Origin of the sequence: Sphaerisporangium perillae (assembly GCF_023276435.1) — a bacterium.
Lineage (GTDB): Bacteria > Actinomycetota > Actinomycetes > Streptosporangiales > Streptosporangiaceae > Sphaerisporangium > Sphaerisporangium perillae.
In genome coordinates, this window is sequence record NZ_JALLPO010000001.1 from 284,554 (window position 1) to 338,620 (window position 54,067).

The window sequence follows — 54,067 nt, forward strand, 5'->3', positions numbered from 1 at the left end:
AGAGCAGCTGACTCTTAATCAGCGGGTCCGGGGTTCGAGTCCCTGGCGGCGCACCACGGTTCATACCGATGACCTGGGCATTCTCCCCACCGGGGAGGGTGCCCACAGTCGTTTCCGGCCCGTTGAGATCGTTCCGGGCACTGGCGGGACCTCCACGCCCACGGTCATTCGCGGCCGGGTGTGGGGCGGCGCAGGGCGAGTCCGGTGACGGCGGCGAGGATGAGCAGGAGGCCGACCAGGACGAAGATCCGGCCGTCGGGGCCGGCCGTGCCGCCGCCTCCGGTCTCGGCGGCGCCTGCCGGGGTCCTGGTCACCTTGCCGTTCGCATGCGGCGGGGACGCGGTCACGGTCTCCATGACGGTGTGGGTGGGCCTCGGGCTCCTGATCGTCGGGGTCGGACTGATGGTCGGCGTCGGGCTGGTCGTCGAGGCGCCCGTGCCGATCGTGAGGGGGAAGGTCGTCAGGTCGTCCGGGTTCTGTACCTCGCACTGGATCGACGGCGCGGTGGGGAGGGTCCCGAAATTGATGGCGGCGGGCTTCACCACCGCCGTGCCCGAGTCCGACGCGGTCGTCTTCAGGTCGACCTGAGCCGCGGGCAGCGGGATGGTCTCGCCCGCCTCCACCGCGTCGAGCGTCCCCACTCCGGTGGCGGAGGTCAGCCCGGGCATCCCGCTGATGGACGCGTACGCGTACAGCTTGGTGCCGACGGCCAGGCCCGTGCTGGGCGCCTTCAACGTGGTGCCGTCGGCGTAGGAGCCCTGCCAGCCGATGGTCATCTGCTGATCCGGCGTGGCGCTGACCGGCATCGTCAGCTCCACCCGGACCTTGATGTCCTGCTTCAGGGTCACGCCGGTGGTGGTGCACCGGTACTCGACGATGTCGGTGGCGACGACCGAGACCTGCCGTCCCGGGGGGACCGCGGCGCCGGCCGGCGGGCAGAGGAGGACCAGGCCGGCGGCCAGGAGGACGGCGGATGAGACCGGGCGGACGCGCAAGGGAGACTCCTGTCGCGGCAGATGGGGGCAATAGGACAGACGGGGCGTCAAGGCGTTCGGTTGTCACCACGCCGCCATCGAGACAGAAGCGCATCCGGGTCTCTGCCACCTCGTCAGGAACCTGGTCGCCAACGCCGTCGCCTACAACCATCCGGGAGGACGCGCGGAGATCCGTCTCGTCCCCGGCGTGCTCGAGGTCGTCAACATTGACCGGCCGGCCCGCCCGTCGCCGGTGGCGGCCGCGCGGGATCGCTAGGGCTTGCGGGCCACGCCGCCCGCGCAGGACACCTGGGGAGGGTCGCCCCACGGGCTGGGCTCCGGACGCCACTGGGTGACGGGTACGACGCCGGGGTCCACCAGCGCCAGGCCGTCGAAGTAGCCGGCGATCTGCTCGAGGCTGCGGGGAGTGTAGGGGACGACGCCGGGTCCGGAGTTGTGGCGTCGCAGGGCCTCGACGTACGACGGGTCGGTGTCGGCTCCGTCGTAGAGCGCCAGGTAGCTGCCGGAGGGCAGAGCGTCCATCAGCCGGTTCACGATCGCACGCGCCTCGTCGTAGTCGGCGACCAGGCCGAGGATCCCCATCAGCATGAGCGCCGTGGGGCGGGTGAGGTCCAGCGTCTTGGCGGCCGCCCGCAGGATGAGGCCGGGGTCGCGCACGTCCGCCTCGATGTAGTCGGTGGCACCCTCGGGGGTGCTGGTGAGCAGCGCCTGGGCGTGCACGAGCACCAGGGGATCGTTGTCCACGTAGACGATGCGCGACTCCGGGGCCACCCGCTGGGCGACCTCGTGGGTGTTGTCGACGGTGGGCAGGCCGGTGCCGATGTCCAAGAACTGGCGGACGCCCGCTTCACCGGCCAGGAAGCGTACGGTGCGCGCGAGCATGTACCGGGAGTGGCGGGTCATGTCGACCATGCCGGGAAAGACCTCGCGGACCTTGTCACCCGCCTGGCGGTCGACGGGGTAGTTGTCCTTCCCGCCCAGCAGGTAGTTCCAGATGCGGGCCGAGTGCGGCACGGAGGAGTTGATCTGCGCCACCGGCCTCTCCACGCCTTCCGGCGAGTGCGCCGGTTCGCCCGGTTCGGGTAAGGGGTTCGGGGTGGTCGGGTCCTCGGACATGAGAGGTCTCCTGGCTCGTTCGGTTCTGCTGGGAGGTTACGCTCGCGGCGCCGGGCTGGCGAAGGTGCCTTCTCTGCGGATCGTCTGCCAGCGCAGCCGCACCCCGAGCGCCGCGGTCGCCACCGACTGGATGACGACGAGGTACATCAACTGCCGGTAGACGAACTGCTGCAGTGGCAGCACCCACAGCACCGAGGCGCGCTCACGGTCCAGCCGCAGCGCGTACCATCCGGTGAACGCCTGGACCAGCACGAATCCCGCCCAGACCGCCACCACGGGAAGCGGATCGCCGACCGCCAGGCTGTAGACGGCCATGATGTCCACGACCGGGGCGACCAGCGGAAGCACCACCTGGAACAGGGTCAGGTAGCCCAGGCATCGGCGCCCGAACGGTCCGGGCTCCACGACGGCGCGCCGGTGCTTCCACATCGCCTGCAGCGTGCCGTAGCACCAGCGGTAGCGCTGGCGCCACAACTGCCGCAGCGATGTCGGCGCCTCGGTCCACGCCAGCGCGTTCTCCTCGTACACGATCCGCCATCCGGCCCGGCACATCGCCATGGTCAGGTCGGTGTCCTCGGCGAGCGTGTCGGTGCTGACCCCCGACACCGAGGCCAGCGCCGAACGCCGGAAGGCGCCGATCGCGCCCGGCACCGTGGGCATGCAGCCGAGCAGGTCGAACGCGCGGCGATCAAGGTTGAATCCGATGACGTACTCGATGTGCTGCCAGCGGCCGATCATGCCCCGCCGGTTGCCGACCTTGGTGTTGCCGCTGACCGCGCCGACCGCGGGATCGGCGAGCGGCCGCACCAGGTGGCCGATGGTCGCGGGTTCGAAGACCGTGTCGCCGTCCACCATGATCAGGATGTCGTGGGAGGCGTGCGCGATGCCGGTGTTCAGGGCGGCGGGCTTGCCGCCGTTCGGCCGCCTGATCACCTGTACCCCCGGCAGCCCGAGGCTCGCCGCGATCGCCGCGGTGCCGTCGGCGGAACCGTCGTCCACGACGATCACCTCGACGACGCCGGGGTAGTCGGTCGTCACGAGGGAGCGCACGGTCGCCTCGATCCCGGCCGCCTCGTTGTAGGCGGGCACGATCACGGTCACCGGCGGTGGGAAGGGCCACGCCGGAGCCCTGCCCACCCGGCGCCTGCCGCCCCGCGCGCGTTGCACGTGGACCCACGCCAGGACGAGGAAGAACAGCAGCCGGGACAGCGTGAGCACCCCGGCGACGGCGAGCACCCACGCCATCACCGTCGCGAACGCGGCCGAGGCGCGCTGGGCGAAGCCCAGCCCGACTCCGATCAGGCGGTCGGTCCGGCCGGCGGGTGAGTGTGCCGAGGGCATGCCGAGTGCCGAGGTCAGCGTGGTGACCCGGTAGTGCCGCTCGGAGAGCATGGTGAGCAGCCGGTCGACGGCGGCGACCGTCTGGCCGCGGTCGCCGCCGGAGTCGTGCATCATGACCACGGCGCCCTTGCCGCGCTGTGGCAGGGCGGCTCGGAGGATCCGTTCGGTGCCGGGTCTGGACCAGTCCTTGGTGTCCAGGTCGGTGAGCGCCACCAGGTATCCCTCCGCGCCGAGGGTGCGCAGCGCTCGCAGCTGCGGCTCGGTGACGGCGTCGGGCTGTGAGGAGTACGGCGGGCGTACCAGCCTGGTGTGCAGGCCGGTGGCGCCGGCCAGCACCTTCTGGGTGAGCGACACCTCCAGCCGCAGCCGCCATTCGGGGAGCGCCGACAGGTCGGCGTGCGCGTAGGTGTGGTCGCCGATCTCGTGACCCTCGGCGACGATCCGCCGGGCCAGCGCGGGGTTCTCCGCGATCCTCGCGCCGACCGCGAAGAAGGTCGCCTTGGCGCCGTGCCGCTTCAGGACGTCCAGCAGCTGGGGCGTCCAGCGGGGGTCGGGGCCGTCGTCGAAGGTGAGCGCCACCGTGCGGGCCGGCAGCCGGGCGCTGTCGGGTCTGGGGCCGGTCAGGTTGAGCACCGGGCCGCCCTCCCAGACGCGCTGAAGGTCGGACGACGGCTCGGCCGGCGCGGGAGTGACCTCCTGCGTCTCTCCGGTGACGCCGTGGACGTATCCGTTGAAGACCAGGGCGCCGCTGATCAGCACCATCGTCACGACGACGAGGAACCAGTGCCCGCGCGGGTCCGCGCGCGGCGACCGCCGTACGGCACGCTCATCGGGGGCCTGGACAGGGGGTGGCGCCTGGAGAAGAGGCTCGGTATGGACGGGAGGCGGCGGCCAGACCCGCGTGCCGGTGGCCTGCCGGCTCACTTCTTGGGGCCTTGCGTTCTGTTCGGGTCCAGGCCGGGAGGCTGCTTGGTCTTGCCGGGCGGCGGCGGAGCCTCCGTGGTCGGCTCGTCGACCGGCGCGGACGGGGTGGGAGTGGCCGTGCCGCTGGGCACCTGCCTCGGCGTGCGGCTGGGCGTGGGCGTGCGCGCGGACGGCGTGGTCCGGGGAGTAATGCGCGCCGTGGCGGACGGGACCGGCCGCTCTACTACCGGGGTCGCCGACGGGCTCCGCGCCGGGGGAGAGGAGGACCGGGAGGAGGTGGCGGCGGGGACCTGCGAGAACTTGGGGCCGTCCCCCGGCCAGCCGATGACCGTGAGGGAGGTGCCCGTGAACGCCCCTCCGATCAGGATCGCCATGCAGGCGATCAGGAGCGTGCCGGAGAGGACGCCGACGATCATCAGCAACCTGGCGCGCCGGCCGCTGTGGTCGACGAACACCGCGGTGTCCTCAGGGGAGTGCGCTTCGCTCACAGAGCAGATGGTAGTGACCTTTGTGCGCTCTTGATGCTGTCTGCCAAGCTTGTGACCTCAGGTATCCCTGTTGCGATCGGGATGTTATGGGGGCGCACGATGCCGGCGGCGGGGGGAGGCGGCGGGCCGGGGATCCGTGATACGGATGTGGGGGCCGAAGGAGGATGCCGATGTTGCCCTGGCAGGCTGACCTTGCCGGACGTATCGACGAGCACGTGTTCGAGAGCGAGTTGCTGCGCGGGAACCGCCTGGACGACCCGCACCGGCGTCCGCTGTGGGTGTACGTCCCTCCGGGGTACGACGACGAGCCCGACCGGCGGTACCCCTCCGTCTACGTGATCCAGGGTTACACCGGTCACCTGGCCATGTGGCGCAACCGCTCGCCCTTCCGCCTGCCGTTCCCCGAGGCCGCCGACCAGGTGTTCGCCCGCGAGGAGGCCCCGCCGGTGGTCGTCGTCTACGTGGACGCGTGGACCACCTACGGCGGCAGCCAGTTCGTCGACTCGCCGGGCACCGGTCCCTACCACTCCTACCTGTGCGAGGAGATCGTGCCGTGGGTCGACGCCCACTACCGCACCCTCGCCGCTCGGGACCATCGCGCGATCACCGGCAAGTCCAGCGGCGGCTTCGGCGCGATGATCACGCCGATGCTCCGCCCCGACCTGTTCGGCGCCTTCGCGACCCACGCGGGCGACAGCCTCTACGAGTACTGCTATCTGCCGGAGTTCTCCCAGGCCGTGCGCCATCTGCGGCCCTTCGACGGCGACATCGGCCGCTGGTGGGAGGCCTTCCGGTCGCGCACGCCCTTCGTCGACCCGGCGGACGGCCCGCTGCTGGGCGTCTTCGGCTGCTCCGCGGCGTTCTCGCCCGCGCCGGACGGCACCCCCGAGCTTCCCTTCGACCCGCGCACTGGAGTGCTCAGGGAGGAGGCCTGGCAGCGCTGGCTCGACTGGGACCCGGTCCGCATGGTGCCGAAGTACGCCGACGCCCTGCGCTCGATGCGGGCGATGTGGATCGACGCCGGCACGCGGGACGAGTTCAACCTCGATCTCGGCGCGGAGGCCTTCCGGCAGGCGCTGCTCGCCCACGGCGTGCCGGAGGAGATCATCCGGTTCGAGCTGTTCGACGCCGGGCACGGCGCCATCGACTACCGCTACCCGCAGTCCCTGGCCTGGCTCGCCGAGCGCATCCAGCCGGCGGGAGGCGCGTCAGGGGCGTGAAGCCGGGCCGCCGGGGCAGCGTGTTCATCGCCGATAAGGAGCAGGGTGCCCTGGCCGCCTACCTCAGGCGCGTCTGACCCTGCGACCTCCGGCCGGATCAGGCCGGGAGCTTGTGGGCGAGCACCTCGACCCGCTCGATGGTCGGCGGCCGGGCGAACAGCTCGTCCGATCTCTCCATGAGGGCCGCCGCGATCCTGCCGGACAGGTGCGCCTGCCGCCCGGTGTCCTCGGTGAAGGCGTCGAAGATGCCGAAGGTCGCGCAGTTGATGCGCACCGCGAACCACGTGGGGGTCTCGACCTCGTCCTCTACCACGCTGAGGCCGTCTCGCAGGAAGTCCTCTATCTCCGCCTCTTTGCCGGGCCGCGCGTGGAGGCGTACCAGCAGGCCGACGGTCAGCATCGGTGATCCCTCCTCCCGCCGAGACGCGATCCCGATCTAGTAGTCCCTACCCGACCTTAAATGTGGACGAACGCCTCATAAGGGGAAGTTACCCTGCCTTGGCCGGATCCGGGGGCCGGACCGGGAAGCACTCGCGCGCGGCTCAGGCCGGCGCGAGGTCGGGAAAGACGTGGCGGAGGGACGCCATGCCGTCCAGGCCGTACATGTGCCGCTCGCGCGGGTAGCCCAGGGACACCTCCTCGAAGCGCACCCCGTCGTGCCAGGTCGTCCGCGGGATGTGCAGATGGCCGTAGATCACGGTCGCGGCGTTGTAGCGCAGATGCCAGTCGGCGGTCTCCACCGTGCCGCACCACTGCGCGAACTGCGGGTAGCGCAGGATGTCGGTCGGCTCCCGTACCAGCGGGAAGTGGTTGACCAGGACGGTCGGGATGGCGGGGTCACGGGCGCCGAGGTGGCGCACGGTCTCGCGCAGGCGGACCCGGCACCAGGCGTCCCGGCTGGGGTAAGGATCGGGGTGCAGCATGAACTCGTCGGTGCACACCACGCCGGCCTCGTGCGCCCAGGCGAGCGCCTCCTCCTTGGTGGTGCCCGGCGGCCGGAAGCTGTAGTCGTACAGCACGAACAGCGGCGCGATCGTCACCGGCCCGCCGTGGCCGGTCCACACCGCGTACGGGTCCTCCGGGGTGAGCACCCCGATGCGCCGGCACATGCCGACCAGGTAGCGGTAGCGCTCCTCCCCGCGCAGCCGCACCGGATCGTCCTTCGGCGTCCAGAGCTCGTGGTTGCCCGGCGTCCACACGACGGTGGCGAAGCGTTCCTTCAGCACGGTCAGGGCCCACTCGATGTCCGCGGCGAACTCGCCGACGTCACCGGCGATGATCAGCCAGTCGCCGTCGGACTCCGGCCGGAGATCCTCGACGATCTTGCGGTTCTCGGAGTAGGCGACGTGCAGGTCGCTTATCGCCATCAGCCTGCCGCCGGCCGCGCCTCCGATCGTCACAGGGCGATCGTAACCGCGGGCCCGCCGGGGCGGGAACGACCGCGACGCCCCCGCGCACCGGCGCGTCCGGGATGTAGGGGTCGGCCAGGGGGTCCGGTACCCCTCGGCAGGCCGGGCGCGGCGTCCCCGTCCCGGCGGGCCGGGCGGTCGCGGTTGTGTGATCGGGCGCCGAGGCCGGATAGCGTTCAGGCATGAGCGCCACCATCGTCGCCAAGGATCTCGCCGCCGGACACGGTGACAGGGCACTGTTCTCCGGGCTCGAACTGGTCGTCGCCCCCGAGGACGTGATCGGCCTGGTCGGCGTGAACGGCGCGGGCAAGTCGACGCTGCTCCGCATCCTCGCGGGCCTCACACCCCCCGAGCAGGGCACCGTCCAGCTGAGCCCGCCCACGGCGTCGGTCGGCTACCTCCCGCAGGAGCCCGAACGCAGGCCGGGGGAGACCGTCGGCGCGTTCCTGGCCCGGCGTACGGGCGTCGCCGCCGCGCAGCGCGACCTGGACGCGGCCACCGAAGGGCTGGTGGAAGGCCGCCCGGGCGCCGACGACGCCTACTCCGCGGGGCTGGAGCGCTGGCTCGCCCTCGGCGGAGCGGACCTGCCGGAGCGGGCCGAGGAGGTCGCGGCGGAGCTCGGCCTGGCCGTCGAGCTCGACCGGCCGATGACGGCGCTGTCCGGCGGCCAGGCGGCGCGGGCCGGCATGGCGTCGCTGCTGCTCAGCCGTTATGACGTCTTCCTGCTCGACGAGCCCACCAACGACCTCGACCTGGACGGGCTCGACCGGCTCGAGCGCTTCGTCACCGGCCTGCGCGCGGGCACCGTGGTGGTCAGCCACGACCGCGAGTTCCTCGCGAGGACGGTGACCAAGGTGGTCGAGCTGGACCTCGCCCAGCAGGAGGTGCGCGTCTACGGCGGTGGCTACGAGGCCTACCTGACCGAGCGGGAGGTCGCCCGCCGCCACGCCCGCGACGAGTTCGAGGAGTACGCCGACACCAGGGCCGCCCTCCAGGCCAGGGCGGGCATCCAGCGGGCCTGGATGGAGAAGGGCGTGAAGAACGCCCGCCGCAAGGCGACCGACAACGACAAGATCGGCCGCAAGTTCCGCAGCGAGGCGAGCGAGAAGCAGGCCGCGAAGGCCCGGCAGACCGAGCGGATGATCGAGCGGCTGGAGGTCGTGGAGGAGCCCCGCAAGGAGTGGGAGCTGCGCATGGAGATCGCCGTCGCGCCCCGCGCCGGGGCGGTCGTCGCCACCATGCGCGGCGCCGTCGTCACCCGCGGCACGTTCGTCCTCGGGCCGGTCGACCTGCAGATCGGCTGGGCCGAGCGGGTCGCGATCACCGGGGCCAACGGGTCGGGCAAGTCGACGCTGCTCGCCGCCATCCTCGGCCGGGCGCCGCTCGACGAGGGGAACGCCGCGCTCGGGCCGGGCGTCGTGGTCGGCGAGATCGACCAGGCGCGCGGGACGTTCTTCGGAGACGAGCCTCTGCTGGACGCCTTCGGCGCCGCCGTGCCCGGCATGATGCCCGCCGACGCGCGCACGCTGCTGGCCAAGTTCGGGCTGCGGGCGGCGCACGTGCTGCGGCCGGCCGCCACCCTGTCGCCCGGTGAACGCACGCGGGCGGCGCTCGCGCTGCTCCAGGCGCGCGGGGTGAACCTCCTGGTGCTGGACGAGCCCACCAACCACCTCGACCTGGCGGCGATCGAGCAACTGGAGTCCGCTCTGGACTCCTATCCCGGCACCCTGCTCCTGGTCACCCACGACCGGCGGATGCTGAAGGCCGTGCACACCACGCGTCACCTCCGGGTCGACGCCGGAAAGGTGCGCGAGACCGCGCAGCCGTAGGGAAGGGCCCCTTCTCCGATCGATCTGAACCGGCGGCGTCCCTCCCGCGTACCTGCTGGTGCGAATTGCCGTGCCCGGGCTCGCGGATGTCGCGGCGGGCCGTCACACGGTGTGAGGTCGATCAGGGAGGGGTCTTCGTGCCCGTGCGTAGCGTCCGGAAGGGGCTCGTTCCGGTGGCCGCAGGGCTGGCCGCCGCGGTGCTGCTGGCGTCCCAAGGGAGCGCCGTCGCCGAGCCGCGTCCCACCGTCGCCCAGGCCAAGGCCAGGCTCGCCAAGCTCCAGGACCAGGCGGACGCGATGGTCGAGCGCTACAACACCGCGACCGAGCGGTACAAGGCCGCGAAGAAGAAGTACGACCGGCTCGACAAGGAGCTGAGCCGCGAGCGCGGCAAGGTCGACGGCCTGCGGGAGAACGTCGCCTCGGCGGCGGCCGGCATGTACCAGTACGGCGGGTTGATGAGCGTGCCCGGCGTCATGTCCCAGGACGACCCGGCGGGCCTGCTGTCCGGGCTGGCCGTGGGGGACCAGGTGTCGGAGGGCCAGGCGCGCACGCTACAGGAGTTCGACGCCGCCACGCGCGGGCTCCAGACGCGGCGCGGCAAGGCCAAGGCCGCCTACGACGACATGGCCGAGGTCCTCGGCGATGTCGGCCAGGAGAAGAAGAAGGTGGAGAAGCTCGTCGGCGAGCAGGAACGCCTGCTGCGGCGGCTCAACCAGTTCAACGCGGGCAACCCCAACAGCCGGGGCGTCCGGTACGACGGTCCGGCGTCGGGGAACGCCAAGGTGGCCCTGCAGTTCGCCTACGCGCAGATCGGCAAGCCGTACCGCTGGGGCGCGACCGGGCCGGGCGCCTACGACTGCTCCGGGTTCGCCCAGGCGTCGTGGGGGAAGGCCGGGGTCAAGCTGCCGCGCACCACCTACCAGCAGTGGGCGTGGGGCGCCTCGCGCCGGGTCTCCCTCGACGATCTGCAACCTGGTGACCTGCTGTTCAGCAACGGCCTCGGGCACATGGGCATCTACGCGGGCGACGGCAAGATGGTGCACGCCCCGCACACCGGCGACGTGGTGAAGGTGGTCGCGATGGACGCCTACTGGCGCGGCCGCCTGATGGGAGCCGTCCGCCCCTGACCCCGGCCATCTCAGCCGGGCCCGGCACGGGGGCGGCCGTCCTGGTGTCCCCGGGGACGCGGGCCACGCGCAGCCGTCTGGATCTCAGGGGACGCAGAGCAGGAGCGTGTCGGCGCGGGACCGCGTTCCGTGCCCGGTCGAGGGTCATGGCGGGCCACCACTGGCCGGAGGCCGGGGTGACGAAGCCGTACACCGGGTCGGCCGGGCCCGCGCCGCCGCGGGTGCACTTTGCGAAAGTTACTTGGCTGAGGTATTTATTACTCATGCAAGTAAGTCAGGAGCCGTCGCCCCGGAAGAGCACGTTCGCCGGGGAGGCCCGTCGCGCGCAGATCGTGCAGGCCGCGATCACCGCGATCGCCGAGCTGGGGTACAACCAGGCCTCCTTCGCGCGCATCGCCGAGCGGGCCGGGCTGAGCAGCACGCGCCTGATCTCCTACCACTTCGCGGGCAAGGAGGAGCTGATCCTGCAGGTGGTCACCCAGCTCCACGGCGACATCGGCCGGCACATGCACGAGCGCGTCAGCGCGCAGTCCACGGCGCGAGCCGCGCTGCGCACCTACATCGAGGCGCTCGTCGGCTACATCGCGACGCACCGCGCGCAGATGAGGGCGCTCATGGAGATCTTCCTGAACTTCCGCGGCGAGGGCGGCACGCGTTCCTACGACGCCGCCACCGATCTGGGGGTCCTCGCGCCGATCGAGGAGATCCTGCGGTGGGGGCAGGGTGCGGGCGAGTTCCGGGAGTTCGACACCCGGGTGATGGCGCAGGCCGTGCAGCGTGCCATCGACGGCCTGCCCTTCCTGCTGGAGGCCGACCCCGACCGGGACGTCCAGGCGGACGCGGCGGAGCTCGCCACGCTGTTCGGCCTGGCCACCCGCGCGGGCGGGACGTGATGGCCGCCTCCGGGGAGGAGGCGGCCGCACCCGCGGGCCACCTGGCCGCGCGGTCCCGGCGGCGCCGCCAGGGGCTGGTGCTCGTGCTCGACCTGGCCATCCCCGTCGGCCTCTACTACGTCCTGCGCGCGTCGGGCGCGGGCTACCAGGTGGCCGCGCTGGTCAGCTCGCTGGTGCCGGGGATCAGCGCCGTCGCCGACATCGCCCGCGGGCGCAGGCCGGACGGCGTGGCCGTCTTCATGACCGTGATGATGCTGGGAAGCGCGGCGGTCTCGCTGCTGAGCGGCAGCCCGCGGTTCATCTTCGCCAGGGACGGCTGGCTGACGGTGGTCACCGGGGTGTGGATGCTGCTCAGCGCGCGTGGCGACCACCCGCTGACGCTGCCCTTCGCGCGCGCCCTGCTGGAGGGCCGGGTGGGGCCGGGCAGGCCGTCATGGGACGTCCTGTGGGTACGCGCGCCGCGGTTCGCCCGGTTGTGGCGGGTGTGCACGGTCATCTGGGGCGTGGGGTTCCTGCTGGACGCCGCCTTCCGGGTGTACATCGCGTACGCGCTGCCGCTCGACGTCATCCCCGGCCTGAACATCGCGCAGTACTTCGTGTTCCTCATCGCCATGCAGGTCGTCACCAACCTGTACCTCGTGCCGGCGGGCCTCTACAACCCCTACTCCCGGCTGTACGAGTACGCGGCGTCCGACGGCGGATCCGCCGCCGGCGCCACCGGTTCCACCCCCGGGTCTCATCCGATCCCGGGCTGAGCGACCCACACGACCCACACAGGAGGTCCATCATGCAGCCGACAACGGCGACGACGACACCGGCCGAGACGGCCGGCGGATCCCGGCGCGCGATTCGCGCCCTGGCGGTGGCGGGCGCGGCCGTCGCGGGGCTGGCGGTGTGGGCCGTCGCCGATCCCGTGGCGGGCGTCGACCTGGCCGTCCGCCTCAATGGCACGGCCGGCGCGGTCGACCGGGTGGGCCCGGCGGCGGTCGTGATCACGAGCGTGCTGGCCGGCCTGGCCGGATGGGCGCTGCTGGCCTTGCTGGAGCGGCTGACGCGGCGAGGGACGTCCACCTGGACCGTCGTGGCCCTCGTCGTCCTGGTGCTGTCGCTGGCCGGGCCGCTCGCGTCCGGCGTCACGGCGGCGGCCAAAATCGCGCTGCTCTGCATGCACCTGGCCGTGGGCGCGGTGCTGATCGGAGTGCTGCCGGCGGCCCGCCGCCGGGCCGACGGCCGGGCGGCGTCCGCATTCTCCGGATAAGCGGGATTTTTGGAGAAGCACAGCCATTACCCAGGTTACGCTCGACTCATGGTTACGCAGCGCACAGCGGTAGTACCGGTGGATCCGGAGAACCCCGGAACCTGCCTATGTGGATATCCAGCCGACTACGTGATCGAGACCAACTGGTTCTCCGGCCGGCGTTCGCGTGACCCTGTGTGCGAGCCCCACGTCGAGGCGGTCGTCCAGGGCATCGCCAAGAAGAACGCGCGGCGCAACGGCGGTGACTGAGGTCGCCTCGGCGCCGTCTGCCGTAGGTCATCGGCAGGACTGAACGAGACCCGGTGCGCGGAAGGAGCACCGGCGCGGGGCGTCAGCTTAGGAACAGACGGATCAGGGCGGTGGTCGCGACGGCCACCGCCACGACCACGAGGAACGGCGCGCGGAACAGCAGCGCGATCACGGCCGCGCCCAGCCCGGCGGCACGCGCGTCCAGGGTGAGGTGGTTCCCCTGGGAGAAGGTCTGGGTGGCGATGAGGGCCACCAGCAGGCCCACCGGCAGCAGCGCCGCGATCCGGCGCGTACGGCCGTCCCGCAGAATGCGGTCCGGCACCGACAGCCCGGCCAGCTTGAAGAGATAGCAGCCCACGCACGCGGCGATCACGGCGTACCAGATCATCGGATCCCCTCCTCGGCGGTGGTGCCGGCGTTCGCCCGGTCCCCGGGGTCCTCCCCGCCCGTGGGCGGGCGCGCGGGCAGGCGCAGTGCCAGGACCGCGACGACCAGCCCCGCGAGAAGGACCGGGACGCCCGCGGGCAGCAGCGGGACCGCGACGAGGGCGGTCACGGCGGCCGCCGCGGCCGCGGCCCACGGCCCTCGGCCGCGCATGCGGGGCGCCAGCAGGGCGAGGAAGGCGGCGGGCGCGGCGACGTCCATGCCGAGCACCTCCGGATCGGGCAGGAACCGCGCCCCGAGGGCGCCGACCAGGTTGCCGAGGCTCCACAGCACGTAAATGGCGATGCCCGTCGCCCAGAACCCGAGCCGTCCGGCCCGTCCGGATTCGCGGCCGACGGCCATCGCCGTGCTCTCGTCGATCACGAGCTGCGCCGCCACCGCCTTGCGCGCCCCCCTGACCTGGAGCAACGACGCCAGGCGCAGGCCGTACAGGGCGTTGCGGGCGCCGAGCAGGACGGCCACGGCGGCTCCGGCGAAGGGGTTCCCGCCGGCGCCGATGACTCCGGCGATCGCGAACTGGGACGCGCCGGTGAACATCAGCAGGGAGAGCGCGAGGGTCTGCGCGAGCGACAGCCCGGCGGCCGTGCAGATCGCGCCGCAGGAGACGGCGTAGGCGCCGCTGGTGAGGGCGATGCCGCCGGCGTCGCGGAGCACCGACGCCCGGGTCGCCCGCCAACGCGGGTCAGGGGCACCGTGGCCGGTGGACGGACGCTCGGGGTGCGGGGCGTTCAGGCCGGTGGCTTCCAGTGGAGTAGTCCTTACGTGCGGGCGTGGCCGGCGGGGCGGACCGTGACGCACCGGCCGACGTTTGAGACTCGTGTGGGGGAAAGAAGAGGTGGCGAGAAGCGAAGGAGGCTCTTCCATGACCCTAGCCGGAAGCATTTTCCTGATCATGCTCGGTGCCATCCTGACCTGGGCCGTCGAGTTCGATCTCGCGGGCGTCGACATCAACGTCGTCGGCGTGATCCTTATGCTCGGTGGCATCGCCGGGCTGCTGTTCGGGATCTGGCGGCTGACGAACGTGCGCCGCACGGCCGTCACCCGGACGACCCCCGTGAGCCCGGTCACCCCGGTCAACCCGGTGACCCCGGTGGACAGCACGCGGACCCAGGTGTACGAGGAGCGTCGTTACGACGACCCGCTGATCTGATTCCGGCGCGGCCGGACGGGACGGAGGCGGGACCGCGGCGGGCCGCCCGGGAGCAGGCATGTCCTGAAAAGTCATGACCTGGTCTACGGGCGCGCCAGGCTGTCCAAAGCTTCCGCGGCCCGCGACAGAAGATCGCGCCGCCGGGAAGGTAACGGTGCGTCTTCGCCGTACCCGGGCCCGCTCTCGCACGACGGACACGCGCCATCGCCGGTTCCCAGCGAGCGGGTCCGGCGAGTCGAGAAGGAGGGAACAAGCCATGCCCGGAAAGCAGGAACTGCCGTCGACCATCGAGCGCTCGCCGAAGAAGGCCCAGGAAACCTGGATCAAGGCGCATGATTCGGCCGTGGAGACGTACGGAGAGGGCGAACGGGCCCACCGCACCGCGTTCTCCGCGCTGAAGCACTCGTTCGAGAAGATCGGCGACCACTGGGAGCCGAAGGCCAAGAAGGGCCCCTCCGACGCCCAGGCCGCGCGCAGCACCCCCAAGGCGGGAAAGACGGCGGAAGGCGTCGACGCGAACGCCAGTAAGAAGCATCTGGCCGAGGTGGCGTCCCGCCTGGGCATCCCCGGCCGCTCCAAGATGGACAAGGAGCAACTGGTCGAGGCCATCCAGAAGGCCAACCGCAGGGCCACCGCGAAGGCCCGCTGAGCCCGTCGACGCCCGCTCACCCGGTCAGACGCCCGCTCAGCCGGTCAGACGCCCGCTCAGCCCTCCTATGGCCGTGAAAAACCCGTTAGAGCCCTTGCCTCACGGGTAGCGGGTGGTCCACGGCAAAGGAGGACACGATGACGGATACCACCGGGCGTGCGCAGGACGCCCTGACCGACGTCAAGAAGAGCGCCAGCGATCTCGCGGTCAAGGCCGGCGACAAGGCCGGAGTACTGGCTTCCAAAGCCGGTGACAAGGCCGGGGACCTCGCCGCCAAGGCGGGGGACAAGGCCGGGGAGCTCGCGGTGAAGGCCGGCGACAAGGCCAACGAGCTGGTCGGCAAGGCCAAGACGAGCGAGCTGGCCGGCAAGGCCGGGGACCTCGCCGACAAGGCGCGGGCCAACCTGCCCGACGAGGTGAAGGACGCCGCCGACAAGGTCGTCACGCAGGCCAAGAACCGGCCGTGGGCGACCGCCGCCGTGGCCGCCGGGATCCTGGTGCTCTGGCGGATGCTGCGAAGGAAGAAGTAGACGTGAAGAAGCTTGCCTACAGGTCGGTGGGCGCGCTTTCCGGCATGGCCGGCGGCCTCCTGTCCAGCTTGATCTTCAAGCAGGTCTGGAAGCTGCTGGCCGGCAAGGGCGACGCCCCCCAGGCCACCTCCAAGGAGTACGGCTGGGGCGAGGTCCTGCTCGCCGCCGCCGTCCAGGGAGCCATCTTCGGGCTGGTGAAGGCCGCGATCGACCGGGCGAGCGCCGAAGGCGTCCAGAACGCGACAGGCGAGTGGCCCGGTAAGTAGCGGCGCGACCCGGACAAAGCGAGAACAAGCGAAGGCGTGAGGAGCGGATCCGCCCCTCACGCCTTTCCGGTGTCCTAGGTCTTCCTGAGTGTCGGCCCTCAGCCGTCCTGGCCCTGGCCGTCGCGAGCCGTTCCGGCCCTGGCCGTCGCGGCTCTCAGCGGCGAGCGGCGAGCGCGGCGACGGCGGCGGCCGCGGCGCCGCCGACCCCCGCCAGGACCAGGGCGCGATGTTGCGAGAGCCACACCTGGATGCTCCGGTCCTTCGAACGCGCGTCGAAGCCGCCGTGGGCGCCGTAGTCGCGGTGCCCGTCGGCGGGTTCCCACAGGTTGGCCACCCCGGTGGGCGGCTTCTCGTCGGTCTGCTGGGACTTGACGCCCGTCATACCGAGATAGCGGTCGATCAGGCCGGGGGCGAGCCGCTCACCGATGATCGTGGCCACGGTGCTGCCGCCGACCCAGTACTCGCGCCGCGCGGGATGCTCGGCCGCGTACACGATCGCCTGGGCGGCGACCTCCGGCTGGAAGATCGGAGGCACGGGCTGCGGATGGCGGCGCAGCCGCGAGAGCACCCAGTCGAACTGCGGCGTGTTCACCGCCGGCAACTGGACCATGGTGATCTTGACGTCGCTGCCCTCGTCGAGCAACTCGGTGCGGACCGCCTCGGTGAACCCCTTGATGGCGTGCTTGGCGCCGCAGTAGGCCGACTGGAGCGGGATCCCGCGGTAGGCGAGGGCGGAGCCGGTCTGCACGATGACGCCCCTGTTCCGCGGGCGCATCCTGCGCAGGGCGGCTCGGGTGCCCCACACGTAACCGAGGTAGGTGACCGCCGTGGTCCGCTCGTACTCGGCCGGCTCGACCTCCGTGAACGGCGCGAAGACCGAGGAGAAGGCCACGTTGATCCACACGTCGATGGGGCCGAGATCCTGCTCGATCGCGTCGGCCGCGGCCTCCACCTGCTCGTGGTCGGCCACGTCGGCCGGGAAGACCTTCGCCGTCCCGCCCTCGCCGCCGACCTCGGTGGCGGCGGTCGCGAGGCCGGTCTCTCCACGCGCGATGAGGGCGACCTTGGCCCCCTGGTCGCCGAGCATCCGCACGACCGCGCGCCCGACGCCGCCACTGGCGCCGGTCACTACTACGACCTTGTCCTTCAGCACGTCGTGCCCTTTCATCCGGTGGAGCTCGGGCCGCCGCCGAGACGGCGCTGGCGCCGGACGGCGAGCAGGATGTCGACGACGGCGACCACGGCGACCACGGCGAGGACGACGACCAGCACCGTGGCCTTGGCGACCAGGGCCAGCACGCCGAGCGCCACCGCCAGGAAGAGCACGAACGACGCCAGACGTATGTGGATGACGTCGCGGGGCGTCGCCGTCACCATCGGTTTGCCCGTCTCGGACCGCTGCTCTGGAGTTTCACTCATCGCCGGCCCCCCTTTCCGGTGGACATTCCCCATACCCGACAGATCCGACGTCATGTGCACTCCTTCCACCCGGCGACGGGAGCCGCTCGATCGAGCACGTCATATCCCTCCTGCTGCCGGTCACCGACCAGTTCCAGCTACCGTGGGCGGGCGCCTCCAAACCTCGCGCCGTCGTCAGCGGGCCGGTACGGAGATGACCTCCCGGCTCGCGGACACGACGTCCTCCACGGTCACCGCCCTGGCGTCGGCGCCCTGGGCGAGAGCCCGGTGCCACGGGCGGTCCGCGGGAGGCCCCCACCGCGCGGGCGAGTCCGGCCCGAAGACGACCACCGAGGGGATCCCATACGCCGTCGCGAGATGGGCCACCCCGGTGTTCGCGCTCACCACCAGGCGGGCGCCGGCCACCAGGGCGCACTGCTGCCGCATGGACGTGCGCCCGGCCAGGACGCGGTGCGGGGCCAGCCCGGCCTGAGCCGCGACCAGCAGCGCCAGAGGGCGCTCGTGCCGGCTTCCCGTGACGACGACCCGCAGCCCCTCGGCCTCCATGGCCCTCGCCACCTCGGCGAACCGCTCGGGTGGCCAGCGCCGCGCCGCGTCCCTGGCGCCCGGATGGAGCACCACCGCTCCCGGGGCGGGATTCTGGATCAGCGGCACGGGAAGCGCCAGGTCGGCCGGGTCCACGCGCGAGCCGTACCAGCGGACGAGCCTGCACCACCGCTCGACCTCGTGCTCGTGCTCATTCCAGCGGGGACCCTTCAGCCGGGGGAAGGACGGATCGGCGAAGGCCCACAGCCGCCGCGGCCGCAGGTCCATCAGCAGGTGGTGGCTCCTCGGCCCGGGACCGTGCATGTTGACGGCCACGTCGGGCCTGCGCGCGCTCCAGGCGAGCCCCTCCAGGCCGGTGATCGGGACCAGCCCCTCCACCGCGCCGGTCAGCAGGGCCAGATCCCTCAGCTCCGCGGGCGCGGCGAGCACGACGTTCAGCCCTCCACGGCGCAGCGCGCGCAGCGCCGGCACGGCGGTGAGCAGCCCGCCGACACCGAGCGCGCGCAGCACCAGGGCGATGGTCATCGTCCCGGCGCCCGGTTCACGACGCCTTCCTTCGGGCGGGCACGCGGCCGTTGGCCGCGATGACCTCCTCGTAGACGGCGCGGGCGCCGGCGCAGACCCGGGCCCGGTCGGGTCCAGCGCTGCCGGAGCCGGTGCGCGAAATCGGGCACCCACGGCAGGATGTCGTCCTTGGGAATCGGCGTCGCGGGCCCGGCGGGGCCGTGCACCACCGACACGCCCGGCCCGAACGGCACCTCCTCCGGCGCGTGCGGGTCGTCCCTGCGGGTGTGCACGGTGACCTCGTGCCCTGTGCGGCCAGCTCCCGGGCAAGGGCCGCGACATGGACGTTCTGGCCACCGGAATCAACGCTTCCGAGCGTCGCGAGCGGGCTCGCGTGCTCCGACACCATTGCCATCTTCACCGCGTCTCCTCCAAGTGAGCGACCGCATCGCGGCGCGATCGCCCGGTCCCGGCGGAGAAGGCCGGAACGAGCCGAGCCGCGCCTGACGACCTCGCAGAACGTGCGCGGGCCGGCATGGGTGCGAGCGGAAACAAATCGCGACGCCGTTGGGACGGCGAGCGCGGTTCGCGAGGTGCACGGGGGACAGGGTGCACGAGTGTTCACGTCGCCGCCGGCGCGGTCCGCGCGTGTTCCGCGTCGACGGGGCTCGGTGTTCGCAGAGGTCTGCGTCCTACCACACTTGCTGTCAAGGCAGCGTTCTATCCTGAAAGGGCAGTACCAAACCTCCCCGGTTTCGCCACCCGCACGACGGGCATGGCGAGACCTGTCAGTCGATCGGAGGGGGGTAGACGATGTCCCACGAGGCTTCACATGACGTCGCCCCGCATCACGACGCTCCGCACTACGACGCTCCTCACTACGTGGCCGCCCGCGTGCAAAGGGCGCTGGCGGCGGACGAGCGGACGTACGAGCTCGGGATACGGGTGGACATCAGAGGTGACCAGCTCTTCCTGCGGGGCGAGGTGGAGTGCGAGGAGCGCCGGCATCTGGTGGCCGCCGTGGCCGGGGAGACCGCGCCCGGGCTGAAGGTCCACAACGAGGTCACCGTGGTCGAGGTCAGGGGGCCGGGAGAGGAGGAGACCCTGTGAAGATCAGAGTCGCGGCCGTCGGAGACGTCCACCTTGGCGAGGATCTCCGCGGGAGGTACCGCGGGAGGCTGGACGGCATCGGGGAACGGGCCGACGTCCTGCTGCTCGCGGGTGATCTCACCCGGCACGGCACGCCCGAGGAGGGCAGGGTCGTGGCCGACGAGTTCCGGGATCTGCCGATCCCGGTGGTCACCGTGCTGGGCAACCACGACTACCAGTCCGACGCCGCGGACGAGATCGTAGAGGTGCTGCGTGACGCGGGCATCCAGGTGCTGCAGGACGAGTCCACGGTCATCGAGTGCGGCGACCTGCGGCTCGGCGTGGTGGGTGGCAAGGGATTCGGCGGAGGCTTCGCCGGTAAGTGCGCGAGCGAGTTCGGCGAGCCGCAGATGAAGGCGTTCGTCCGGCACACCAGGGAGATCTCCGAGCTCTGGCACAAGGCGCTGAAGGGCCTGGACACCGACCACCGGGTGGTCCTCAGCCACTATTCGCCGGTCAAGGACACCCTTGCGGGCGAGCCGCTGGAGATCTACCCCTTCCTCGGCAGCTACTTGCTCGCCGAGGCGGTCGACGCCGAGGGCGCCGACCTGTTCATTCACGGGCACGCCCATTCCGGCGTGGAGAAGGGCCTCACCCCGGGTGGGGTGCGGGTCCGCAACGTCGCGCTTCCCGTGCTGCGCCGGGCCTACGCCGTGTACAGCCTCGGCGCGGAGGATCCTGAGGTCTGATCGGCCGGTGCGGGCCGTGCGGTCTGATCCCGCTGTGACCGCGGGGGGGGGGGGGGGGGGGGGGGGGGGGGGGCCCCCCCCCCCCGCCCCCCCCCCCCCCCCCGGGGGGGCTCGCCGGTCCGCCGACCGCGGTCACACGGTCATGGATGAAAGATGCTGACGCCGCCGGGGCCGACCAGAAGCCCGACGACGATGAGGACGATCCCCCAGAGGAGATCGCGGCGAGCCAGGATGACGTAGATCCCGGCGATGACGAGAACGACGGCGATTAGCCAAAGAAGTGTACCCATAGGCATCCCACTGCCCTGACAAATGCCCCCTTAACGTATCCCCGGATCAACTCTTCCCATGGCCCGGGCAATGCCGTTCACTCATCGCTCCAGGGACGCCGGCCTCTGCGGTGAAGAGAGACCAGGGGCTGGACGAACCACAACCAGGCGCTCAGGCCCGCCACCCCGCCCGCCAGCAGCGCCGCGGGCAGGACGCCGAGGAACGCCTCCACGACCAGCCCGGTCGAGCAGGTCATGGAGACGGCGAGCGCGATCCCGCCCACGACGCCGAGCCGGTTGGCCCGGTGGAGCATCAGCTCCTTCAGCGCACTGCGGAACAGAACCCGGTGCTGCGTCGCGGGCGCGATCAGGCAGATGGAGGCCACCGCGGCGCTCAGCATCGCCACATAGAACAGCCACCGGCCGGCCTGGTCCACCTTGCCGAAGCCCGTGGAGAACGGAAGGGTCAGCAGGAAGGCGAACAGCACCTGCACGCCCGTGGCCGCCACCCGCAGGCCCTGGAGCAGCTCGCCGAGCTCCCGGTCGACCCGTTCCTTGTGGCTCTCATCGGGCTCCGCCTGAACTCCGCCGCCGGCCGGCTCGTGCCTGTTCACGTCGCTCAGCGCCACTGCTGGGTCCTGCCTCTCTCGCGCCGGTGCGCCCGCGCCGCCCGCCTCCCGACGAACAGCACGGCCCCGAGCGCGACATAGGACAGCAGGCCCATGAGCAGGGTCAGCCAGACGATGCCCGCGACGCCCGCCACCACCGTGAGAAGGGTGCATGCGGCCAGGCCGAGGGTGGCGTAACCGAGCCACTTGCCGTAGGGGTTCTCCTGCAGCGCCTTCAACGACGTGCTGAGCGAGATCTCCGTCATCACTCCTCCTCCTGTCCTTCGTCCTCTTCCCGCCGCGGGCTTCCCTCCGCGGATCGCATCAGCCGCGCGTACGCCAGCTGGAGCCAGTCGGAGATCGCGACGGCCGACATGGTGGCCCCGGCGAGACGGGTGACGCCCGGAGCCCAGACCATCCCGGCGGCGTAGGCGGTGGCGACCCACTGCGCGATGCAGAAGGGGCAGGTCACCAGCTCGCCGATGGCATGCCTGATGCCGTGGCCGCGAACCTCCTCCCTCAATTCGGCGGGACCGCTCACCCCGGCGTACCGTGTGAAGGGTGCCCGGAGCGGGCTGGTGACCGGGTCCTTCGTGAGCGTTCGGGAGAGCCGGTGCGTGCTCAGACCCATCAACAGCAGATCCATCACGGCCACTCGCTCAGGCGGCCGGGCGCCGGTCAGCTTGCCCAGCGCCACCAGCCCGGCCACCGCGCCGCCGTAGACGCCGAGGACGCGCAGGTAAGAGCCGAGCGGCCGATCAGAACCGCTCTCGTAGGCCCGTTCCTCCTTACGCAGCTTGCTTGTGAGATTGTTCGTCATAGGTCGGCGCCTACCCTCGAGGGCCGAGACCATGCCGGACGTTTGTCCTGGGACGAAGCGGGTACGGAAGATCTTCAGCCATCGCTCGTATGGGGGTGAGCCTTGGGAAGTCACACGCATGAGGTCACCGACGCGATCATCGACACGCTGAAGCGTGCCGGATCCGCCCTCAAAGCAGAGGGAGTGCGGTTCGCACTCGCCGGAGGATGCGCGGCGTACGCCAGGGGAGCGGCGCCGTCACTGCACGACGTCGACTTCGTGCTCGTCGAGGAGGACGTGCCTCGCGCGCTGGAGACGCTCAGGGGAGTCGGGTTCCACACCGCGAAACCACCGGAGGACTGGCTGGTCAAGGCCTTCGACGAGGAGGACAGGCTCGTCGACCTCATCTTCAGGATCGAGGAACGGCCGATCACCCAGGCGATGATCTCCCGGGCGGACATGATCAACACGGCGGCGCTGAGCCTTCCCGTCCTCGACGCGACCGACCTGGTGATCTCGTGGATCCTGCCGATGTCGGAGCACAGCTGCGACTACGGGTCGATCCTTCCGCAGGTGCGCGCGCTCAGGGAGCAGGTCAACTGGGACCAGGTCGCCATCGTGGCCTCGACCTCGCCGTACGCCTCGACGTTCCTCACCCTCCTCGACCGGCTCGGCGTCGCCTGCCCCAAGCCGCCCCCCGAGGACGCCGACACCCGCTGGCCCTGACACCCGGGCCCCGCCCCCGCCGGCTCTGACACCCGGGCCCCGCCCCGTCGGCACCGCCGCACGGCACGGGAACGGGTGTCAGGGCCGGCCCTGGTCACGCGGAAGGCCGCGCCGGATCCGGCGCGGCCTTCCGTTCGTCCTGGATGTTCCCCTTGCTCGGGGTGACGGCCTAGAGGGTGCCCGGCCCGAAGGGGAAGCGGCCGTAGTAGTCGCCGACCCGGCTCCGGTACGAGGGCTCCTTGTAGCTCGCCTCGTCGAACTCCGGAGCGTCCTTGATCTCCTGCTTGGTCCGGCTGACGAAGACCTTCTTCTCCTGCGGGTCGATCTGGGTGACCGTGCTCGCGGGGAGCATGACCTTCTTACCGAAGATCCACGGTCCGGTGTCCACGATCAGGTAGCTCTCGCCGACCTCGTACGTCGCGTCGTCCACCGAGCCGATCTTCCCATCGGTCGCCTCGACGTGGTATCCGACGACGTCGAAGCTCTGGTGGGCTCCGGTGACGGTCGGGCTGTAGCTCCAAAGATCCTGCTGCATCTTCTCGTTCTCCCCTCGATTGACTTCGTCGGGACTCTCCGCCCTACCCGCCCACTGCCCGCGAAACGTCGATGTGCGGACAGGCCCGTGTCACCCGAAGGTAAGTACGCCCCATGACGACCCGTGACCCGCAGGTCGCCGGTGGGACGACACCGGGGCGGATGTCACGGGCACCCCCGAATTACCGCTAACCTAGACGTGGTCAGGCGCCGCTAGCTCAGTTGGTTAGAGCAGCTGACTCTTAATCAGCGGGTCCGGGGTTCGAGTCCCTGGCGGCGCACCACGGCAACGGCCGATGACCTGGGCATTCTTCACTTGACGGAGGGTGCCCACAGTCATTTCCGGGCCTGTGCGGGGTCGTTGTGGGTCTTCCGCCGGCTCTGCTGCCAAGCAGGCCTCCCGTCATCCTGGTAAATATCCTACTATTCATGTAGGAATAGAGGTCATCTGGAAAGGGGCGGCATGCCCAAGGCGTAATCGTCATCGAGGTGACCGCGTGAGTGAGCCGCATCCGCTGGACAACCCCGCCTGGTCGTCTCTGACCGGGCCGCACGCGCACTTCGCCGAACGGCGCGGCAACGTGCTCCGCTACCCCGTCGACGTTGCCCCGTTCATCGCGCTCCCCGAGAAGCCGGAGGCCGCCGACTGGGAGGAGGTCGAGGCGATGGCCGGTCCGGGCGCGCTGATCCCGCTCGCCGGGATGATCGGCCCGCCGCCGAGTGGGTGGGAGGTGATCACGAACGGGAAGGGCGTCCAGCTCGTCGACGACGGCGTGGCCGCCCGGCCGGATGGTGAGGCGGTCCGGCTGGGCGCCGAGGACGTGCCGGAGATGCTGGCCCTCGTCGAGCGCACCAAGCCGGGGCCGTTCCTGCCTCGCACGGTCGAGCTCGGCACCTACCTCGGCATCAGGCGCGGAGGCGTGCTGGTCGCGATGGCCGGTGAGCGGCTGCACCCGCCGGGGTGGACGGAGATCAGCGCGGTCTGCACCGACGAGGCGTTCCGCGGCCAAGGGCTCGCGACCCGGCTGGTGCTCGCCCTCGCCGCCGGCATCCGGGACCGGGGGGAGACGCCCTTCCTCCACGCGGCCGCGACCAACACCGGCGCCGTCCGCCTGTACGAGTCGCTGGGGTTCCGGCTCCGCCGCACCGTCACGTTCCTTTCCGCGCGCGTCCCCGGGCAGGTGCCGGTCGCGTGAGCGTGGCGCCGGCCGCGTTTCAGGGGCGGGCGGTGGAGGCGGTAGGCGCGGCCAGAGCGGCATTTATTTCATATGCCTGGAATGCCACCATGACCTGCCGGAACGCGCGACGGCGGCGTCGGGGCCAGAAACGGGGCGCATGGGTGCCGTAGAGGTGGGCATTCTTCCCGGGGCCCCTCGAGACGAAATTCCAAGCGCCAAGGGCGTGATCGTCGCTCTCGAGTGGGTAGGGCAGCACACCCTCTCGTGTCCCCGCCGGTCCGGCGGGACGCGGCAAAGACGAATCAGATGGAGGACATGGTGACGCCACCCAACCCTGACAAGCCGAACGAAAGACTTTCGATCGGACCGGGCGGGCCACGCTGGCGTATCTCAGGCTCATCGATCTTCGCCGCCGGTGTCGTGCTGCTGGCGTCCGGCGGCGTGGGAGTGGCCGCGGCGTCCGCGGCCTCGCCTGTTTCCCCTCCGGTGGAGACCCCGACCCCCACGGCCACGATCAGCGAGACCCCCACCGGAACCCCGACGGAGACCCCCACGGTGCCTCCCACGGAAACCGGGACGCCCACTCCGACCCCCACGCCGACCGCCACCGCTCCGGCGGCGCCTGCCGTGGCGCCGTGGGCGTTCGTCGGCACGCTGCACGGCGAGTTCATCGTCCCGACGAAGGACCGCTGCGCTTTCCTGACCGTGTTCGCCCAGACGGGCCAGGCGACCACCGTGGCCGACGATTCGATCACCGTCCGGAGCGAGGACGGGTACGAGAAGGCGTACGCGATCAGCGACTCCACCCGCGTCATCGCGGGCCGCCGGGGCAACGACGAGATCAAGCAGGGAGACTGGGTCTCGCTGACCGCCTCGGCACAGGGCGACCCGGCGGCGGCCGGCTACATCGTGGACCTGTCGCGCCCGTCCAAGAAGTACTGGCCGGGCAAGGGCTGGTGGCCCGGGAGTTACTTGCGGCCGAGCCAGACCAATTGGCGCACCCCCACGCCGTGCCCGACGCCGTCCCAGACGCCCACCGTGACCCCCACGGTGGTCCCGACCGTCACACCGACCGAGACCCCGACCGAGACCCCGACCGTCACGCCCACCGAATCGACGACGCCCACGGCGGAGTCCACGCCCACGGTGACCGAGACGATCACGGTCACCCCGACCCCGGCCCCTTGAGCGAGGCCTAGGCCACGACGCCCGCGGCACGGCACCACCGCGCCGCGGGCGTGCGGCCGAGGAAGAGACCGTACCGAGTGCCCGGCGCGCGGACCGGCGGATACGCGGCGAGGACGCCGGGATTCACGGGAAAGGCCATGGGTAGGGCTGGACTGAGCACGAAAGCACGCTGGGTGAGGCGGCCGGGCCGTATGGAGCGCAATTTCAAGATCCGCCCTCTTGGCGGAGCGGCGGGATGCCTGACGATGATCATCATCTCCGTCGTGCTGTCCGTGCTGCTCACGGTGCTGGTCAACGTGCTCTTGCGGTGAGCCGGTACCACAGGGCGAACCAGGCGGCGAGGACGACCAGCCCGCCCACGGAGCCGGCGTACATGATCACGTTGTACAGCCGGCGCACCGGAGGCGTGCGGCCGATCAACAGGCGGAGTCGCAGTCGCAGTCGCACTCGTCGGAGGCCTTCTGGCCGGCTGTGTCGGTCTGCGCGCTCGTACTGGTCTTCGCCTTCTTCGACGCGGCCTTCTTCTTGCCCTTGCCGGGATTGATGATGATGACCTGCAGGTTGATGTTGCACACCTTGGCGTGCTTGCACAGGGCGTTCTGGATGCCGGTCGCGCCGCCCATGGTGTCGGACGAGGTGTGCTGGTAGCCCTGGTTGCTCGTGGGGCTGCGCACGGTGACCAGGTTGTTGTTGCGGGTGCCGTTCCCGACGCGGCCGTCGTCGCCGTCGCCGTCGTGCGGGCCTCTCGCCATGCGCGAGGCCTCGGCGCTCGCCGGGAGCGGCGCGACGCCCTCGATGAGGACGAAGGACGCCGCCGCGCCCGCGAGCAGGCACAGAGCGAGCGTGGCTCTCGTGAGCGTTCGGCCGTCGTGCTGACGCGTCATAGTGTGTCGCCCCCTGCTGCGTCGCCATGGATCCCGGGCAGGCAGGTCCAAGATCCAGACCGGAGGCTCAGCGTATCGCCGGAGGCGGCCGACACCCCGTCTCCCGCGAACGGCGAGTGGCAGCCATTACCGCATCATTGCCATGGACGGTATGAGAAACGCACAGGTCATCGCCTGTCGGAGGCCTCATTGGAGACCCGGATCTTCTGGAATATCGTGCAGCGGCGGTGCTTCTTCTTGCACATGGCCGCCTGGGTTTGGGTGTATCCGCCGATCACCGTGTTGGACACGGCCTGCAGGCCGTCGATAATCGTGGGGCTGTTGAGCGCCGCGTAGTTCTTGTTGCGCCTGCCGTTCCCCGCACGCATGTCGTTGGGGCCGTGATCGCCGGTGGTGGCGTTCCACGCGGGCGCGTGACGCTTCGCCATCGCCTCGGCGGCGGCCGGCGACTGCGTGACCGCCGTCCACGTCAGGACGGCGAGCAAGGTCAGCGGTACGCCGACGACCACGCCGGTGAGTGAGCGGTCCGCACGGTGACGAGCCATGGTGCCGCACCTGCCTTTCCAGGTCATACGGTGGCGGATGCCACCGGGGCCGGACATCGGCAACGTGAGCCTCCTACCCCGCTCAGGCGTCCAGGTCCTGCTCCGGAGCTCGCGCACCGCATGTCTTTGGTCACTCTTTGTCACGCCCTCGTGCAGGAGTGCGGGCGATGGCGGGGTCCTGAACGTGACCGGGACCGGCGTTGTCGCCGAGCCGCATGGACATATCTCCCCTGAACGGGAACACCGGCCGTGCCGGAAGCGGTTCGGCTGGGTGGGACCGAACACGGGGAGTGTGAGCGGGTGGCGGACAGCCGAACATCGAAGCGGGTGCTGGCGGGCGCCGTCGTGGCGGCGGCGGGATGGGCACTACGGGATGTCCCGGCGGAGCTGGGCGCGCGGCCCCTCCGGACGGGCGAGCGGCGGGCCGCTCGGATGCGAAGATCGCCGCAGTTCAAGGACGGCGTCTTCTACAACTCCATGCCGGGCCGGACCGAGGTGCCGGTCGTGCCGCCGCCGAACCTCGTGCGCGAGCTGATCACCGGAGGGGAGAAGCGCCGGCCGCCCGGCACCGTGCCGCTCCTGACACCGTCGGTCGTGCCGCCCTCCCCGGACGGGCTCAGGGTCGTCTGGTTCGGTCACGCGTCGACGCTGGTCGAGATCGAGGGACGGCGCGTCCTGTTCGACCCGGTGTGGAGCAAGCGGGTCTCGCCCTCCCAGCTGGTCGGACCCAAGCGGCTGCACCCGGTGCCGGTGGCGCTCGGCGCGCTGCCGCCTGTCGACGCGATCGTGATCTCGCACGACCACTACGACCACCTCGACCTCGCGACCGTCCGCGCGCTCGCCCGCACCGGCTCCGCGCCGTTCCTCGTGCCGCTCGGCATCGGCGCGCACCTGGAGAAGTGGGGCGTGCCGCCCGAGCGCGTCATCGAACTCGACTGGGAGGAGGACGCGCAGGTCGCCGGGCTGCGGTTCACCGCGACCGCGGCGCGGCACTTCTCCGGGCGCGCCTTCACCCGCAACGAGACGCTGTGGGGATCGTGGGTGGTCGCCGGCGCCGGCCGCAAGGTGTTCTACGCGGGCGACTCCGGCTACTTCGAGGGGTACGCCGGGATCGGCGCCCGGCACGGGCCCTTCGACCTGACGCTGATGCCGATCGGCGCGTACAGCCCCGCCTGGCCGGACATCCACATGAACCCGGAGGAGGCGGTCAACGCCCACATCGACCTCGGCGGGAACCTGCTGCTGCCCGTGCACTGGGCGACGTTCACGCTCGCACTGCACCCGTGGGCCGAGCCGGTGGACCGGCTGTGGCGGGAGGCCAAGGCGCGTGATGTCCGCATCGTCGCGCCCCGGCCGGGCGAGACCGTGGACGTCGAAGCCTCCCCGGCGGTGGACGGCTGGTGGGAGACCCTGATAAGGGGGTGATGTGGACCTCTCCGACGCAGCGAGCGAGCTTTACGGTGTCGCGCCCGAGGATTTCGTGGAGACGCGGAAGCGGCTGGCCGCCGAGGCCAAGAAGGCGGGGGACGCCGACCTGGCCAAGCGCGTCGGCGCGCTGCGCCGCCCCACCGTCTCGGCCTGGGCGGTGAACCGGCTGGCGCGTGCCGCCCCGGACGAGCTGGGCGAGCTGCTCGACCTCGGGGCCGACCTGCGCTCCGCCTGGGAGACGGGCGGGCAGCTCGGCGAGTTCGACCAGCGGCGTGGCGAGCTCGTGGCCCGCCTGGCCCGTACGGCCCACGCGCTGGCACAGGACGCGGGACGGCCGCTGCGCGAGGCGGCGGCGCGCGAGGTCGAGGAGACGCTGCACGCCGCGACGATGGATCCGGCGGTGGCGGAGGAGGTCCGTTCGGGGCGGCTGGCGCAGCCGCGCAGTCACGTCGGGTTCGGCCCGGCCGGAAGCCTCTCCGGGCTCACAGCGCCACCATCCGGCGGGAGCGCCCCGGCCGCCGGCACCGGGCGGCCGGCTGACGGGCGGCGAGCGGGACGCCGGCCCGCCGGCGAGAGGAGGCAGGCCGGCGGCGAGAAGCAGCCTCGCGACGTGGCGAAGGAACGCGAGGAGGCCCGGCGGCGGGAGGAAGAGGAGCGGCGCCGGCGGCTGGAAGAGCGGGCGGCCTCCGCCGCCGCGCAGGCCGTGGAGGCCGAGCGGGCCCTCGCCGAGTGGGAGTCGGAGGCCGGCGAGGCCGAACGGGCTCGCGCCGCCGCGGGCGAGGAGACCGAGCGGCTGCGCGAGGAGGTCGAGCGGCTCCGGCGGGAGCTCAACGCGGCCCAGGAACGACAGGAAGGGGCCGCCAAGCGGCTGCGCGTGGCAGAGCGGGAGCGCGACCACGCCGCCCGCCGGGCCGCCGAGGCCCGCCGCCGTTCGGACGAGGCCCGCTCACGGCTCTGACCTCGGGTCCGTCCCGCCGGGCGGACAGGTTCGGTGTCCGTCGCCGAGGCGGCGGCGCCCTCGGCCTCGGCCGCCCCCGCGAGCGGAGGGCGGGCCGGGTTCCCGGTCACATCTGCAGGCGGCGGTGGCTGGAACCGTGCCACTCGACGAGCAGGACGGTGGCGTCGTCCTGCAACTGCTGGTCGTGGTACTTCAGTATGCTGCGGATGAGCCGGCGCAGGGTCTCCTGCACGGGAAGGCCGTCCATGGCGCTGCGGATGACGAAGTCGGCGAAGCGGGCGAGGCCGAACTCCTGGCCGTACCGGTTGCGGGCCTCGGTGATGCCGTCGGTGTAGAGCAGCACGAGGTCGCCGGGTTCGAGCTGTTCGCTGCAGGCCACCAGAGGCAGGCCGAGCTCGAGGCCGAGGGGATGGGACGGCTGGCATTCCAGCGTCGTCACCCAGCGACCGCCGCGGATCACCACGGGGGGATGGTGACCGCAGTTCACCCACGTCAGCTTCCCGGTGGGGATGTCCAGGTCGGCGAGGATCGCCGTGGCGAAGCGCGGCTCGGAGCCGAACTCCTCCAGCAGGGCTTCCTCGACCGCCTTGACGGTAGGGAGGAGGCCCTTGCCCTGGTGACGGTTGCTGCGGCAGGCGGCGATGGTGAGCGAGGCGGTCAGCCCGGCCGAGGCGTCGTGCCCCATGGCGTCGAGTATCTCCAGGTGAAGGGTGTCGCCGGTCAAGCCGTAGTCGAAGGCGTCCCCGCTGATGTCGTAGGCCGGCTCGAGGGCCGCCGCGATCACCACCTGGTCGTTGGCGAAGCTCATTGCCGGCATCAGGTTCCACTGCATCTCCGCCGTGACGCTCATGGGCCGTGTCCGTACCAGCTCGGCGTAGCGGTCGCTGTGGCCGCGCATGCTCACCACGAGCAGCGCCAGGGTCGAGGCCAGGCACCGGAGGTCGTCGGGGGTCCGCTCGGTGATCTCCGTGGCGCTGACGCGGATCACGCCGAGGCGTTCGGTGCCGTCCAGCATCGGCACCCACCACCAGTCCGGCCGGCCGCCGGCCCCGAGCTTGGCCAGGGTCTGGACGTGCTGGAAGGCCTTTCCGGCGAGGGTCCCCTCGATCCGCAGCTCGGTGGGCTGTGGGGCGGTGGTCTCGGGCGGGGCGAGGAGGTGGAGCGCCTCCTGCTGGAGATCCGCCAGGTAGATCAGCACATCGTGGAAGCCCGCCTTGGGCCCGAGCTCGGCGAGCAGCCAGGGAAGCCTCTCCAGCGTCGACAGGTGGCTGGCCTGGATGAGCTCGGCTACCAGCTCGGCGCCACCCAAGGAGAGCTTCATCGCAGTGCGTTACCGGCCGCGTGGTGCGGTGGACGTGTCGAGCCTCGCCGGGCCACGACCGTGTCCGGCGGCGGACCACCTCAGCGTGATCACATCGGCCGCGGTCCTCGACATGACGCGCCCCCTGTTCCTCATGCATCGAATTCCCTACCCGGCGTTAGGCAGCGGAAGGGACATCCAGCGCAAATCTTGGTCACAGGTATGGCACGCGACCCTTCGCGGGCAGAGGCGCGACCGTTCGCGGGCAGAGGCCGGAGCGGCCCCTTACTCCTCGCTAATCCCGCGCTCCGTAGACATGGTGCTTGTCCACCGGGCACCGGGCCCGAGGGCGGAGGAGGAGGACGAGATGACTGTCCGGCGGCTGGCCATGGTGATCGCAGCGCTCCCGGTGCTCGCGTTGGCCGGATGCGGGGGTACGGCAAAGGACACGGGCATCGCCTCGGTCGCGGGCAGGGGGTCGAGCGGGGCGGCCCCCTCGGCGTCGCCGACGACGTCCAGCGACCCGCTGAAGTTCGCGCAGTGCATGCGCGAGCACGGGATCGACATGGAAGACCCCAAAGACACTGGCGACGGCAAGGTCTCGCTCAGGATCAATACTGGGGACAAGAACAAGGTGGAGGCGGCGCAGAAGGTCTGCGGCAAGTACATGCAGCGGGGCGGAGGACGTCTGAACGAGGACAACCCGCAGACGCGCGACGCGATGCTGCAGTTCGCGCGGTGCATGCGCGAGCATGGCGTGGACATGGCCGACCCCAAGCCGGGGGAAGGCCTCACGGTCCCGAAGGGCACGAACCCAAGGGCGGGGAAGTTCGAGGCCGCGCATAAGGCATGCGAGAAGCACCTCCCCGGCGCGAGCCCGGGTAAGTGACCGATTCCCCGGCGCCGTGCGGCGGCATGGTCATCGTGCGGCGGCGGGGACCCGTGCGATGGCGGGCGGGCGCGCGGCCATGGGGAGGCGCACGGTGACGACCAGGCCGCCTTCCGGGCGGGGCGAGGCGTCCACCTGACCGTCGTGCGCGGTGACGATGGCCTGGACGATGGACAGCCCGAGACCCGAGCCCTGCGCCGAGCCGACGCGCTCGCGCAGCCGGTGGAACGGCTCGAACAGGTCCGCCACCTCGTACAACGGGATCACCGGACCGGTGTTCTCCACACGGACCGTGACGTCACCGGCCTCGGCGGTCACCTCGACCTCGACCAGACCGTCCTTGACGTTGTACTTCAGCGCGTTCTCCACCAGGTTGAACAGGCAGCGCTCGATGAGCACGGGGTCTCCGGCGGCCACCGCCGGGGACAGGCGCCGGTCCATGGTGATCCGCCGCCGCCGCGCGGTTGGTTCCAGCGATTCGATCACTCCGAGTGCCACCTCGTCCACGGTCACCGGCCTGCGGGCGACCAGCTCGTGCTCGGATCGCGTGAGCAGCAGCAGCCCTTCGATCAGCCGCTCGTGCCGCGCGTTCGTGCCGAGCAGCGCCTTGGCCAGGCGCACGAGGTCCTCGGAGGCGTCCGGCTCCTCCAGGGCGACCTCCAGCAGGGTGCGGTTGATCGCCAGCGGGGTGCGCAGCTCGTGCGAGGCGTTCAGCACGAACCGTCGCTGGGTGTCGAAGGCGCGCTGAAGCCGGTCGAGCATGGCGTCGAAGGTGTCGGCGAGCCGCTTGACGTCGTCCTTGGGCCCGGCCAGCGCGATGCGCTCGTGCAGGGTGCTCTCCGAGAGGCGCTCGGCGGTCTCGGTGACGCGGTGCAGCGGGCGCAGCGCCCGGTCGGCTACCAGATAGCCGAGGACGATCGCGAGCGCGCCGGTGGCCATCATGATGATCGCCGAGTTCTGGAACAGGTCGCTCAGTACCTGTTCCTTGCCCTGCTGCACCTGCGTGATCAGGTCCTCCTTGTCCTTGATCGCGATCATCGCGGGTTTCGGCGTCGGGCCGGGGAAGGGGAGCCCCGCCGGGGCCGACCCCATGACGAGCTCCCGATTCAGCGCGCGCGCCGTGAGCAGGTAGGTCACCCACAGCAGCACGGTGCCGGCCGCGAAGAACAGGCCGCTGTAGATCGCGGTGAGCCGGGTCCGCAGCCCGACCCCGCCCCACCACAGCCGGAGGCGCCGGCCGATCATCGGTCACCTCCGGCGCGGACCGCCGCGGACCGTGCGGCCGGGTCTCCTGCCGCTGGAGACCGTGGCACCGGGGACGGTGCCGCCGGGGACGGTTCCGCTGGGGACGCCAAGGACGGTTCCGCCAGGGAGGGGTCTCCCAGGCGGTATCCGGCTCCGGGCACCGTCTCGATGACGTCCGGCTCGCCCAGCTTCCTGCGGAGGGTGGTGATCGTGACGCGCAAGGCCCCTGTCCCCGATTCGATGTTCTCGTCCCACGCGCGCGCCACCAGCTGCCTCGGCGTCACCGTGGCGCCGCCGGACCGCATCAGCTCGGCCAGCACGGCGAACTCCTTGCGGGTGAGCGCGACCGGCTCCCCGTCCCTGTCCACCGCGCGGACCGCCAGGTCCAGCCGCAGGCCCGCCCGTTCCAGGACGGCGGGACGTACCGGGGCCGTCCTGCGGGCGAGCGTGCGGATCCGCGCGACCAGTTCGGTGAAGGCGAACGGTTTGGCGAGGTAGTCATCGGCCCCGAGCGAGAGCCCCTCGATCCGGTCGCCGACGCGGCCGGCGGCGGTCAGCATGAGCACCCGGCCGGTCGAGCCCGCGGCGGCCATCCTGCGGCACACCTCGTCACCGTGCAGCTCGGGAAGGTCACGGTCGAGCACGATCACGTCGTAGTCGGTGTGACCCAGCCGTTCCAGCGCCTCCATGCCGTCATAGGCCACGTCGACGGCGATCGCCCGGCGCCGCAGCCCGTGGGCGATGGCGCCGGCGAGTTCGTCCTCATCCTCAACGACGAGCACGCGCATCTTCCCGTCCCCTTTCGGTGGTCTGGGAATGAGACGGACGACTGACCAGCGTGACTCAGCCGGCGTTAGCCACCGGTAAGCGTCCGGAAGGCCCCTCCGCGCTGGCACCGCCTTATCCGCCGCTAATCGGCGCCTCGTTAGAAATCCACTCATGCTGGCGGGCGTACGTCCCGCGGCAAGGAGGTGACACCTTGATGGGAGCTCGACGCCTGGCCGTCGTGTCGGCCGGGATCGGCGTGACCGTCATCCTGGCGGGGGCGGCCACGGCGGCTGTGGTGATGAACGCGGGCACCGGCACGGCGGCGCCGTCGAAATCGGCGGCGCGGCAGACGGCCGAGATCACGCGGGGAGACCTGGTCGACTCGACCTCGGTCGACGGCACACTGACGTACGCGGGGGAGCGCCGGGTCTACGCCGGAGCCGCCGGTACGGTGACCGCCGTCGCCCGCGAGGGGGCGACCGTCACCCGCGGCCACGCGCTGCTGAAGGTGGACCGCAAGCCGCTCGTGCTGATGTACGGCACGGTCCCCGTCTACCGGACGATGCGGCGCGGCGTCGTGGACGGCCCGGACATCCGGCAGCTGGAGGCCAACCTCAAGGCCCTCGGCTATGGGGACGACATGACGGTGGACGGTGAGTTCACCTATGCCACGGAGCTCGCCGTCCAGGAATGGCAGGACGACAGGGGGCTGGAAGAGACCGGCGCCGTGGACGCGAGCCAGGTGGCCTTCCTCGACGGCCCGGTACGGGTGTCGGCGGCGGACGTCGAGGTCGGCGACGCCGCGGGTCCGGGCACGCGCGCGCTCACGGTCACCTCGACCCGCCGCACTGTGCACGTGGACCTCGACACCGACCACCAGGGCATGGCGAAGAAGGGAGCGGCGGTGACGGTCGAGCTGCCCGGCGGGCGGCAGGTGAAGGGGACGATCAGCGACGTCGGCACGGTGGCGACCTCCTCCGGCCAGGAAGGCGACCCGGACAGCGGCGGTGCGACCATCGACGTGGAGATCGCGCTGAAGTCGGCGAAGACGGTCGGGCGGCTGGACCAGGCGCCGGTCTCGGTCAACATGGAGAGCGAGCGGGCGAAGGACGTGCTGTCGGTGCCGGTCGAGGCGCTGCTGGCGCTGGCCGAGGGCGGCTTCGGCGTGGAGGTCGTCGAGGGATCCTCCTCGCGCTACGTCGCGGTCGAGACGGGGACGTACGGCGGCGGGCGCGTCGAGATCTCCGGCCCCGGGCTGGCGGCGGGGATGAAGGTCGGGGTGCCGGGCCGGTGACCGCCATCGTGGAGCTCACCGACGTCCGCAAGGTGTACGCGGGGCACGTGGAGGCGCTGCGCGGGGTGAGCGTGGTGGTCGAGCCGGGGGAGCTGCTGGCCATCGTCGGCCCATCGGGATCGGGCAAGTCGACGCTCCTGCACATGATCGGCACCCTGGACCGGCCCACGTCGGGCAGCGTCCGCATCGCCGGATACCAGGTCGGGGACCTGTCGGACCGGGAGCTGTCCGCGCTGCGGGCCCGGCGCCTCGGGTTCGTCTTCCAGCAGTTCCATCTGGCACCGGGGACGACCGCGCTGGACAACGTGGCCGACGGGTCGCTGTACAGCGGCCGTCCGCTGCGCGAGAGGCGGGAACGGGCCGCCGCCGCGCTGGAACGCGTGGGACTCGGGCACCGGCTCGGGCACAAGCCGCACCAGCTCTCCGGCGGGGAGCAGCAGCGGGTCGCCGTGGCCCGCGCGGTCGTCGGCGACCCTCCGCTGCTGCTCGCCGACGAGCCCACGGGCAACCTGGACTCGGCGGCGGGGGCGGAGGTGCTGGAGGTCCTGCGAACGCTGCACGCCTCCGGCACCACGGTGGCGATCATCACCCATGACATGGAGATCGCGGAGCGGATGCCCCGGAGGGTACGGGTCAGGGACGGCCTGATCGCCGCCGACGACGGCCCCGCGTCCGCACGCCTGACCGGTGTCCGGACGAGTGAGGGGAGCGGCCGGTGAACGGCCCGATGACCGATGGGCGCGCGGACGGGACAGGGGCCGCGCGGGGGGACGGCACGGCGGGGGACCTGCCCGTGGACGAGACGGGAGGCGTGACGGAGGACGGCGTGGCGAGGGACGGCATGACGGGGGACGGCGTGGCGAGGGGCGGCGCGACGGGGGACCGGCGCGCGGATCGGCGCAGGAAGGGGCCGAGCCGGTTGGTGGCCGCGCGGCTGGCGCCCCGTGACGTGCTGCGGGTGGGTGCGGCGGGTCTGCGCACCCGGCCCGCCCGGGTCGTGCTGTCGGCGCTCGGTATCGCGATCGGCATCGCCACAATGGTGGCCGTCATCGGCATCTCCTCCTCCTCCAAGGAGCAGCTGCTGCGCGAGCTGGACCGCCTGGGCACCAACCTGCTCACCGTCCAGCCCGGCCAGACCCTTTTCGGGGACGACGCCAAGCTGCCCGAGGAGTCGCTGGAGATGGTCCGGCGCATCGGCTCGGTGACCACGGCCGGCGCGACCGGCAAGATCGACGCCACCGTCCGCAGGACCGACCGGATCTCCGAGGGGGTCACCGGTGGCATCGCCGTACAGGCGGCCGAGGAAGGACTGGCCGCCACGCTGGAAGGAACCGTCCGGAAGGGGACCTGGCTGAACGCGGCCATCGCCCGCCGGCCGGCCGTGGTGCTCGGGTCGGTCGCCGCGCAGCGGCTCGGCATCGACCGCGCGGGGCCGAAGGTCTGGATCGGGGGCCGCTGGTTCACGGTGGTCGGGATCCTCGACGCGATGCCGCTGGCACCGGAGATCGAGCGCTCCGCCCTGGTGGGCTGGCCCGCGGCCGAGCGGTACCTGGGCTTCGACGGGCATCCGACGACGATCTACGAGCGGTCGGCGGACGCCGCGGTGGAGGCGGTCGGGAGCGTGCTGCCGCGCACGGTGAACCCGGAGAACCCCGACGAGGTGCAGGTGAGCCGGCCGTCGGACGCGCTCGCGGCCAAGGCGGCGGCGTCGGGGGCCTTCACGAACCTCTTGCTCGGCCTCGGCGCGGTGGCGCTGCTGGTGGGCGGGGTCGGCGTGGCCAACACCATGGTGATCTCGGTGCTGGAGCGGCGGCGGGAGATCGGGCTGCGCCGCTCGCTCGGAGCGACGCGGGGCCAGGTGCGGCTGCAGTTCCTCACCGAGTCGCTCCTGCTGTCGCTGCTGGGCGGGGTGGCGGGCACGGCGCTGGGCGCCGGGGCCACGGCCGTGTATGCCCTGACGAAGGGCTGGCCGGCGGTGGTGCCCCCGTGGGCCATGGGGGGAGCGCTGGTGGCGACGCTGCTCATCGGCACCATGGCCGGGATCTACCCCGCGATGCGCGCCGCCCGGCTCGCTCCCACGGTCGCGCTGGCAGGTACGTGAGGCGCGCGCGACCGCCGGGAGAAAGGTGTCAAACGGCTGACGCGGGTAGGCGTTGAACCGGGGTACGCATGGAGGTGAGCCTTCATTCGTCCCGCGTGACCAGTCCGGTCGGGTGTGGCGACCTCGGAAGCAGGGCGCGCACGCCGACCGGCCGTGCCGAACAAAAGGGGACACCGCGATGCAGAAGTTCTCTCTCGTGGCCTTGGCCAGGCAGCAGTTGGAGCGCGCGACCGACTCCTCCGGAGGGCACGCGGCCGACACGGTCGTCGGCGGGCACGAACGCGTCCTGCGGCAGACGGTCCTCGCGCTCACGAAGGGCACCGAGCAGAGCGAGCACGAGCCCAACGGAGAGGCGACCCTGTTCGTGCTGTTCGGACGGGCGCGCGTGGTGGCCGGCGAGGTGTCCTGGGAGATCTCCGCGGGCGACCTGCTCCTGGTCCCCGACACCCGCCACCGCGTAGAGGCCCTGGAGGACTCCGCCCTCCTCCTGACCGTCGCCATACCCCGCTGACCGCCCCCGCCGCACTCAGGCGCCGTGGGCGGTGGGGGGATTGCTAGTGTTTTTGGGGATTCGTCAGGTGTGCCGGGAAGTCTGGTCGGCGACTTCCTTTGATTGCCCGCCGACATCCCGGGAGGTCCGCCGGTGACCGCGATCGCGGCCGTCGTCATCTTCGTGGTCGCCTACGTCCTCATCGCCACCGAGCGGATCCACCGTACGGCGGCGGCGCTCGGCGGCGCGGGGCTGATGCTGCTGATCCATGCCGTGGACGGCCGGTCGGCGTTCTTCTCCGAGCACTCGGGCATCGACTGGAACGTCATCTTCCTGCTGCTCGGCATGATGATCATCGTTGGCGTGCTGAAGCAGACGGGCGTGTTCGAGTACGTCGCCATCTGGGCGGCCAAGCGGGCCAAGGGTAGGCCGTTCCGCCTGATGGTCATGCTCGTCCTGATCACTGCGGGCGCCTCGGCCCTGCTGGACAACGTCACGACCGTGCTGCTGATCGTCCCGGTGACGTTCCTGGTCTGCGACCGGCTGGCGCTCCCGGTGGCGCCGTTCCTGATCGCCGAGGTCATGGCGTCCAACATCGGCGGCACCGCCACGCTGGTCGGGGACCCGCCGAACATCATCATCGCGAGCCGGGCCGGGTTCACCTTCAACGACTTCCTCGTCCACCTGGCCCCGTTCATCGCCCTGCTCCTGGTCGTCTTCGTGGGCCTGTGCCGGTGGCTGTTCCGTGCCTCGTTCGTGTACGACCCCGGGCGCGCCGTGCAGATCATGAAGCTGAACGAGCGGGAGGCCATCCAGGACCGGCGCCTGCTGTGGCAGAGCCTCTCGGTGCTCGCCGTGGTGATCGTCGCGTTCGTGCTGCACCCGGTGCTGCACTACGAGCCCGCCGTCGTCGCGCTGCTGGGCGCCGGCCTGCTGCTCGCCGCGACCAGGGTCACCGTCGAGGAGGCGCTCCAGGACGTCGAGTGGGCCACGCTGGTGTTCTTCATGGGCCTGTTCGTCATGGTCGGCGCGCTGGTGGAGACCGGCGTCATCGGCCAGGTCTCGCAGGCCGCCGCCTCGGCCACCGAGGGCAGGCTGCTACCGGCCACGATGGGCCTGCTGGGCGGGTCGGCCGTGCTGTCGGCGATCGTGGACAACATCCCCTACGTCGCCACCATGAGCCCGATCGTCGCCGACCTGGTCCACGCGAGCGGCCCGCCCGGCGAGGTGCTGTGGTGGGCGCTGGCCCTCGGCGCCGACCTCGGGGGCAACGCGACCGCGGTCGGCGCGTCGGCCAACGTGGTCGTGCTCGGCATCGCCGCCCGCAACAACGTCCGCATCAGCTTCTGGGAGTTCACGAAGTACGGCCTGGTCGTCACCGCCGTCACGGTCGGGCTGGCGGCGCCGTACCTGTGGCTCCGCTATCTCGCCGGTTAGGCTCGTTACGGGTGAAGGAGGTCTTCGGTGCACGCGCGCGATCTCGTGTCCGGCTTTCCCACGGTCACGGCCGACACCTCGGCGGTGGAGGCGGCCCGCCTGCTGGCCGAGCAGGACCTGCCCGGCCTGATCGTCGTCGGCGACGACGGCAGGCCGCTCTGCGTGCTGCCCGGCACGCAGGTGCTGCGGCTGGCCGTGCCGCGCTACTGCCAGGACGACCCGGCGCTCGCCCGCGTCATCGACGAGAGCCAGGCCGACCTGTTCGTGCGCGCGCTCGGCGGACGCACGGTGCGCGAGTGCCTGCCCGAGCAGCCGCGCGAGCTGCCGATCACCGACCCGGACGCGACGGTGCTGGAGGTGGCCGCGCTGATGGCCCGCACCCACAGCCCTCTGGTCGCCGTCGTCGACGGCGACCGGCTGCTGGGCGCGATCACCCTCCAGACGCTGCTCCACCGCGCGCTGGCCGTCTGAACCTCGGTCCGGCGCGACGTCAGGTCAGGGTGGCCTCGCGGGGGTCCCAGGCGGCGGGCAGCGGATCGGGCTCTCGGGCCGTGGTGGACAGGCGCCGGAACTCGCCGTGCTCGGCGGACAGGGCGATCGCGTTCATGGCCTCCAGCACGTGTAGCGCCAGCGCCCCGGAGGCGCGGTGCGGCACGTTCCCGCGCAGCGCCCGGGCCATGTCGAGCACGCCGAGGCCCCGCCCGGCGGAGGTGCCCTCGACGGGCAGCTCGCGCCACTCCTTGTCACCCGCGCCGCGCACCCTGAGCGGGCCGGCGAAGGTGTTCGGATCGGGGAGCGACAGCATGCCCTCGGTGCCGATGATCTCGATCATCGTGATGTGGGCGGGCGAGTCGAAGCTGAACGTCGACGACGCGCTCGCCCCGCCGGTGAAGTCGAGCAGCGCCATGACGTGCGTGGGGACCTCCACCGCGAAACGGGTCCCGCCCTTCGGGCCCGACCCGATCACGCGGTGCGGCCGGGCCTGCCGTGCGGTGGCCGCGACCTGGCACAGCGGCCCGAGCATCGCGACCAGCGCGGTGAGGTAGTACGGGCCGATGTCGAACAGCGGGCCCGCGCCGCGCTGGTACAGGAACTCGGGGTTGGGGTGCCACGATTCGGGGCCGGGGCTCTGCATCACGGCGGTGGCGGCGACCGGCGTGCCGATCAGTCCGGCCGCGAGGGCCCGCTTGGCCGACTGGAGTCCCGCGCCGAGGAAGGTGTCGGGCGCGTTGCCCACCCGAAGGCCCCGCTCGGCGGCCTCGGCCAGGAGCTTCTCGCCTTCCTCGGGGTCGAGCGTCAGCGGCTTCTCGCCGTACACGTGCTTGCCCGCGCGCAGGGCGGCGGTCGCGACGGCGGCGTGGGCGGCGGGGATCGTCAGGTTCACCACGATCTCGACCTCGGGGATGGCGAGGACGGTGCCGACGTCGCCGGACATCGGGACCCCGTGCTCCTGTGCCTTGGCCGCGGCGCGCGCGACGTCGAGGTCGGCGACGCCGAGCACCCGGATGTCGGGGAAGGCGGTGAGATTGCGCAGGTAGGCGTCGCTGATCGCGCCTGCGCCCACCAGCGCGACCCCGACCGGGCCGCCGTTCGCGCCCGCCGCGGTCGCGGCCGCCTCCGAGGTCGCGTCGGCCTCGCCGGTCGTGCCGGTCCCGCCCGTCATGCGCGCTCCAGTCCGGTGAGGTAGGCGTGGCTCTCGGCGAGGGCGTCGTAGATGTCGGTGGCGCAGTCGTCGAGTTCGACGATGCGCCACGCGTCCGGGGCGGCGTCCAGGAAGTCGCGCACCGGCATGACCCCCTGGCCGACGGCGGTGTGCGGCTGCTCGGTGCCGCCGGGGCCGTCCTTGACGTGCAGGGCCAGGACGCGGTCGCCGAGGCGCCCGAGCAGTCCGGGCACGTCGGCGCCGCCCACGGCCGCCCAGTAGGTGTCGATCTCCAGGAACAGCTCGGGTGCGAGCAGGCCGGCGAGCACCTCGATGGCGTGGGCGCCGTCGATCCTCGGCTCGATCTCCCACCAGTGGTTGTGGTAGCCGAGCCGCATGCCGTACCGCGCGGCGTGCCCGGCCAGGCCGTTGAGGAGGTCGGCGGTGCGGGCGATCCCGTCGCGCGTGGTGAAGTCCTCGTGCGGGATGCCGCCGGGAATGATCACCAGGTCGGTGCCGATGGTGGCGACGGCGTCCAGGACGGCATCGGGCTCCTGCGAGAGCAGGGCGTAGGCGTGCGTGCTGGAGACGGTGAGCCCGAGGTCGTCGACGACCGTGCGGAAACCCTTGGGATCGTCGGTCGGGTCATAGGGCTCGACGGCGCCGTAGCCGATGTCCGCTATCCGCCGTAATACCTGGTCACGATCGACCTTCATCTGATCACGTACGGTGTACAGCTGCACGCCCAGCGGCTTCACCATCGGGGTAGGAACCTCCTGGTTCACGTGATGGAGTGCTCGTGCGGTGTGCGGCACCTGCACTCCGTAATCGGTACGTAAAACGTTAAAACGCCGCATTTCAAAGAACAATGGGTTATTTCCGCCGTGATGGGGAACCCGCCGGTCGCCATCACGCACGACCGGCGCGCGGCCGGGCGGAAAGAGCCGCGGCCGGACCCTCCGGTGCGGAGGATCCGGCCGCGAACGGTGTCAGGACGAGCTTGCGGCGCTCACGGCCGGTTCGCTGGGTGCCTCCTGAATCGGCGGCGTGGTGGCCGCTCCCTCCTTGCGCCGCCCGCGCCGGGCGCGGCGCTTCTCCTTGCGGGCCTCGACCATGGTGTAGAGCGTCGGCACCAGGACGAGGGTGAGCAGGGTCGAGCTGATCAGGCCGCCGATGACCACGATGGCCAGCGGCCGTGAGATGAAGCCGCCCCCGCCGGTGATGCCCAGCGCCATGGGCAGCAGCGCGAAGATGGTGGCCAGCGCCGTCATCAGGATCGGGCGCAGCCGCCGCCTGCCGCCTTCGACCACCGCCTCGTGCAGCGGCATGCCGCGCTCGCGGTACTGGTTGATCAGATCGAGCAGGACGATGGCGTTGGTGACGACGATGCCGATGAGCATCAGCATGCCGATCATCGCGGCCAGGCCGAGCGAGGTGTCCGTCGCCAGCAGCAGCCCGATGGCCCCGGTGGCCGCGAACGGGATCGAGACCAGCAGCACCAGCGGCTGGATCAGGCTGCGGAACGTCGCCACCATGACGAAGAACACCAGCGCGATGGCGGCCACCAGCGCCAGCCCGAGGCTGCCGAAGGCGTCCGCCTGCTCGGCGCTCGCGCCGCCGATCTCGTAGGTCGCGCCCACCGGCAGCGTCAGCGCGGCCAGCGTCTTCTTCAGCTCGGCGCTGGTGGCGCCGAGGTCGGTTCCGGTGGCCTTGCCGGACACCGTGGCGCTGCGGTCGCCGTCGATGCGGTTCACCTCGACGGGCCCGTTGACCTGCTTGACCGTCGCGACGTCCCCGACGGTGACCTTGCCGGCGATCTTGAGGTCGCGCAGGCCGGCCTGGGAGACGGGCGTGTCGCCGGTCCGCAGCACGACGTCGGCCGTGGTGCCGTTCAGGGCGAGCTGGGTGACGGTCGTCCCCCTGAACGCCTGCGTCACGGCCTGGCCTATGGCGATCTCGCTGAGCCCCTTCTCCGCCGCCTTCTTGCGGTCGACCGTGACGTCGATGCGCGGAGCGGTGTCGGCCACGCTGCTGGTCACCTCGGCGACGTTCGGAACGCCGGCCATGGCCCGCTGCACGGTCTGCGCGGCGCCGCGCAGGGTGTCGAGTTCGGCGGCCCGGACGACCACCTGCAGGGAGTTGCCGCCGAAGCCGCCGGCCTGCCCCACGCTGATCTCGCCCACGCCGTCCAGCTCGGCCAGCCTGCCGGTCAGCCGCCGCTCGAGCGCGCCCGCGTCGGTGCCGTCGCGCAGTGTCAGGGAGTGGGTGGCGCGGGAGGTGCCGCCGCTCCCACCGCGACCGCCGAACCCGAACCCGCCGCCGCCACCCACGGTGACCTGGTAGGACTCGACCTCGCTGGTGTCCGCCACCACCTGCTCGACCTTCTTGGCCATGGTGTCGGCCGTGGCCAGGGAGGTGCTGACGGGGAAGGTCTGCCGGATGCTGATGGTGTTCTGGCCGGAGTCCTCGATGAAGCTCGTCCGCAGCATCGGCACCAGGCCGAGCGTCCCCAAGAAGATCACCAGTGCGACGGCGACCGTGGTGATCCGGTGCCGGGTCGCGAACCGGATCACCGGGACGTACAGCCGCTGGAGCGGGCTGCTCCGCTCCTTCTCGTCCGCCGCGCGCCGGATCGCCTCCGCGTCGCCCTCCTTGGGGCGCTTCATGAACCAGTAGGCGAGCACAGGGACGACGGTCAGCGACACCAGCAGCGAGGCGAGCAGCGCCACCGTCACGGTGATCGCGAACGGGCTGAACAGCTCGCCCACCAGGCCGCCGACGAAGGCGATGGGCAGGAAGACCGCCACGGTCGTCAGCGTGGAGGCGGTGACCGCCCCCGCCACCTCCCGCACGCCGTTCTCGATCGCCTGCCGCTTGCCCTCGCCGTACGACAGGTGCCGCTTGATGTTCTCAAGTACCACGATGGAGTCGTCCACGACCCGGCCGATCGCGATGGTGAGCGCGCCGAGGGTGAGCATGTTGAGCGAGTAGCCCTGCGCCCACAGGGCGATCAGCGCGATCAGCACCGACAGCGGGATCGACACGGCCGTCACGATCGTGGAGCGGAGCGAGAACAGGAACACCAGGATGACCAGCACGGCCATGGCCAGGCCGAGCAGGCCCTCGGTGGTGAGGCTCTGGATGGCCTCCTCCACCGAGGGCGCCTGGTCGAAGATCACGGTGAACCGGACGTCGCCGCCGAGGGCGGTGGCCAGCGCGGGCAGCTTCGCGCGCACGTCGTGCGAGATCGACACCGCGTTGCCGTCGGGCTTCATGGTGACGGACACGCCGAGGCTGGGCCTGCCGTTGGTGCGGGTCAGCGTGGTGGCGTCGGCGGTCCCGAGCTTGACGGTCGCCACGTCGCCGAGCCGCACGGGCTTGGGCGCGGCCGCCGCCCGGGCCGGCGTCGCCGTTCCCTGGGCGCCCGGCACGCTCCGTGCGCCGGGACGCTGCTGCGCCTGGCCCTGGCCCTGCGCCTGGCCCTGCGTGGCGGCGGGCGGGTTCAGGTAGAGGTCCTTGATGTCCTTGACCGAGCCGAGCGTGGTGCCGACCTGGACGCTCAGTGACTGTTCGGACTTGGTCAGCGTGCCGGCGGGCAGCGGCGTCCCCGCCGACTGGATCGCGGTGGCGATCGCCGAGGCGGTCAGGCCGTGCTCGGCCAGCTTGTCGTTGTCGGGCTCGATCGTGACGACCTGCTCGCGGGTGCCGGAGACCGACACGTCCCTGACCCCGTCCACGCCGGCGAGCGCGGGCACGACCTGCTCGTCGAGCTTGTCGGCGAGCCGCCGCTGGTCCTCGGCCGAGGTGACCGCGAGCTGGACGACCGGGAGGTCGTCGGTGCTGCCCGCGACCACCTGCGGGTCGACGTCGCTGGGGAGCTGGCCGGCGACGCGGCTGATGGCCTGCTGGATCCGGCCCTGGGCCTCGTCGATGTCGGTCCCGTAGTCGAAGCCGACCTGGACGGTCGCGCTGGACTCGCGGGAGGTGGAGTTCACACTGGTCACGCCGGACAGGCCGCGCACGCCGTCCTCCAGCGGCCGGGTGACGCGGTCCTCGACGATCTGCGGCGCGGCCCCGGGGTAGGTGGCGACGATCGACACGGTGGGGAAGGAGAGCGACGGCAGGAGCTGCTGTTTGAGCGCCGGGATGGTGTACACGCCGAAGGCGGTCACCACGATCGTGATCAGGGCGACGAGCCCGCGGTTGGCGAGGCTCAGTCTGGCGAGTAAGGACATCGGTCCACTTCTTGTCGGTATCGGCGGGGGTGAGGGGCGTCGTCCGGGGGAGAGGCGGGTCCCCACCCGTGTGGGGTCCGGCTCTTTCAAGCCTCATCGCCGCTCGCGGGGTGTACGTCCGTCGCGGGGAGGGTCTTGGCCTACCGCGAACGCCGTAGGCGAGGGGGCGGGCTACCACGCCCGTACATCGGCGGGCGGTCAGCGGGGGCGGGGGCGCACCAGTCCGGTCTCGTAGGCGATCACGACGAGCTGGGCGCGGTCGTGGGCGCCGAGCTTGAGCATCGCCCGGTTGGCGTGGGTCTTGGCGGTCATCCGGCTGATGCCGAGGTCGTCGGCGATCTCGTCGTTGGTCAGGCCGCACGCGACCAGCGTCATGACCTCGCGCTCGCGCTCGGTCAGCACGGCGAGGCTGTCGGGGGCATGGTCGGCCCTCGCGCCGGGAGCCGACAGGAAGCGGGCGATGAGGCCCTTGGTGGCGGCGGGGGAGAGCAGGGCGTCGCCGCGCGCCACGACGCGGATGGCGTCCTGTAGCTCGCCGGCCTCGACGCCCTTGCCGAGGAATCCGCTCGCTCCGGCGCGAAGGGCGGCGAAGACGTACTCGTCGATCTCGAAGGTCGTCAGGACCAGGACCCGCACCCCGGCGAGGTCGCTGTCGGAGCTGATCGCCTGGGTGGCCGCGAGACCGTCCATCTCGGGCATCCGGATGTCCATCAGGACCACGTCGGCCCTGGTGTCGCGCGCGAGTCGCACGGCCTCCTGGCCGGTGTCGGCCTCGCCGACCACCTCCAGGTCGGGCGCGGAGTCGATCAGGACGCGAAAGCCGGCCCGCACCAGGGCCTGATCGTCGGCCAGTACGACGCGGACGGTCATATGGCGCTCCTCTGCGGCGCGGGCAGGACCGCGTGGACGCGGAAGCCGCGCCCGGGACAGGGGCCGACGCTGAACGTCCCTCCCACGGAAAGGGCCCGCTCGCGCATGCCCACCAGCCCATGCCCGGTGCCTGACGGCCCTTCTCCCGCGTCGGCGAGTCCAGGCTCGGCGCCGGCCGGCCCGTGTGGACCGCCGGCGCGCCCCGTCGTGGCCGGCGGGGCGCCCGCGTTCGGAGCCGTGCGGGCGAGGCCGTCGTCGCTGACCTCGATGGTGAGGTCGCGGTGCCCGTAGGTGATGCGGACCCGCGTCGTCGCCTTCCCGGCGTGCTTGCTGACGTTGGTCAGCGCCTCCTGGACGACGCGGAACGCCGTCAGCTCCACCGGGGAGGGAAGCGGGCGCGGGGTGCCCTCGAGGTGGCAGTCGACCGAGAGGCCCGCCGCCGTGAACGAGGTGATCAGCTCGGGGAGGCGGTCGAGGCCGGGCGCGGGCTCGGTGGGCAGTTCCTCGGTGCTGCCGGGCCGGCGCAGCAGCCCGACCGTGGTCCGCAGCTCGTCGAGGGCCGCCCGGCCGGCCTGGCGGATGTGGCCGAGCGCCTCACGGGCCTGCCGCGGCTCGTCGTCCATCACGTGCGCGGCGACCTGGGCCTGGACGTTGATGAGCGCGATGTGGTGGGCGAGCACGTCGTGCAGTTCCCGGGCGATGCGCAGCCGTTCCTCCATCACCCGGCGCTCGGCCTCCTCCTCGCGGGTCTGCTCGGCGCGGCGGGCGCGTTCCTCTACGGCCGCGACGTAGGCGCGGCGGCTGCGCACGGAGTCCCCGACGGCGATGGCCATGCCGATCAGCGCGATCTGCCCGACCAGCTCCGGCCCGAACCACCAGCCGCCGGACAGGGCGAGGCGCGTGCCGCTCAGGACGATCGCGGTGATCGCTCCGGCCGTCCAGGCCTCCCGGCGGGGGCTGTGGGTCGCCAGGGTGGCCAGCGCTATGGCGGGCACCAGGTCCAGGGTGCTGCGCGTACCGCCGACGATCAGGTGCAGGACGAGACCGGCCACGGTCACGGCGGTGACCAGGCGGGGCGAGGCGCGCCGGAAGATCAGCGTCGCGCACATCACCCCGGCCAGCGTGACCGTGGCGGGGGTCAGCGGGAGGTTCCGCTCGGGGTGGTCCCCGGGCGGGCCGAGGACGGTGGCCACGAAGGCCAGGCCGGCTATGACGGTGTCCACCACGTAGGGGCGGGCGCGGAGGGCGTTTCGCAGCCGGTTCAGACGACGCACGGGCCCCACGTTACGGCCGCGCCACCGCGGTCTCCTCGTCCCTGGGGACCGTTCCGGGCTACCGCGATCGCGGTACGCGACCGGTCGCGGGAGCACGGCGGCCCGAACAGGCGCCGATCATCGGCGGCGTGACTCACAGCGAGCGCAGGTGGTCGATGGCGGCCCGGGCGGCGGTGCCGATGGCCGCGTCGGCCCTCGGCTGGAGCTGCGCGGTGCCGATCGACCGGGTGAACACCGCCACCGCGTAGCGCCCGCCGTCGGGGTACTCCACGACGCCGACCTCGTTGCGGAGGGTGGGAAGGGAGCCGGTCTTCCCGCTGACCACGACGTCGTCGTAGGGGAACCCCGACGCCAGGCGGTGCGGCCATACCTGCAGGCCGAGCAGCCGCCGGACCGCGGCGCACGCCTGCGGCCCGGCGGCCTCGTCCCGCCACACCATGCCGAGCAGCCGGGTCATCTCCCGGGCGGTGCTGCGGTTGGCGTGCGCCGGATCGAGCACGCGCAGGCGGCCCACCGTGCGCGGGTCCAGCGGCCCCTCCATGGAGCCGGTATCGGCCTCCAGCACCGCGAGCATCCCGCGGCAGTCATGCTCGATGTAGGTGTCCGCCAGCCCGAACTTCGCCAGCATGGCGTTCACCGCGTCCAGCCCGACGCGCCGCGCGACGACGTCGGCCGCGGCGTTGTCGCTGACGGCGATCATGAGGTACGCGAGGTCGCGCAGGGAGAGCGTCGCCGCGTCGAGCATGGCGGCCAGGCCCGTGCCGCCCGCCGTGCGCTCGCCGGGCTCCACGTGGCAGGGCTCGGCCGGGTCCAGGAGTCCCGCCTCGGCCTGCCGGTAGAGCTCGACGAGCAGGGGGAGCTTGAACACAGAGGCCAGGATGACCGGGTCGTCGGACCGCAGGCCGATCTGCGCTCCGGTGTCGAGGTCGACCGCGTGGAGGTTGCCGGTGACGGCGGCGGCGCGGAAGATCCCTTCCAGGTCCGGGGGCCTCATGCGAGCAGGCCGGACGCCGGGCGGGGGTTGACCTTGCGCGCCGGGGCCGCTCCGTCTTGGACCATCCCGGCATTGTCCCGCAGCACGCGCACGGCCACCGCGCAGAACTCGGCCATGGCGTCGGACGGCCGCTGCCAGGCGACCGACACCCGCCAGGCCAGCGGGTCGCCCAGCAGCGGCCGCCAGGCGACGCCCGCCTGCTCGGTGCGGGGACCGAAGGCGACGGCCGTGCCGGACATGACCAGCCCCAGCGTGAACTGCGGGTGCCGCCCGAGGTGCACCTCGCCGGGTACGAACCCGTGGCGGCGGCACTCGGCCAGCGTCTCCTCGTGCAGCCACGGCTCGCTCTCGCGGGGGACCAGCACGAGGTGCCGCGTCGCCAGGTCGGCCAGGTGCACGGAGGAGAAGGCCGCGAGCGGGTCGCCCTCGGGGAGCAGCACGCCCGGATGCTGGACGAGCACGGGGCCGAAGGACAGGCCGGTGGCGCTCACCGGGTGGCGGATGACGCTGCCGTCCAAAGTGCCCTCCGCCAGCGCCGCGACCTGGTCGGCCGTGCCCATCTCGGTGAGCGCGAGCCGTACCTCGGGGTGGGTGTCGCGGAACCCCGCGAGCAGGGCGGCGATGGCCGAGCCGCCGAGGTCGGGGGGCACACCGATGCGGAGGGGCGTGGCGCCCCCGGCCGCCTGGGACAGCAGGCCGGGGATGGCGTCGACGCGCTCGACGATGGCGCGGGCCTCGGCGAGCAGGAGCCTGCCGGCCTCGGTCAGGCGGACCTGGCGGCTGGAGCGGTCGAACAGGCGCACGCCCAGCTCCTCCTCCAGCCGCTTGATGCGCTGGCTGAGGGGCGGTTGCGCCATGCCGAGCCGGATCGCCGCGTTGCCGAAATGCAGTTCTTCGGCGACGACGGTGAAGTAGCGCAGGTGCCGTACCAGGTCCATTACCAGCGACTATATCGGAATTGATATCGCTTTGGGACGGATATCAATATTGGACATAACGGTCAACCGTCTGCTGTCCTCCTCGTAATCGAAGGGGGATCGATGCGACGAGGCAAACTGGTGACCACCGTTTCCGCGGCTCTGATGGTGCCGCTCGCCGTGGCGGGCGGCGTGGTGTGGGCGCTCCGCACGGACGGCTCGGCCGAGGATACGGCGGCCCGCTATCTCGCCGCCTGGTCGAAGAGCGACTACCGGTGGCGGGTGTCGTTCTCGCCCTCGGCCATCCACCGCGACCTCACGGCGGGGGCACGGTTCAAGGTCACCCAGGTGCCGGCCGAGTCGGCGCCGATCCTCGCCGCCGACGGGACGCGCATCGACACGCCCACCGCCCCCGGCTCGGTGCTGCAGATCGTGGACGGGCTCATGGAGCAGTACGGCGCGCGCCTGAAAGGCAGGCCGTCGGCCCGCGTGGAGATCGTCAAGGAGGGCCGCGCGGTCACGACCGTGGCGACCGGCAAGACCGTCCCGGGCACGTCGCTGCGCACCACCATCGACCTGAAGGTGCACGAAGCCGGGGCGGCGGCGCTCGAGGGCGTCGCCAAGCCGGCTTCCCTGGTGGCGCTGCGCCCCTCGACCGGCGAGGTGCTCGCCGCCGTCAACCGGCCCGGCGGCTTCAACCGGGCGCTGCTCGGCACCTACCCGCCGGGATCGACCTTCAAGGTGGTGACGGCCTCCGCGCTCGTCGCCGGCGGCATGGCCCCCGGGGCGGGGGCGATCGGCGCGGTCAGTGCCGGGTTCGGGCGGCGACCAGGTCCCGGATGCGGTCGGCCGCGCCGACGAACGGGCCGGCGGCCTTGAGCAGCCCCGGCCTGGGCGGGGTGTGCGGATGCGGGCGGGTCGGCGCCAGCCTCTTGGCCTTCTGGATCTTCGTGCCGAGCTCCATGGCGCGCTCGGGGCTGATGACCAGGCGCAGTTCCGGCCAGACCTGCTCCTCCTCGTAGGCGATGTGCTCCCTGGCGTCGTTGATGAAGTCGCCGAGCATCTCCTCGAACCGCGCGACGCCCGGCTCGTAGTCGATGAGGTCGTTGAGCACGTACTTCGCCTGCTGCTCCTGCTTGATCGCGTGTTCGGCGAGCTCCTTGCCCTGCGGGACCAGGTCGCGGACCGCAGGCCAGAAGTACTCCTCCTCGACCGCCTCGTGCTTGGACTCCTCGATGATGAGCTGCCGCACCTGATTCTTGCGCTGCCGCATCCGCTCCTGCTCGTCGGCGCCCCCGCGAGGCCTCTCCTCGAGCTCGTCCATTAGGCGCTTGACCTCTTGGTGGTCCCGTTCCAGGACCTCGAACACGTTCGCCATTGCTCTGCCTCCAATGCGGTGGCGGCGTTCCCCCTTTGTGGGCGTTGCCCGCGTCGTCGCAGGTAAACATGGGTTTCGTATGGAAGGCCCTTTTTATCGGTCTGCTCCCTGCCTTCCCGGGGCTTCGATCAGCCCTTCTCGGAGCCCTCGTTGGCGCCCCGGATGAAGTGGCGCTGGAAGATCACGAAGATGACCGCGACGGGGATCGTGGCGAGCACGGCCGCGCCGAGCTTCAGCGGGTACTGCGTGCCCGTGCCGAGGGACCCGCTGACCAGGTCGGCGAGCCCGCGCGGCAGCGTGAACAGCTCCGGGCTCTGCACCGCCACCAGGCTGTGCGGGAACTCGTTCCAGGTGCCCTGGAACGAGATGATCGTCAGCGTGATCAGCGCCGGGCGGGCCATGGGGAGGACGACCGACCAGAAGGTGCGGAACACCCCGGCGCCGTCGATGCGCGCGGCCTCCTCGACGCTCACCGGGATGGACTCGAAGAACTGCTTCATGATGAAGACCCCGGCGGCGTCCGCGATCACCGGCAGGATCAGCGCCGCGTAGCTGTCGTACATGCCGAGCTGGTTGAGCACCAGGAACTTCGGGATGAACAGCACCACGCCCGGCACCGCGATGACCGCGACGATGGCCCCGAACATCGCCCGCCGGCCCCGGAAACGAAGCCGCGCGAGCGCGTACCCGGCGAGCGAGTCGAGGAAGACCCGGCCCACGGTGACGACGATCGTGACCAGGAGCGAGTTGCCGAGCCACAGAGGCAGGTCGGTCCCGAAGAAGACCCGGTCGTAGCCGGCGAGCGACAGCGGGCCGGGCAGCGGCGACAGCGGGTGCGCCGCCGCGTCCGGCTCGGTCTTGAGGGAGTTGGCGATCTGGATGACGAACGGGTACAGGAAGACCAGCGCGAAGAAGATCAGGACCGCGTACCCGGTGAAGGTGGAGACCAGGCCCCCGCGCTCGCCGGGCCGGCGAGCGGTCCGCGCCGACCCTGCCCGGGCGGTGTTCGTCCGCATGTCAGGACCTCCTCGGCCGTGTGCGACGGCGTACGCCAGGATCCGCGGCGCGCTCGCGCATCACCCATCGCTGGAGCAGCGCGAGCACGACGATGATGAGGAAGAGGACGAACGAGATCGCCGTTCCGGACCCGTAGTCGAAGTCACGGAAGGCGGTCCGGTACGACAGGTACGCCGGCGTCAGCGTCGTCTTCGCCGGATTGCCCTGGCTCATCACGTAAACCTGGTCGAAGACCTGCCAGGTCGCGATCAGTCCCAGCGTCAGCACCAGGAAGACGGTGGGCTTGAGCAGCGGCAGCGTCACGTACCGGAAGCGCTGCCAGCGGCCGGCCCCGTCGAGCACGCTCGCCTCCTCCAGCGTGACCGGGATGTCCTGCAACGCGGCGAGGAACATCAGCATGAACGTGCCGGAGGTCGTCCACACGACGAGCATGATGATCGTGCACATCGCGACGCTCGGCCCGGAGAGCCACTCCCACCACGACAGCCCGAACGGCCCGCCGGCGGTCAGCGCCGCCGGGGGAGCGTCGAGGTCGACCACCCCCAGACCGCCGAGCAGCAGGTGCAGCACGCCGCGCGGGTCGGAGAACCACGCCGGACCGCTGACTCCGAAGAAGCCGAGCAGGCTGTTGACCGCGCCGGAGTTGGCGAAGATGAACAGGAAGACGACGCTGATGGCCACCGAGCTGGTGACCGACGGGAAGAAGAACGCGCTGCGGAAGAACGTCCTGCCCTTGAGCAGGCGACCGTTGACGATCAGCGCCAGGCCGAGCGCCAGCACCGTCTGCGCCGGCACGACGATGCCCACGTAGTAGATGTTGTTGCGGACGCTCACCATGAAGTTCTCGCGGGCCAGGTCGTCGCGGGTGAACAGCCCGGTGTAGTTGTCCAGCCCCACGAACGGCACCTTGCCGGTGAACGGGCTGCCCTGCCCGTTCCAGGAGGTCAGGCTCACCCACAGCGCCATGAGGATCGGAAGCAGCAGGAACAGGCCGAGGATGGCGACGACGGGCGCCAGGAACAGCCAGCCCGCCAGGTTCTCCCTGGTGGCGGACGTGCGGCCGAGACGGGGCAGGCCGGTCCTGGACGTGATGTCCACCCTTCTCTCCCTTTCTTCCGGGGGAACGTGCCCGCGATCGGCTCAGCCGCCCAGAACGCCCTGGGCGTTCTTCTGCAGGCGCGTGAGGATCGTCTTCGGCGCGGTGGTGGCGAGCTGCTGGAGACCGGCGTCGAAGTCGGCCAGGACGCTGTCCATCTTCGGCGCGTTGACCGGGCCGTGGGCGTAGCCGGCGCTGTTCACGAAGGGTACGTCGTCCGGGAACTCCTTGCTGAACTGCTCCTTGGCCGACTGCCGTGAGGGCATCACGCCGAAGGCGCGGGCGAAGGCCATCTGCTGGTCCGCCTTCGTCATCGCCTCGACGAAGCTGATCGCCTGCTCCTTGTGGCGGCTCTTGGCGGAGATGCCCCAGCAGTTGGTGAAGGAGAGCGTGCCCTTGCCCTTCGGGCCGGCGGGCAGCTCGTGGGCGGTGTACTTCACATCGGGGAAGTCCGCCTTCATGGCGCCCTTGATCCAGTTGCCCTCGATGGTCATCGCCGCCTTGCCCTTGCCGAACGCCTCACCGCCCCAGCCCGCGTCGAGCTGCTTGGGATACCGGGCGAGACCGTCCTTCAGCAGGGACCGGGTGTACTCCAGGGCCTGGAGGTTCTCGGGGCTGTCGGCCGTGGCCTGCTTGCCGTCGTCGCTGGTGATCCAGCCGCCCGCCTGGACCATGAAGGCCCCGATGCGGTCACGCGTGTCGCCCAGCGCCAGCGGGACGATCCCCTTCGCCTTGATCTTCTCGGCCACCGCCGTGAGCTGCTGCCAGTCGGCCGGGACGTCGGACTCGCCGAGGCCGGCCTTCTTCCACAGCTCGTCGTTGACGATCAGTGCCAGCGTGGAGAAGTCCTTGGGCACGCAGTAGAACTTGCCGTCGCGGGTGAACGTGGTGCGCAGGCTCTGGTAGAAGTCGTCCGGGTTGGAGATCTTGTCCCCGTACGGCTCCAGGGCCCCGACGCTCGCGTAGTCGGCGAAGCGGGAGGCGTCCACGTAGAACACGTCCGGCGGGTTGTCGCCGGCGAAGGCCTGGCCGAGCTGCTGGGTGAGGTCCTGCGCGGGCGTCACGGTGGCGGTGTTGCCGCTGGAGGCCGACCAGGCGGCTGCCGCCTCCTTCACCGCGGCGGTCTCGGCGTCCCCCGAGGAGCCGATGAGGATCTGCAGGGACGCCGGCCCGCTGCTCTGCGGGGCGCTGCTCTGCCCCGCTTTGTCGTCGAATCCGCTGCCACAGGCCGCCGAGGTGAGAAGGATGCCGCCGGCGGCCACTGCCAGCGCCGCTGTCCGGAGGTAGCTGTGTTTCATCGCGATTTCCTGATCTTGGTGATGGGGGTGAAAGGGGTTCGTGGAGCGGTCACGCCGATCGTCGGCGGACCAGCGACGGCTGGAGCAGGCGGTGGGCCGGCGGGCTCTCCGCCGCCCCGCGCGCCCTGTCGGCCGCGCCGTCTCCGTCGAGCTGCCCGATGAGGAGCGAGACGCAGCTCGCCGCCGCCTCGGCCAGAGGCTGGCTCAGGCTGGTGAGCCCGACGGCCCTGGCCACGGGCGTGTCGTCGAAGCCGATGACGCAGATCCGGCGGCGGGTCTGGAGCGCGCCGAGGGCCAGGGAGTCGCTGACGCAGACGAGCGCGGTCACCGGTCGTTCGGCGTCGAGCAGGGCGCCTGCCGCGGCCTCCCCTTCGGGGACGCCGTCGGAGGTGCGGTAGTCGAGTTCGGCGAGCTCCGCCGCGCCGATGCCTTCGGCGGCCATGGTGCGCGCCCAGCCGGCCCGCCGGTCGTCTCCGACGCCCGACCCTTCGGGCCAGCCGAGGAAGCCGA

59 protein-coding genes, 2 tRNA genes and 1 pseudogene (2 of these 62 running past the window's edge) are annotated in these 54,067 nt (G+C 71.6%); 28 read left to right on the forward strand and 34 right to left on the reverse strand.

From position 1 onward, the window contains the following. Positions 1–56, forward strand: a tRNA-Lys gene (locus tag MYF83_RS01275) (it extends 21 nt beyond the left edge of the window). Between the two features lie 108 nt (positions 57–164). Here MYF83_RS01275 and MYF83_RS01280 read toward each other — a convergent pair. The 4 genes from MYF83_RS01280 to MYF83_RS01295 all read right to left on the reverse strand — a co-directional run bounded on the left by MYF83_RS01280 (position 165) and on the right by MYF83_RS01295 (position 4,864). Next, complete coding sequence (locus tag MYF83_RS01280; RefSeq protein WP_248958247.1) at positions 165–995, reverse strand: hypothetical protein; 831 nt, start codon at positions 993–995, stop codon at positions 165–167. 252 nt (positions 996–1,247) lie between these two features. Further along, a complete protein-coding gene (locus MYF83_RS01285; RefSeq protein ID WP_248958248.1) occupies positions 1,248–2,111 on the reverse strand; it encodes an SAM-dependent methyltransferase in 864 nt (287 codons plus the stop codon). Positions 2,112–2,147: 36 nt separating this feature from the next. Then, positions 2,148–4,376, reverse strand: a complete 2,229-nt coding sequence (locus tag MYF83_RS01290) for a bifunctional polysaccharide deacetylase/glycosyltransferase family 2 protein (RefSeq protein WP_248958249.1) — start codon at positions 4,374–4,376, stop codon at positions 2,148–2,150. Then, positions 4,373–4,864, reverse strand: a complete 492-nt coding sequence (locus tag MYF83_RS01295; RefSeq protein ID WP_248958250.1) for a hypothetical protein — start codon at positions 4,862–4,864, stop codon at positions 4,373–4,375. The genes MYF83_RS01290 and MYF83_RS01295 overlap by 4 nt, the downstream gene beginning before the upstream one ends. 170 nt (positions 4,865–5,034) lie before the next feature. On the opposite strand from MYF83_RS01295, the gene MYF83_RS01300 reads away from it, so the two are divergent. After that, on the forward strand, positions 5,035–6,084 hold the full coding sequence (locus tag MYF83_RS01300; protein WP_248958251.1) for an alpha/beta hydrolase: 1,050 nt from the start codon (positions 5,035–5,037) through the stop codon (positions 6,082–6,084). Between the two features lie 97 nt (positions 6,085–6,181). Here the strand turns inward: MYF83_RS01300 and MYF83_RS01305 are convergent, their stop codons facing one another. Further along, on the reverse strand, positions 6,182–6,484 hold the full coding sequence (locus MYF83_RS01305) for a putative quinol monooxygenase (RefSeq protein WP_248958252.1): 303 nt from the start codon (positions 6,482–6,484) through the stop codon (positions 6,182–6,184). Positions 6,485–6,626: 142 nt separating this feature from the next. Beyond that, on the reverse strand, positions 6,627–7,451 hold the full coding sequence (locus MYF83_RS01310; RefSeq protein WP_248958388.1) for a metallophosphoesterase family protein: 825 nt from the start codon (positions 7,449–7,451) through the stop codon (positions 6,627–6,629). 224 nt (positions 7,452–7,675) lie between these two features. Between MYF83_RS01310 and MYF83_RS01315 the strand changes: the two genes are divergently transcribed. The 6 genes from MYF83_RS01315 (at position 7,676) to MYF83_RS01340 (ending at position 12,849) form a co-directional block, all read left to right on the forward strand. Next, positions 7,676–9,322 carry an ABC-F family ATP-binding cassette domain-containing protein gene (locus MYF83_RS01315; protein ID WP_248958253.1) on the forward strand — a complete coding sequence of 549 codons (1,647 nt, stop codon included), beginning with the start codon at positions 7,676–7,678 and terminating at the stop codon, positions 9,320–9,322. Between the two features lie 137 nt (positions 9,323–9,459). Further along, positions 9,460–10,449 (forward strand): C40 family peptidase, encoded by a 990-nt coding sequence (locus MYF83_RS01320; RefSeq protein WP_248958254.1) that lies wholly within the window; start codon positions 9,460–9,462, stop codon positions 10,447–10,449. Positions 10,450–10,712: 263 nt separating this feature from the next. Further along, positions 10,713–11,342, forward strand: coding sequence for a TetR/AcrR family transcriptional regulator (locus MYF83_RS01325; RefSeq protein ID WP_248958255.1), 630 nt, complete (start codon positions 10,713–10,715; stop codon positions 11,340–11,342). Beyond that, a complete protein-coding gene (locus MYF83_RS01330; RefSeq protein ID WP_248958256.1) occupies positions 11,342–12,097 on the forward strand; it encodes a VC0807 family protein in 756 nt (251 codons plus the stop codon). Before MYF83_RS01325 ends, MYF83_RS01330 begins: the two co-directional genes overlap by 1 nt. Positions 12,098–12,129: 32 nt before the next feature. Further along, complete coding sequence (locus MYF83_RS01335; protein ID WP_248958257.1) at positions 12,130–12,600, forward strand: DUF6069 family protein; 471 nt, start codon at positions 12,130–12,132, stop codon at positions 12,598–12,600. A gap of 48 nt (positions 12,601–12,648) precedes the next feature. After that, entirely contained in the window at positions 12,649–12,849 is a 201-nt protein-coding gene (locus MYF83_RS01340; RefSeq protein WP_248958258.1) for a hypothetical protein, read from the forward strand. Between the two features lie 82 nt (positions 12,850–12,931). On the opposite strand, the gene MYF83_RS01345 is transcribed toward MYF83_RS01340, so the two are convergent. Both MYF83_RS01345 and MYF83_RS01350 read right to left on the reverse strand, forming a co-directional pair. After that, positions 12,932–13,237: an AzlD domain-containing protein gene (locus tag MYF83_RS01345; RefSeq protein WP_248958259.1), complete on the reverse strand. Its 306-nt coding sequence runs from the start codon at positions 13,235–13,237 to the stop codon at positions 12,932–12,934. Continuing rightward, positions 13,234–13,947 carry an AzlC family ABC transporter permease gene (locus MYF83_RS01350; RefSeq protein ID WP_248958260.1) on the reverse strand — a complete coding sequence of 238 codons (714 nt, stop codon included), beginning with the start codon at positions 13,945–13,947 and terminating at the stop codon, positions 13,234–13,236. Before MYF83_RS01350 ends, MYF83_RS01345 begins: the two co-directional genes overlap by 4 nt. 208 nt (positions 13,948–14,155) lie before the next feature. Here MYF83_RS01350 and MYF83_RS01355 point away from each other — a divergent pair, with 208 nt between their 5' ends. The 4 genes from MYF83_RS01355 to MYF83_RS01370 all read left to right on the forward strand — a co-directional run bounded on the left by MYF83_RS01355 (position 14,156) and on the right by MYF83_RS01370 (position 15,888). Further along, positions 14,156–14,443 carry a DUF6458 family protein gene (locus MYF83_RS01355; RefSeq protein ID WP_248958261.1) on the forward strand — a complete coding sequence of 96 codons (288 nt, stop codon included), beginning with the start codon at positions 14,156–14,158 and terminating at the stop codon, positions 14,441–14,443. 256 nt (positions 14,444–14,699) lie between these two features. Beyond that, positions 14,700–15,092, forward strand: coding sequence for a ChaB family protein (locus MYF83_RS01360; RefSeq protein ID WP_248958262.1), 393 nt, complete (start codon positions 14,700–14,702; stop codon positions 15,090–15,092). A gap of 137 nt (positions 15,093–15,229) precedes the next feature. Then, the gene (locus MYF83_RS01365; protein ID WP_248958263.1) at positions 15,230–15,622 is read left to right on the forward strand and encodes a hypothetical protein; all 393 of its coding nucleotides are present in this window, start codon (positions 15,230–15,232) and stop codon (positions 15,620–15,622) included. A gap of 2 nt (positions 15,623–15,624) precedes the next feature. Then, positions 15,625–15,888, forward strand: a complete 264-nt coding sequence (locus tag MYF83_RS01370; protein ID WP_248958264.1) for a DUF4235 domain-containing protein — start codon at positions 15,625–15,627, stop codon at positions 15,886–15,888. A gap of 154 nt (positions 15,889–16,042) precedes the next feature. On the opposite strand, the gene MYF83_RS01375 is transcribed toward MYF83_RS01370, so the two are convergent. The 3 genes from MYF83_RS01375 to MYF83_RS01385 form a co-directional block, all read right to left on the reverse strand. Beyond that, entirely contained in the window at positions 16,043–17,056 is a 1,014-nt protein-coding gene (locus MYF83_RS01375) for an SDR family oxidoreductase (protein WP_248958265.1), read from the reverse strand. Further along, positions 17,053–17,307 (reverse strand): hypothetical protein, encoded by a 255-nt coding sequence (locus tag MYF83_RS01380; protein WP_248958266.1) that lies wholly within the window; start codon positions 17,305–17,307, stop codon positions 17,053–17,055. The genes MYF83_RS01375 and MYF83_RS01380 overlap by 4 nt, the downstream gene beginning before the upstream one ends. Positions 17,308–17,481: 174 nt before the next feature. Then, the gene (locus MYF83_RS01385; protein WP_248958267.1) at positions 17,482–18,378 is read right to left on the reverse strand and encodes a glycosyltransferase family 9 protein; all 897 of its coding nucleotides are present in this window, start codon (positions 18,376–18,378) and stop codon (positions 17,482–17,484) included. 792 nt (positions 18,379–19,170) lie between these two features. Between MYF83_RS01385 and MYF83_RS01395 the strand changes: the two genes are divergently transcribed. Both MYF83_RS01395 and MYF83_RS01400 read left to right on the forward strand, forming a co-directional pair. Continuing rightward, a complete protein-coding gene (locus tag MYF83_RS01395; protein WP_248958268.1) occupies positions 19,171–19,467 on the forward strand; it encodes a BON domain-containing protein in 297 nt (98 codons plus the stop codon). After that, positions 19,464–20,195 (forward strand): metallophosphoesterase family protein, encoded by a 732-nt coding sequence (locus MYF83_RS01400; protein WP_248958269.1) that lies wholly within the window; start codon positions 19,464–19,466, stop codon positions 20,193–20,195. Before MYF83_RS01395 ends, MYF83_RS01400 begins: the two co-directional genes overlap by 4 nt. 140 nt (positions 20,196–20,335) lie before the next feature. Here the strand turns inward: MYF83_RS01400 and MYF83_RS01405 are convergent, their stop codons facing one another. The 4 genes from MYF83_RS01405 to MYF83_RS01420 form a co-directional block, all read right to left on the reverse strand. Further along, entirely contained in the window at positions 20,336–20,485 is a 150-nt protein-coding gene (locus tag MYF83_RS01405; RefSeq protein WP_189166679.1) for a GPGG-motif small membrane protein, read from the reverse strand. 77 nt (positions 20,486–20,562) lie between these two features. Further along, positions 20,563–21,093 (reverse strand): DUF6328 family protein, encoded by a 531-nt coding sequence (locus MYF83_RS01410; protein ID WP_248958270.1) that lies wholly within the window; start codon positions 21,091–21,093, stop codon positions 20,563–20,565. After that, complete coding sequence (locus MYF83_RS01415) at positions 21,084–21,338, reverse strand: hypothetical protein (RefSeq protein ID WP_248958271.1); 255 nt, start codon at positions 21,336–21,338, stop codon at positions 21,084–21,086. Before MYF83_RS01415 ends, MYF83_RS01410 begins: the two co-directional genes overlap by 10 nt. Beyond that, positions 21,338–21,892: a DUF1360 domain-containing protein gene (locus tag MYF83_RS01420; protein WP_248958272.1), complete on the reverse strand. Its 555-nt coding sequence runs from the start codon at positions 21,890–21,892 to the stop codon at positions 21,338–21,340. Before MYF83_RS01420 ends, MYF83_RS01415 begins: the two co-directional genes overlap by 1 nt. A gap of 102 nt (positions 21,893–21,994) precedes the next feature. Between MYF83_RS01420 and MYF83_RS01425 the strand changes: the two genes are divergently transcribed. Further along, the gene (locus MYF83_RS01425; RefSeq protein ID WP_248958273.1) at positions 21,995–22,597 is read left to right on the forward strand and encodes a nucleotidyltransferase family protein; all 603 of its coding nucleotides are present in this window, start codon (positions 21,995–21,997) and stop codon (positions 22,595–22,597) included. Between the two features lie 169 nt (positions 22,598–22,766). Here MYF83_RS01425 and MYF83_RS01430 read toward each other — a convergent pair whose 3' ends face one another. Further along, positions 22,767–23,132 carry a PRC-barrel domain-containing protein gene (locus tag MYF83_RS01430; RefSeq protein WP_248958274.1) on the reverse strand — a complete coding sequence of 122 codons (366 nt, stop codon included), beginning with the start codon at positions 23,130–23,132 and terminating at the stop codon, positions 22,767–22,769. Positions 23,133–23,338: 206 nt separating this feature from the next. Here MYF83_RS01430 and MYF83_RS01435 point away from each other — a divergent pair. The 3 genes from MYF83_RS01435 to MYF83_RS01445 all read left to right on the forward strand — a co-directional run bounded on the left by MYF83_RS01435 (position 23,339) and on the right by MYF83_RS01445 (position 25,497). Further along, positions 23,339–23,415, forward strand: a tRNA-Lys gene (locus tag MYF83_RS01435). A 213-nt stretch (positions 23,416–23,628) separates the two neighbouring features. Beyond that, positions 23,629–24,327 carry a GNAT family N-acetyltransferase gene (locus tag MYF83_RS01440; protein ID WP_248958275.1) on the forward strand — a complete coding sequence of 233 codons (699 nt, stop codon included), beginning with the start codon at positions 23,629–23,631 and terminating at the stop codon, positions 24,325–24,327. A gap of 288 nt (positions 24,328–24,615) precedes the next feature. Next, complete coding sequence (locus MYF83_RS01445; protein WP_248958276.1) at positions 24,616–25,497, forward strand: hypothetical protein; 882 nt, start codon at positions 24,616–24,618, stop codon at positions 25,495–25,497. Positions 25,498–25,788: 291 nt separating this feature from the next. On the opposite strand, the gene MYF83_RS01450 is transcribed toward MYF83_RS01445, so the two are convergent. The 3 genes from MYF83_RS01450 to MYF83_RS01460 form a co-directional block, all read right to left on the reverse strand. Next, on the reverse strand, positions 25,789–25,944 hold the full coding sequence (locus MYF83_RS01450) for a hypothetical protein (RefSeq protein WP_248958277.1): 156 nt from the start codon (positions 25,942–25,944) through the stop codon (positions 25,789–25,791). Beyond that, complete coding sequence (locus MYF83_RS01455; protein WP_248958278.1) at positions 25,914–26,381, reverse strand: hypothetical protein; 468 nt, start codon at positions 26,379–26,381, stop codon at positions 25,914–25,916. Before MYF83_RS01455 ends, MYF83_RS01450 begins: the two co-directional genes overlap by 31 nt. 167 nt (positions 26,382–26,548) lie before the next feature. Beyond that, entirely contained in the window at positions 26,549–26,926 is a 378-nt protein-coding gene (locus MYF83_RS01460) for a hypothetical protein (RefSeq protein ID WP_248958279.1), read from the reverse strand. Positions 26,927–27,226: 300 nt separating this feature from the next. Between MYF83_RS01460 and MYF83_RS01465 the strand changes: the two genes are divergently transcribed. Together MYF83_RS01465 and MYF83_RS01470 are read left to right on the forward strand one after the other, a co-directional pair. Continuing rightward, positions 27,227–28,351 carry an MBL fold metallo-hydrolase gene (locus tag MYF83_RS01465; RefSeq protein ID WP_248958280.1) on the forward strand — a complete coding sequence of 375 codons (1,125 nt, stop codon included), beginning with the start codon at positions 27,227–27,229 and terminating at the stop codon, positions 28,349–28,351. A gap of 1 nt (position 28,352) precedes the next feature. Next, positions 28,353–29,312, forward strand: coding sequence for a hypothetical protein (locus MYF83_RS01470; RefSeq protein WP_248958281.1), 960 nt, complete (start codon positions 28,353–28,355; stop codon positions 29,310–29,312). A gap of 106 nt (positions 29,313–29,418) precedes the next feature. Here the strand turns inward: MYF83_RS01470 and MYF83_RS01475 are convergent, their stop codons facing one another. Then, positions 29,419–30,633 (reverse strand): PP2C family protein-serine/threonine phosphatase, encoded by a 1,215-nt coding sequence (locus MYF83_RS01475; RefSeq protein WP_248958282.1) that lies wholly within the window; start codon positions 30,631–30,633, stop codon positions 29,419–29,421. Positions 30,634–30,979: 346 nt separating this feature from the next. On the opposite strand from MYF83_RS01475, the gene MYF83_RS01480 reads away from it, so the two are divergent. Further along, a complete protein-coding gene (locus tag MYF83_RS01480) occupies positions 30,980–31,501 on the forward strand; it encodes a hypothetical protein (protein WP_248958283.1) in 522 nt (173 codons plus the stop codon). A 30-nt stretch (positions 31,502–31,531) separates the two neighbouring features. Here MYF83_RS01480 and MYF83_RS01485 read toward each other — a convergent pair whose 3' ends face one another. Together MYF83_RS01485 and MYF83_RS01490 are read right to left on the reverse strand one after the other, a co-directional pair. After that, positions 31,532–32,746: a sensor histidine kinase gene (locus MYF83_RS01485; RefSeq protein WP_248958284.1), complete on the reverse strand. Its 1,215-nt coding sequence runs from the start codon at positions 32,744–32,746 to the stop codon at positions 31,532–31,534. 137 nt (positions 32,747–32,883) lie between these two features. Next, positions 32,884–33,534 (reverse strand): annotated as a pseudogene (locus MYF83_RS01490) (response regulator transcription factor); the annotation flags it as partial. A gap of 194 nt (positions 33,535–33,728) precedes the next feature. On the opposite strand from MYF83_RS01490, the gene MYF83_RS01495 reads away from it, so the two are divergent. From MYF83_RS01495 to MYF83_RS43555, 6 genes are all read left to right on the forward strand, one after another. Beyond that, positions 33,729–34,808 carry a peptidoglycan-binding protein gene (locus MYF83_RS01495; RefSeq protein WP_248958286.1) on the forward strand — a complete coding sequence of 360 codons (1,080 nt, stop codon included), beginning with the start codon at positions 33,729–33,731 and terminating at the stop codon, positions 34,806–34,808. Positions 34,809–34,813: 5 nt separating this feature from the next. Further along, the gene (locus MYF83_RS01500) at positions 34,814–35,527 is read left to right on the forward strand and encodes an ABC transporter ATP-binding protein (RefSeq protein WP_372500075.1); all 714 of its coding nucleotides are present in this window, start codon (positions 34,814–34,816) and stop codon (positions 35,525–35,527) included. Next, on the forward strand, positions 35,524–36,909 hold the full coding sequence (locus MYF83_RS01505; protein WP_248958288.1) for an ABC transporter permease: 1,386 nt from the start codon (positions 35,524–35,526) through the stop codon (positions 36,907–36,909). The genes MYF83_RS01500 and MYF83_RS01505 overlap by 4 nt, the downstream gene beginning before the upstream one ends. Before the next feature lie 178 nt (positions 36,910–37,087). Beyond that, positions 37,088–37,420 carry a cupin domain-containing protein gene (locus MYF83_RS01510; RefSeq protein ID WP_248958289.1) on the forward strand — a complete coding sequence of 111 codons (333 nt, stop codon included), beginning with the start codon at positions 37,088–37,090 and terminating at the stop codon, positions 37,418–37,420. Between the two features lie 132 nt (positions 37,421–37,552). Continuing rightward, positions 37,553–38,836, forward strand: a complete 1,284-nt coding sequence (locus MYF83_RS01515) for an ArsB/NhaD family transporter (protein ID WP_248958290.1) — start codon at positions 37,553–37,555, stop codon at positions 38,834–38,836. Positions 38,837–38,863: 27 nt separating this feature from the next. Continuing rightward, complete coding sequence (locus MYF83_RS43555) at positions 38,864–39,307, forward strand: CBS domain-containing protein (RefSeq protein ID WP_248958291.1); 444 nt, start codon at positions 38,864–38,866, stop codon at positions 39,305–39,307. 19 nt (positions 39,308–39,326) lie between these two features. Here the strand turns inward: MYF83_RS43555 and MYF83_RS01525 are convergent, their stop codons facing one another. The 7 genes from MYF83_RS01525 to MYF83_RS01555 all read right to left on the reverse strand — a co-directional run bounded on the left by MYF83_RS01525 (position 39,327) and on the right by MYF83_RS01555 (position 48,789). After that, the gene (locus MYF83_RS01525) at positions 39,327–40,499 is read right to left on the reverse strand and encodes a Gfo/Idh/MocA family protein (RefSeq protein ID WP_248958292.1); all 1,173 of its coding nucleotides are present in this window, start codon (positions 40,497–40,499) and stop codon (positions 39,327–39,329) included. Then, the gene (locus tag MYF83_RS01530) at positions 40,496–41,239 is read right to left on the reverse strand and encodes a sugar phosphate isomerase/epimerase family protein (RefSeq protein ID WP_248958293.1); all 744 of its coding nucleotides are present in this window, start codon (positions 41,237–41,239) and stop codon (positions 40,496–40,498) included. Before MYF83_RS01530 ends, MYF83_RS01525 begins: the two co-directional genes overlap by 4 nt. Positions 41,240–41,467: 228 nt before the next feature. Then, the gene (locus MYF83_RS01535) at positions 41,468–44,713 is read right to left on the reverse strand and encodes an efflux RND transporter permease subunit (RefSeq protein WP_248958294.1); all 3,246 of its coding nucleotides are present in this window, start codon (positions 44,711–44,713) and stop codon (positions 41,468–41,470) included. Between the two features lie 198 nt (positions 44,714–44,911). Further along, the gene (locus tag MYF83_RS01540; protein WP_248958295.1) at positions 44,912–45,583 is read right to left on the reverse strand and encodes a response regulator transcription factor; all 672 of its coding nucleotides are present in this window, start codon (positions 45,581–45,583) and stop codon (positions 44,912–44,914) included. Next, on the reverse strand, positions 45,580–46,857 hold the full coding sequence (locus MYF83_RS01545) for a sensor histidine kinase (RefSeq protein WP_248958296.1): 1,278 nt from the start codon (positions 46,855–46,857) through the stop codon (positions 45,580–45,582). Before MYF83_RS01545 ends, MYF83_RS01540 begins: the two co-directional genes overlap by 4 nt. A 133-nt stretch (positions 46,858–46,990) precedes the next feature. Beyond that, positions 46,991–47,851, reverse strand: a complete 861-nt coding sequence (locus MYF83_RS01550; protein WP_248958297.1) for a serine hydrolase — start codon at positions 47,849–47,851, stop codon at positions 46,991–46,993. Then, on the reverse strand, positions 47,848–48,789 hold the full coding sequence (locus MYF83_RS01555) for a LysR family transcriptional regulator (protein WP_248958298.1): 942 nt from the start codon (positions 48,787–48,789) through the stop codon (positions 47,848–47,850). Before MYF83_RS01555 ends, MYF83_RS01550 begins: the two co-directional genes overlap by 4 nt. A gap of 102 nt (positions 48,790–48,891) precedes the next feature. Between MYF83_RS01555 and MYF83_RS01560 the strand changes: the two genes are divergently transcribed. Further along, positions 48,892–49,647, forward strand: coding sequence for a penicillin-binding transpeptidase domain-containing protein (locus MYF83_RS01560; RefSeq protein ID WP_248958299.1), 756 nt, complete (start codon positions 48,892–48,894; stop codon positions 49,645–49,647). Here MYF83_RS01560 and MYF83_RS01565 read toward each other — a convergent pair. From MYF83_RS01565 to MYF83_RS01585, 5 genes are all read right to left on the reverse strand, one after another. Continuing rightward, a complete protein-coding gene (locus MYF83_RS01565; protein WP_248958300.1) occupies positions 49,574–50,146 on the reverse strand; it encodes a hemerythrin domain-containing protein in 573 nt (190 codons plus the stop codon). The two genes, MYF83_RS01560 and MYF83_RS01565, sit on opposite strands and share 74 nt — an antisense overlap. A 128-nt stretch (positions 50,147–50,274) precedes the next feature. Then, on the reverse strand, positions 50,275–51,162 hold the full coding sequence (locus MYF83_RS01570) for a carbohydrate ABC transporter permease (protein WP_248958301.1): 888 nt from the start codon (positions 51,160–51,162) through the stop codon (positions 50,275–50,277). A 1-nt stretch (position 51,163) separates the two neighbouring features. After that, positions 51,164–52,261 (reverse strand): carbohydrate ABC transporter permease, encoded by a 1,098-nt coding sequence (locus MYF83_RS01575; RefSeq protein WP_248958302.1) that lies wholly within the window; start codon positions 52,259–52,261, stop codon positions 51,164–51,166. Between the two features lie 42 nt (positions 52,262–52,303). Beyond that, complete coding sequence (locus tag MYF83_RS01580; protein ID WP_248958303.1) at positions 52,304–53,557, reverse strand: sugar ABC transporter substrate-binding protein; 1,254 nt, start codon at positions 53,555–53,557, stop codon at positions 52,304–52,306. A gap of 49 nt (positions 53,558–53,606) precedes the next feature. Next, positions 53,607–54,067, reverse strand: partial view of a LacI family DNA-binding transcriptional regulator gene (locus MYF83_RS01585; protein WP_248958304.1) — the 3' end only. 568 nt of this gene lie beyond the right edge of the window; only the last 461 of its 1,029 coding nucleotides appear in the window; its start codon lies off the right edge, out of view; its stop codon occupies positions 53,607–53,609.

What these genes read in the sequence shown, in the direction of transcription:
- MYF83_RS01285 (WP_248958248.1), bottom strand. Translation starts at nt 2,111, where the DNA reads ATGTCCGAGGACCCGACCACCCCGAACCCCTTACCCGAACCGGGCGAA.
- MYF83_RS01300 (WP_248958251.1), top strand. Translation starts at nt 5,035, where the DNA reads ATGTTGCCCTGGCAGGCTGACCTTGCCGGACGTATCGACGAGCACGTG.
- MYF83_RS01305 (WP_248958252.1), bottom strand. Translation starts at nt 6,484, where the DNA reads ATGCTGACCGTCGGCCTGCTGGTACGCCTCCACGCGCGGCCCGGCAAA.
- MYF83_RS01310 (WP_248958388.1), bottom strand. Translation starts at nt 7,451, where the DNA reads ATGGCGATAAGCGACCTGCACGTCGCCTACTCCGAGAACCGCAAGATC.
- MYF83_RS01315 (WP_248958253.1), top strand. Translation starts at nt 7,676, where the DNA reads ATGAGCGCCACCATCGTCGCCAAGGATCTCGCCGCCGGACACGGTGAC.
- MYF83_RS01325 (WP_248958255.1), top strand. Translation starts at nt 10,713, where the DNA reads ATGCAAGTAAGTCAGGAGCCGTCGCCCCGGAAGAGCACGTTCGCCGGG.
- MYF83_RS01330 (WP_248958256.1), top strand. Translation starts at nt 11,342, where the DNA reads ATGGCCGCCTCCGGGGAGGAGGCGGCCGCACCCGCGGGCCACCTGGCC.
- MYF83_RS01335 (WP_248958257.1), top strand. Translation starts at nt 12,130, where the DNA reads ATGCAGCCGACAACGGCGACGACGACACCGGCCGAGACGGCCGGCGGA.
- MYF83_RS01340 (WP_248958258.1), top strand. Translation starts at nt 12,649, where the DNA reads ATGGTTACGCAGCGCACAGCGGTAGTACCGGTGGATCCGGAGAACCCC.
- MYF83_RS01345 (WP_248958259.1), bottom strand. Translation starts at nt 13,237, where the DNA reads ATGATCTGGTACGCCGTGATCGCCGCGTGCGTGGGCTGCTATCTCTTC.
- MYF83_RS01355 (WP_248958261.1), top strand. Translation starts at nt 14,156, where the DNA reads ATGACCCTAGCCGGAAGCATTTTCCTGATCATGCTCGGTGCCATCCTG.
- MYF83_RS01360 (WP_248958262.1), top strand. Translation starts at nt 14,700, where the DNA reads ATGCCCGGAAAGCAGGAACTGCCGTCGACCATCGAGCGCTCGCCGAAG.
- MYF83_RS01365 (WP_248958263.1), top strand. Translation starts at nt 15,230, where the DNA reads ATGACGGATACCACCGGGCGTGCGCAGGACGCCCTGACCGACGTCAAG.
- MYF83_RS01375 (WP_248958265.1), bottom strand. Translation starts at nt 17,056, where the DNA reads ATGAAAGGGCACGACGTGCTGAAGGACAAGGTCGTAGTAGTGACCGGC.
- MYF83_RS01380 (WP_248958266.1), bottom strand. Translation starts at nt 17,307, where the DNA reads ATGAGTGAAACTCCAGAGCAGCGGTCCGAGACGGGCAAACCGATGGTG.
- MYF83_RS01385 (WP_248958267.1), bottom strand. Translation starts at nt 18,378, where the DNA reads ATGACCATCGCCCTGGTGCTGCGCGCGCTCGGTGTCGGCGGGCTGCTC.
- MYF83_RS01395 (WP_248958268.1), top strand. Translation starts at nt 19,171, where the DNA reads ATGTCCCACGAGGCTTCACATGACGTCGCCCCGCATCACGACGCTCCG.
- MYF83_RS01405 (WP_189166679.1), bottom strand. Translation starts at nt 20,485, where the DNA reads ATGGGTACACTTCTTTGGCTAATCGCCGTCGTTCTCGTCATCGCCGGG.
- MYF83_RS01415 (WP_248958271.1), bottom strand. Translation starts at nt 21,338, where the DNA reads ATGACGGAGATCTCGCTCAGCACGTCGTTGAAGGCGCTGCAGGAGAAC.
- MYF83_RS01420 (WP_248958272.1), bottom strand. Translation starts at nt 21,892, where the DNA reads ATGACGAACAATCTCACAAGCAAGCTGCGTAAGGAGGAACGGGCCTAC.
- MYF83_RS01430 (WP_248958274.1), bottom strand. Translation starts at nt 23,132, where the DNA reads ATGCAGCAGGATCTTTGGAGCTACAGCCCGACCGTCACCGGAGCCCAC.
- MYF83_RS01445 (WP_248958276.1), top strand. Translation starts at nt 24,616, where the DNA reads ATGGAGGACATGGTGACGCCACCCAACCCTGACAAGCCGAACGAAAGA.
- MYF83_RS01455 (WP_248958278.1), bottom strand. Translation starts at nt 26,381, where the DNA reads ATGACGCGTCAGCACGACGGCCGAACGCTCACGAGAGCCACGCTCGCT.
- MYF83_RS01460 (WP_248958279.1), bottom strand. Translation starts at nt 26,926, where the DNA reads ATGGCTCGTCACCGTGCGGACCGCTCACTCACCGGCGTGGTCGTCGGC.
- MYF83_RS01475 (WP_248958282.1), bottom strand. Translation starts at nt 30,633, where the DNA reads ATGAAGCTCTCCTTGGGTGGCGCCGAGCTGGTAGCCGAGCTCATCCAG.
- MYF83_RS01480 (WP_248958283.1), top strand. Translation starts at nt 30,980, where the DNA reads ATGACTGTCCGGCGGCTGGCCATGGTGATCGCAGCGCTCCCGGTGCTC.
- MYF83_RS01485 (WP_248958284.1), bottom strand. Translation starts at nt 32,746, where the DNA reads ATGATCGGCCGGCGCCTCCGGCTGTGGTGGGGCGGGGTCGGGCTGCGG.
- MYF83_RS01495 (WP_248958286.1), top strand. Translation starts at nt 33,729, where the DNA reads ATGGGAGCTCGACGCCTGGCCGTCGTGTCGGCCGGGATCGGCGTGACC.
- MYF83_RS01510 (WP_248958289.1), top strand. Translation starts at nt 37,088, where the DNA reads ATGCAGAAGTTCTCTCTCGTGGCCTTGGCCAGGCAGCAGTTGGAGCGC.
- MYF83_RS01525 (WP_248958292.1), bottom strand. Translation starts at nt 40,499, where the DNA reads ATGACGGGCGGGACCGGCACGACCGGCGAGGCCGACGCGACCTCGGAG.
- MYF83_RS01530 (WP_248958293.1), bottom strand. Translation starts at nt 41,239, where the DNA reads ATGGTGAAGCCGCTGGGCGTGCAGCTGTACACCGTACGTGATCAGATG.
- MYF83_RS01535 (WP_248958294.1), bottom strand. Translation starts at nt 44,713, where the DNA reads ATGTCCTTACTCGCCAGACTGAGCCTCGCCAACCGCGGGCTCGTCGCC.
- MYF83_RS01540 (WP_248958295.1), bottom strand. Translation starts at nt 45,583, where the DNA reads ATGACCGTCCGCGTCGTACTGGCCGACGATCAGGCCCTGGTGCGGGCC.
- MYF83_RS01550 (WP_248958297.1), bottom strand. Translation starts at nt 47,851, where the DNA reads ATGAGGCCCCCGGACCTGGAAGGGATCTTCCGCGCCGCCGCCGTCACC.
- MYF83_RS01555 (WP_248958298.1), bottom strand. Translation starts at nt 48,789, where the DNA reads ATGGACCTGGTACGGCACCTGCGCTACTTCACCGTCGTCGCCGAAGAA.
- MYF83_RS01560 (WP_248958299.1), top strand. Translation starts at nt 48,892, where the DNA reads ATGCGACGAGGCAAACTGGTGACCACCGTTTCCGCGGCTCTGATGGTG.
- MYF83_RS01565 (WP_248958300.1), bottom strand. Translation starts at nt 50,146, where the DNA reads ATGGCGAACGTGTTCGAGGTCCTGGAACGGGACCACCAAGAGGTCAAG.
- MYF83_RS01570 (WP_248958301.1), bottom strand. Translation starts at nt 51,162, where the DNA reads ATGCGGACGAACACCGCCCGGGCAGGGTCGGCGCGGACCGCTCGCCGG.
- MYF83_RS01580 (WP_248958303.1), bottom strand. Translation starts at nt 53,557, where the DNA reads ATGAAACACAGCTACCTCCGGACAGCGGCGCTGGCAGTGGCCGCCGGC.